Raw genomic sequence first — 57094 nt, forward strand, 5'->3', positions numbered from 1 at the left:
CATCCAGGTCATCACCTCGACGACGCGGGGATCCTTGTAGGATAAGCGGCCGATCAGCAGCCGGTTGTATTCGTCCGGCCCCAGCTTGCGCAGCAGGGATTCATACAGCATCAGCCCGCCGGGAAACGGCCGGTCGCCCACGCCCTGGGAGATGGGGGTGATGCCCGCGGCGACGCCCTTCTTCACCAGATCGGTGAATTGCGCCTGGGTGAGCTGGAAATTGGCCGGCACATCCACGCCGACTTTCTTCACCAGATCCTTGTTGTAATAGAGTTCGACCGTATAGGCCTCCACCGGCAGGCCATAGACCTTGCCCTTGGAGGTCCAGGCCGGCTTGGCCCAGTCTTCCAGGCCCGCAAGGTCGATATAATCGTCCAGCGGCTCCAGGAAGCCGCCGGCCAGGAATTCCGGCTGGTCCGGCTCCAGATAGAAGATGTCGGGGGCCTGCCCGGTGCGCACGGCGGATTTGGCCTGGGTGTAGATATCCGCCTTGGGGATGAAGCTCAGCTTCACCGAACATTGCGGATTGGCGGTCTCGAAGGCGCGGACGCGGGCGGTGACCCAGTCCTTCTTGGCCGGCTCATCCGGCCAGTTGCTCCACATGTTGATCTGTGTGGCCTGCGCCGCGGCGCCGCCCACCGATCCGAGCAAAGTTGCGGCGACGAGTGCCGCACAACCCATATCACCCCACTTCATTGGCTGATCTCCTCCCGTTGTTTTGTTTTGCCGAAGGAGGCCTCGGGCTCAGGATATTGTCAATAATTATGTACGATTCAGCCGAAGATTCCGCATAGGAAGCGCGAGCGGCGCCGATATTATTGACAATAATCCGTCGCACGATACGGTGCCCACAAGCTGGCCGTGATCAGCCGCAGGGAGAGAAACGGATGGCCAAGGGGCTCCGCAAGGGATTGACCAGCTATGGCGACGAAGGCTTCGCGCTGTTCCTGCGCAAGGCGTTCATCAAGGCCATGGGCTATTCGGACGACGCGCTGGACCGCCCCATCGTCGGCATCACCAACACCTATAGCGACTTCAACCCCTGCCACGGCAACGTGCCGGCACTGGTGGAAGCGGTGAAGCGCGGCGTCATGCTCGCCGGCGCCATGCCCATGGTGTTCCCCACCATTTCCATTCACGAGAGCTTCGCCCACCCCACCTCCATGTTCCTGCGCAACCTCATGGCGATGGATACGGAAGAGATGATCCGCGCCCAGCCCATGGACGCGGTGGTGGTCATCGGCGGCTGCGACAAGACCCTGCCGGCGCAGATCATGGCCGCCGCCAGTGCCAACCTGCCCACCATCGTGGTGCCGGTGGGGCCCATGGTGGTGGGCCATCATCGCGGCGAAGTGCTGGGCGCCTGCACCGATTGCCGCCGCCTGTGGAGCGCCCATCGCGCCGGCGAGATCGATGCGGAAGAGATCGAGATCGTCAACAGCCGGCTGGCGCCCTCGGTGGGCACCTGCATGGTCATGGGCACCGCCAGCACCATGGCCTGCATCACCGAAGCCATGGGCCTGTCGCTGCCCATGAGCGCCACCATCCCCGCCCCCCATGCGGAGCGCATCCGTCTGGCGGAAGCCAGCGGCAAGGTGGCGGCGGACATGGCCCGGACCGGCGGCCCCAAGCCCAGCGATCTCCTGACCCCGGCGGCGTTCCGCAATGCCGCCGTGGTGCTCCAGGCCATCGGCGGCTCCACCAATGGCGTCATCCACCTCACCGCCATCGCCAACCGCACGCCGCATGGCTTTGACCTCGGCATCCTGGATGAGATCGGCCGCGAGGTGCCGGTGCTGGTGGATCTCAAACCCACCGGCGCCCATTATATGGAGCACTTCCACCATGCCGGCGGCCTGCCCAAACTGCTGTCGCAACTGGACGGCCTGATCGATCTGTCCGCCCGCACCGTCACCGGCGAGACCCTGGGCGATTGGGTGGCGGGCGCCGAGGATGTGCCCGGCCAGGATGTGATCCGCCCGCGCACCAACCCCATTCGCGGCGAAGGCTCCATGGCGGTGCTGCACGGCAATCTGGCGCCGCGCGGGGCGCTGATCAAGCATGCCGCCGCCACTGCGCGCCTGCTCCAGCACACCGGCCGGGCGGTGGTGTTCGAATCCGTGGAGGACATGGCCGCCCGCGTGGATGATCCGGACCTGGACGTGAGCGCGGACGACGTGCTGGTGCTGCGCAACACCGGCCCCAAGGGCGCGCCGGGCATGCCGGAAGCGGGCTATCTGCCCATCCCCAAGAAGCTCGGCCGCCAGGGGGTGAAGGACATGGTGCGCATTTCCGATGCGCGCATGAGCGGCACCGCCTTCGGCACCATCGTGCTGCACATGACGCCGGAATCCGCCGTGGGCGGGCCGCTGGCCCTGGTGGCCAATGGCGACCTGATCCGCCTGGATGTGGCCGGCCGGCGCATCGATCTCTTGGTGGATGAGGCCGAGCTGGAGACCCGCCGCGCGGCGCTGGCGCTCCAGCCGCCGCGGGCTACACCCACGCGCGGCTATGCGCAATTGTTCGACCAGGCGGTGCTCCAGGCGGACGAAGGCTGCGACTTCGACTTCCTGCGCCGCGACGGCATCCAGAGCTCATGAGCCCGCGCTCATGAGCACAGATTCACGACCGGACGCACCGCTGTGCCTGCCGCCGCTCCCGCCTGACCGGGCGCTCAGCGCGCGGCTGCCGCCGGGCACCTGCGACTGCCACATCCATGTGTTCGGCGCGCCGGAGGACTTTCCCCTGGTGGCGGTGCGCAATTACACGCCGCAGCCGGCGGACCTCTCCGCCTATGGTGCCCTCATGGCCAAGACCGGCATCGACCGTGCGGTGCTGGTGCAGCCCAGCGTCTATGGCACCGACAACAGCGCGTTGCTGGCGGCGCTGGCCAGCGATCCGCAGCGGCTCCGCGCCGTGGTGGTGGTGCCGGCGGACCTGCCGCAGACGGAACTGGAGCGCCTGCACGCGGCCGGGGTGCGCGGCATCCGCATCAACCGCCGCAATCCCGGCGGCTTGCCGCTGAGCGAGATGACCCGGCTGGCGGCGCGGATCGCCCCTCTGGGCTGGCATCTCCAGTTGCAGATCGACATCCAGAGCGTGGACGATCTGGCCGGGCTGGTGGCCGCCTGCCCGGTGCCGGTGGTGATCGACCATCTGGGCTTCGTGCAACCCGCCCGCACGGTGGCGGCGCCGGGCTTCCAGGGCCTGCTGCGGGTGCTGGAAAGCGGCAAGGCCTGGGTGAAGCTCTCGGCCCCCTATCGCCTGGGCGCCGGCGCCGCGCCCTTCCCCGCCCTCGATCCGTTCATCGCCGCGCTGGTGGCGGCGCGGCCCGATCGGCTGGTGTGGGCCAGCGACTGGCCCCATTGCGAACTGTGGGAGGCCATGCCGGACAGTGTGGCTCTGGCCGAATTGGCGACCGTGTGGCTCCCCACCCCGGCTCTGCGCCGGCAGGTGCTGGTGGACAATCCGCACGCGCTCTATTGGGCGGATGGCAGCCGGTAGCGCGTTCCAGCGCACCGGCCCCAGCGCGCCGTTTCAGCGTTCGGGCTGCACCGGTCTCGGTTGCGGCCGATCCTCAGTGACGGGTCGGCCGCAAGGTGGAGGGCTCGATGGGCGGCAGGCGGACGGGTTCCTCCGCCGCCGACCACGCCTTGTGCTGCGCCGGCTCCGACACCGTCACCGCCCGCTGCGCCTTGGCCTTGCCCTTGACCGGGGCGGACGCCCCGTCGCTCTGCTTGGCCGGTGGCGCATCGCCGGCCGGGTCGTCGCCGGCCGGACGCGCGGCGGTCTCCAGGACCGCTTTCCCGGAGCCGGGCTTCCCTCCGGATGCCTTGCCTCCGGATGCCTTGCCCGCGGACGTCTTCCCTCCGGGTCCCTTGCCCCCGGATGCCTTCGCCCCGGATTTGGCCGCAGCCTTTCCCGCCGCCTTGCCGGCTTTCGCCGCCGCCGCTCCAGCCTCGGCCGCAACCGGCGCGGCGCCGGCCTTGGCGGCTTTCGCCTTGCCCGGCTTGGCACCGGGCGCGGTGTCCGCGTCATCTGCCGGCACGCGGCCGTCGGTGGCCTCCGCCTTCGCTTTCTTGGCCGTGCCTTTGGCCTCTGCCACCAGCGCGGTCTTCAGCTTGGCGGCCTTTTTCGCCTTTGGCGCCGGGGGCGCGTCTTCCATCGGCGCGCGCGCGGCGTCCGCTGGCTGACGCGAGCGCTTCTCGGCGAAGCGCGCCGCCATGAGATCGCCGAACGCCAGGATGATGAGGCGCAGGTCCTCCTCCTGCACCGCCGCCGCCGCGCTTTCCACCGAGAACCAGAAGCCGAACCGCTCCGAGCGCTCCGGCCATTTCTTCACATAGCGCTTCACCTTCAGCGGGAACACCATGACGTCGCACGGCACCGTCTTGAGCGTCAGGCGCTTGTCATAGCTGTACAATCCCAGCGGCTCGCTGGAGATGCTCCCGAGCAGGCCAGCTTCCTCATAGGCTTCGCGCGCCGCCGCCTTGCTGGGCGACAGGTCCTTCATGGGCCAGCCCTTCGGGATCACCCAGCGGCGGGTTTCCCGCGAGGTGATGAGCCGGATCTGGATCTCCCCGTCCTGTCTTTGGCGATAAGGAAGGGCGGCGTACTGGACCCTGCGGGTTCCGCGGGGGCTGGGCACCGATTTCATGGCGCGCCTTTCGTGATTCGTTTGTCATATTAGAATCCTGCGGCCGCACGACCAGCACAAACACCGGCCATTCCCCGCCCCGGATTGCCTAGGGAACAGGCGCGAACGCTGAAGCGTTAAGCGAATGGGAGGAAAAGCCGGCCAGCGCCGCGGCGCTGGATGCCGCAAGCCCAGGCCCAACTCCCATTTTTGCTGCGCTGCAACACTTGGAACCGGACATCTTTGCCCCATCTGTAGACAAGATTTGCGCGTATCTTGTGTTTATCCTTCGGAGATCCATCCATGGCCTTGAGCGACCCGACGCCCTCGTGGGGCGAATTCCCCGCCAGGGGCCATGCCGCCGCCATTCCGGGCGCTCCCCATCGCGCATCAACGCCCGATCTCCTGGCCCGGTTCCGCGCCGTGCGCGATGAGACCGAGCGCCGGGCGGCCCCCCTCTCCGCCGAGGAGCAGGTGATCCAGTCCATGCCCGATGCCAGCCCGATCAAATGGCATCGCGCCCACACCACCTGGTTCTTCGAGCAGTTCATCCTTGGCGAACACGCGCCCGATTATGTGACCTTCGATCCGCGCTTCGCCTATCTGTACAATTCCTATTATGTCTCCGCCGGCCCGCGCTATGACCGCCCCAATCGCGGCCTGATCACCCGCCCCAGCGCCGCCGAGGTGGCCGATTATCGCGCCCATGTGGATGGGGCGGTGATGCGCCTGCTGGGCGAAGCGGACGAGAGCTTGCTGGCGACCCTCGCCCCGCTGATGGAGATCGGCCTCCATCACGAGCAGCAGCACCAGGAGCTGATGCTCACCGACATCCTGCACGCTTTCTCCTACAACCCGCTGTTTCCCGCCTATGACCCGCGCTGGCAGATGCCCGGCGCCCGCCGCGACAGCGGCCTCGGCCATGAGGGGGAGATCACCGCCGGCATTCACCGCATCGGCCATGACGGCACGCCGGCGGCCGGCTTCTCGTTCGACAATGAAGGCCCGGCCCACCGCTTCCTCCTGCCGCCCACCCGCATCGCCACGCCCTTGGTGACCAACGGCGACTGGCTCGCCTTCATGCAGGCCGGCGGATATCTGGACCCGCTCTTGTGGCTGTCCGAAGGCTGGGCCACCTGCCAGGCCCAGGGCTGGGACGCCCCGCTCTACTGGCACTGGATCGACGGCGCCTGGCACGCCATGAGCCTCGGCGGCCTGCGCCCGGTGGATCTGGAAGCCCCGGTCTGCCACGTCAGCTATTATGAGGCCGATGCCTTTGCCCGCTTCGCCGGCCGCTCCTTGCCCACCGAGCAGGCGTTCGAGGTGGCAGCCCACCAGGGTCTCATGGACGACGCCTTCGGGGTGGTGTGGCAATGGACCCGCAGCGCGTACAGCGCCTATCCCGGCTATCGCGCCGCGCCCGGCGCGCTGGGCGAATATAACGGCAAGTTCATGGTCAATCAGATGGTGCTGCGCGGCTCCTCGCTGGCGACGCCCGACGGCCATGCCCGGCCCACCTATCGCAATTTCTTCCATCCCCACCAGCGGTGGCAGTTCACCGGCCTGCGCCTCGCCGACGAAACGCTCTGACCGCGGAAAGATCCCATGCAGCCCCAGACCGCCCCGCTCGCGCCCTCACCCGACATCGATGCCGCGTCCGGCAGCTTCGCCGCCGACCTGGCGCGCGGCCTCGCCGCCACCCCCAAGCGCCTGGCGCCGAAATATTTCTACGATGCGGTGGGCTCGGCCCTGTTCGAGGACATCACCGAACTGCCGGAATATTACCCCACCCGCACCGAGGTGGAGATCCTCACCACCCATGCCGCCGACATCGCCGCCCTGGTGCCGGCGGGGGCGGCGCTGGTGGAATTCGGCAGCGGCTCCAGCACCAAGGTGCGCCTGCTGCTGAGCCATCTGCGCGATCTCTCAGCTTATGTGCCGGTGGATATTTCCCGCGACTTCCTGGAAGAGGCGGCGCAGGCCCTGCGCGCCGACGTGCCCGGCCTCACCGTGCTGCCGGTGGCGGCGGATTTCACCCAGCCGTTCGCCTTGCCCGATGCGGTGTGGGGGCGCCCGCTGGTGGGCTTTTTCCCCGGCTCCACCATCGGCAATTTCGACCCCGAGGACGCCCGCCGCTTCTTGGCCAATGCCAAGGACACCCTGGGCGCTGGCGCGCACATGGTGGTGGGGGTGGATCTGGTGAAGGATCCCCGCGTGCTCCACGCCGCTTATAATGATGCGGCCGGCGTCACCGCCCGCTTCAATCTGAACCTGCTGCACCGGGCCAATCGCGAATTGGGCACGGATTTCGATGTGGCGGCCTTCAGCCACCGCGCCGTATTCAATGCCCCCGCCAGCCGCATCGAAATGCATCTGGTGAGCCGACGCCCGCAGGTGGTGCACCTCAATGGGCGCACGTTCAGCTTCGCCGAAGGCGAAAATCTGCACACCGAGTCCAGCTACAAATACACCGCCGCCGGCTTCACCGAGCTGGCGGAAAGCGCCGGCTGGACCTCGCAAGCGGTGCTCACCGACCCCGCCGGCCTGTTCAGCGTGCATATCCTCGCCGGCTGAGCGAAAGGGGCCGCCGCGCGGGCGGCCCCGCTCAGGCGCAGCGGCGTTCGACCGGCTGGGTTTCCACCGGCTGCGCCGCGAGGGCCGCGAACAAGTCGGCATCCTCGCCAATGCCCGCATTGGGCGTGGTGAGCAGCGTCTCACCATAGAAAACCGAGTTCGCCCCCGCCACCAGGCACAGCACCTGCGCCTCGCGAGTGAGGCTGGAGCGGCCCGCCGACAGGCGGATGGTGGCGGTGGGCATCACCAGCCGCGCCGTGGCCACCATGCGCACCAGATCGAGCGGGTCCACGGGCGGGCGCTGCGCCAAGGGCGTACCCGCCACCGGCACCAAAGCATTGATGGGCACGCTTTCCGGATGGGGCGCAAATCCCGCCAATATGTGCAGCATGCCGGCGCGATCCCGCACGCTCTCGCCCATGCCGATGATGCCGCCGCAGCACAGATCGATGCCCGCCGCCCGCACCGTGGCCAGGGTCTTCAGCCGGTCCTCATAGGTGCGGGTGGTGATGATGGCGCCGTAATAATCCGGCCCGGTATCGAGATTGTGGTTGTAGGCGGTGAGCCCGGCGGCAGCGAGCCGTTCCGCCTGATGCGGCTTGAGCATGCCCAAGGTGACGCAGGCTTCCATCTCCAGCGCCCGCACGCCCGCCACCATGGCGACGACCGCATCGAACGCCTTGCCATCGCGCACCTCGCGCCAGGCGGCGCCCATGCAGAAGCGCTCGGCCCCCGCCGCCTTGGCGGTGGCGGCCATGGCCACCACCGCGTCCGGGTCCATCAGCAGGTCGCGGGTGAGATCCACCTCGCGATGATGGGCCGATTGCGGGCAATAAGCGCAATCCTCCGGACAGCCGCCGGTCTTGATGGACAGCAGGCTCGCCTTCTGCACCCGGTTGGGATCGTGATGGGCGCCATGCACCGCGCTGGCGCGGCCCACCAGTTCCAGCAGCGGCAACTGGTGCAAGGCGATGATCTCATCCAGCGTCCAGTCGTGGCGGATGATGCCGTCGGCGCCGCTCACAGGAACCGCCCCAGCCGGCGCGTGAGACTTTCCGGCACCAGAGCCGCGACCACCGTGATCAGCGCGATCTTCACCAGATCGCCGAACAGGAACGGCGTCACGCCCAGCGCCAGCAGCTTGCCGGCGGGCACGAAGGTCGCCAGCCACATCACCCCGAGGCCATAGACCGGCACCAGCCCCACCAGCATGGCGAGCCCCTGGCCCAGCGGGCCGCGACCGCGCGCCAGCGCGCCCACCAGTCCGGCGGCGGTGAGATAGCCCAGCAGATAGCCACCGGTCGGCCCCACCATGTAAGCGAGCCCGATGCCCCGCTCGGGCGTCCCCGAGAACACCGGCAGGCCCAGCGCCCCCGCCGCCAGATAGGTGAGCAGGATCGCCACCGCCCGCTGCGGCCCCAGCGCCACGGCGAACCCCATCACCGCCAGGGTCTGCAACGTCATGGGCACCGGCCAGAACGGAATCTGGGTCTTGGCCGCCAGGGTCATGAGCGCCGCGCCGGCAACGGCGACCGCCGCCTGCCCGGCCAGCGGCGCGATGCGGGCACTGGAATGCCAGCTGGGAGATGAGGGCGTGGGGGCAGCGGTGTCGCGCATGGATGCACTCCTTCGGAAAAATTATAGATAATTTGTGATTCCTATCGCTAATTGACGCCATAAAAGTATGAGGCTGGCAAGGGGGCGCCGCCGGGCGCCCAGTCAGCGACACGCGGAGCAGGAATTAACGTCTTGCTGGGGCATAATTTTCAGCCGCGCCTGCGCGAGGCGCGCGGCCACCGACCGGGATGGGGCACGGCCTCTGCGCGCCTCAAGGTGCGCGTGCCTCCGGCCGGGGGCTGGGATGCGGCATGGCATATCGCGCCCCGAGGGCTCGTCGCGCACGCGGGTGAGCGCTGTCCAAGCCCCGGCCGTTTCACCCCCCTCCCCAGCCCTCCCCCGCAAGGGGGGAGGGGGTGCGGCGCGCGGGCGCAACGGTCGCGCTCATGCCGCTTGGACGGGGACCAAAAGGCCGAAAGTGCATATCGGACGGCGATGGGCGGACTCGCCCCTGCGCCACTACTGGTCTTTCACCACTGCAGTCATTGCGCCACCGCAGTCCTTGCACCACCGCAGCCTTTGCACCGCCGCAGCCCTTGCCCAAGCCGTGCCGCCAGCGGCCGGCACCCCCTCCCCCCTTGCGGGGGAGGGTTGGGGAGGGGGGTGAAACGGCCAGCCATATGAAGCGCGGCAGCCTCATGGCGCGGCTGCACGGTCTTCTCACAGCACGTCGGACCGCCCTCCAGAGGGGAAGCCCCCCACTTGGACTCAAGCCCGAGCACCATCGCACCAAAGCCCCTTCGTCCGAGCGCCCCGTCCCTCAGCGTGGCCCCACCACCCCGGACGCTTTGCCCGCCTTCGGCCTCTGGCCGACCCACAACACATGCCGGCTCAGCACCGCGGCGGCGGTTTCCACTTGGCCGGCGCGCAGGGCGCCGAGGATCGTGCGGTGATCGCGGTCGGTGGGGGCTTCCCATTCCGCCCGCCAGCCGGAGGGCACAAGCGCCGAAGCCGAGACGCGCAGCACGGCAAAGCGGGCCGACCAATGGGCGTCCCGCCCGGTGACGAGGACACTCACCCTCGGCGCCGCAGATAGCGGCCGACGCATCGTTCCACGAACCTGGCACCGGCCGCCACGGCCTGGCGCACGGGCGCGGGCTTGCTGAGCGGGGCACCGGCCAGCAGGTGCAGGGCGATGTCATCGCCGCCCACCGCGCTGGCGGTGTCCACCAGCACGACCACGCCAATGCTGCGGGCGCGGTCGAAGCCGACGAAGCTGCGAAAGCCGCCGGTGCCGCCATTGTGCCAGACGATCTCACCGCCGGGGATCGGCGAGATGTGCCATCCCAGGGCAACCAGCGTCCCCGCGCCGGCCGGGCGGCGTGGCACCAATTGGTCGGCCATGGCGCCGTGCAGCGGCGTCTGGTCATAGCCCAGCGCGGCAGCCAGGAAGACCAGCAGGTCGTCGGCGGTGGAAGAGAGGCCACCGGCCCCGGCCAGGCTGTCCATGGTCCAAGAACCGACGGGCGACAGGCCCTCATCGTGGCCGACGGCCCGGCGAAGCGTCTGCTCCGGCGACAGGGTGATCGCCGTGTCCGTCAGGCCCAGCGGCCCGGTGATGCGCGCCGTGATCAGGTCCGCATAGGGCAGGCCCGCCCGCCGCGCCAGCAGCTGGCCCAGCAGGCCCGCGCCCAGGTTGGAATAGACATAGGCCGCGCCGGGCGGACTGTTCAGCCGCGCGCCGCGCAGGCCGTCATAGAGCTTCGCATCGCTATAGCCGGCATAAGGATCGGCCGGGTCTCGGGGCTTGAGATTGCCCGGCAGGCGCGGCAGGCCGGAGGTGTGGGTGGCAAGATCCAGCAGCGTGATTGGCGTGCCGTCGCGCTCCGGCAAGGTCATACCGGGCGGCAGATAGGTCGCGGCGGGATCGTCCAGGGCCACCTCGCCGCACCGGACCATGTCGGCCAGAAGCAGCGACGTGAACACCTTGGTCACGGAGCCGATCTCAAATGCGGTCTTGCCATCCAGGGGGCGACCGCCGGAACCGGGGGCGCCACAGGCGATCACGCGCCGGCCTTGGGCGTCGATGACCCCGACCACGATGCCGCTGGCGCGGCGCTCGGTCTCGACGCGGGTCGTGAGCACAGCTGAGATTTCGGCGTCGGTGGGAAGAGTGTCTGCGGCCAAGGCGCGACGTCCTGTCATCGGCGCAGCGGCCAGGAGCAGCCCTGCCAAGCCTGCGGCTCTCATCCCGACAAGGCCCGGCCTCCATGTCCTGCCTGCCGGTCTCGGAGGACACCCGCCCAGATATGGCGAGGGACCAAGGCGACACTCTGTCCGCGCCCCGTCCCTCAGCGCACCCCCGCCACCCCCGCAGCCCGCCCGGACTTCGGCTTCTGGCCGATCCAGGAGACATGCCGGCTCAGCACCGCGGCGGCGGTTTCCACTTGGCCGGCGCGCAGGGCGCCGAGGATCGCCCGATGGTCGCGGTCGGTGGGGGCTTCCCATTCCGCACGCCAGCCGGAGAACAGGAAGCGGGCCGAGGCCATGTGCAGGTCATCCACCGATTTGAGCAGCCGGGGCATGGCGCAGGGAGTGAGAATGAGGCGGTGGAAGGCGCGATTGGCCTCTTCCCAGGCCTGCACGTCGCTGGCCTTGTCGCCGGCGCGGGTGGCCTCTTCGGCCGCGTCGAGAATGGCGGCGGTGAGATGCGGGGCCGCATGGCGCAGGGCCAGCACCTCCAGCGCGGCGCGCATCTGCGCCACTTCATTCACGTCGGCGAGGCTGAAGCCGGCCACCCGCACGCCGCGGCGCGGCTCGCTCACCACCAGGCCCTGCGCCTCCAGCCGGCGGAACGCCTCGCGCACCGGCACATGGCTGGCGCCGAATTCTTCCGCCAGATGATCCTGCCGCAGCCGCTCGCCGGGGGCGATGACGCCGGAGACGATGCGCTCCGCCAGGGTACGGCTGATGCGGGTGGCAATGGTGTCGTCGGGACTCGCGCTCATCTATTATAGATAATTCGGCCCCGCTCTGGCGTCGAGGGGGACGCCCCGGCGCGGGCGAGCCGCGCCGGGGATGATGGGGACCGAACGCCCGGTTCAGGCCGAGAGCGGCTTGATGCCGGCTTCGATCTCCCGGCGCCGCGCTTCCAGGAACGGCGGCAGGGACAGGCTTTCGCCGAGGGACGCCAACGGCTCGTCCGAGGCGAAGCCCGGCGCGTCGGTGGCCAGTTCGAACAGCACCCCATTGGGCTCGCGGAAGTAGAGGCTGCGGAAATAGAACCGATCCACCGGCCCGCTGGAGGGCACGCCCAGTTCCTTCAGCCGCGCGGTCCAGCGGTCATAGTCTTCCAAGGTCGGTACCCGGAACGCCACATGATGCACCCCGCCCGCCCCCTGCCGGCCCGGCGCCAGCTTGGGATCGACCCGCACCTGCAATTCCGCCGCCGGCCCGCCCTCGCCCATCTCATAGACATGAGTGGTGAGGCCGTCGGCACCGGTGAAGCTGCGCACCTGGCGCATGTTCATCAAGGCGGTCAGCACCGCATCGGTGGGCTTGAGGTCCGGCACGCTCATGGTGATGGGGCCGAGGCCGCGGATCTGCAGGTCCGCCGCCACCGGGCTGCGGTCCCAGGGGATGCCGGGGCCGCTGCCGTTGTCGGTGACGAGGCTGAGACGCTGGCCTTCGCCATCCTCGAAATCGAGGGTCGGGCGATTGTCACGCAACACGATCTCGTCATGGGCGACGCCGGTGGCCTTGAAGCGCTCCAGCCAATAGGCCAGCGCCGCCTCGTCCTTCACCCGCAGCCCGGTGCGCACCACCGCATGGTTGCCGCGGCGCTCGCGGCCCACCGGCCACTCGAAAAAGGTGATGTCGGTGCCGGGGCTGCCTTCGCCGTCGGCATAGAACAGGTGATAAGCGGATGTGTCGTCCTGGTTCACGGTCTTCTTCACCAGCCGCATCCCCAAGGTCTGGGTGTAGAAACGGTGGTTGGCGGACGCATCGGCCGACACGGCGGTCAAATGGTGAATTCCGGTGAATTGCATGTTCCATCCTCCGGGATGTGTCGCATGACAGATCCCCTTGGCCGGATGCTCTGGCCGGGGGCCAGAGCGCGGCGGTGAAGTGCTGGATCTGAGATAAGCCCTCTCCATCTTGCATGAAAGACCAATCAGATCGCACAACCGCAATTGCATATTGCGCCCATGCAATGATCGAGATCCACAGGGGCGCTCTGCGTCCCCGCCCCTTGCCAGTTCCCGCGCTCCGCCGCTAAGGCATGGCGCCATGGCCTATGCGGTGAAAGAAATCTTCAAGACCCTCCAGGGCGAGGGCGCCCAGGCGGGCCGGGCGTCGGTGTTCTGCCGCTTTGCCGGCTGCAACCTGTGGTCCGGCCGCGAGGAAGACCGCGCCGAAGCGGTCTGCCGCTTCTGCGATACCGACTTCATCGGCATGGATGGCGAAGGCGGCGGCCGGTTCCAGACCGCGCAGGATCTGGCGGATGCCATCGCCAAGACCTGGGGGACTGCCCCCGGCGGCAAGCGTTATGTGGTGTTCACCGGCGGCGAACCCTTGCTGCAACTGGATTCGGAGCTGGTGGCGGCGGTGCACGCCCACGGCTTCGAGATCGCCATCGAGACCAACGGCACCTTGCAGCCGCCGGACGGCGTCGACTGGATCTGCGTCAGCCCCAAGGCCGGCGCGCCGCTGGTGCTCACCTCGGGCAGCGAGCTGAAGCTGGTATTTCCCCAGCCCACCTTGCTGCCGGAGCAGGTGGCGGGGCTCGATTTCGCCCATTTCTTCCTGCAACCCATGGACGGCCCGGAGCGGGGTGCCAATACCCAAGCGGTGGTCACCTATTGCCTCGACAATCCGCAATGGCGCCTGAGCCTCCAGACCCATAAGATCATCGGTATTCCTTAAGGCTCCGGCCCCAAGACCGCGATCCCGTGTCCCTCACCTGTCCAGAAAGCCTCCAGCCGGCCGCGCCATGAAGATCACCCAAGCCTTCACCTTCGAAGCCGCCCACCGCCTGCCCCACGTGCCGGCGACCCATCGCTGCTTCCGCATGCATGGCCATTCCTATCGGGTGGAACTGGTGCTGGAGGGCGAGGTGGATGCCCATAGCGGCTTCGTGGTGGACTTCTTCGACGTGGAAGCCGCCTTTTCGCCGCTGCTGGCGCGGCTGGATCACTATTGCCTCAATGAGGTGGAGGGGCTGGAAAACCCCACCGCCGAACACATCGCCATCTGGATCTGGGACCGCGCCAAGCCCTTGCTGCCGGCGCTCGCCACGGTGCGGGTGTTCGAGACCCCGCTGTCCTGGGCGGAATACGAGGGGCGCTGAAGATTGGGGGGCGCTGAGCCCCCCGCCCTCTCCGTTCAGCGGCCGATGAACTCGGAAAACGCCTTGAGCTGCTTGGCGATGAAGGTCTTGGTGCCCTCATCGGTCAAGGTGCCGTCGGTGAGGAGCGTCTGCACCCGGCCCACCATCACTTCCGGCGTGTTGAACACCCGTCCGTCCACGGCCACCAGCACTTGGCGCAGGTGATATTGCGCCCGCGCGCCGCCGATCACCCCCATGGAGGCGGACTGGATCAGGATCGGCTTGCGCCCCAAAGGCTTGCTCGGCAGGCGCGAGACCCAGTCGAGCGCATTCTTCAGCCCGCCGGGGATCGAGTAATTATATTCCGGCGTGACGATCACCAGCGCCTCGGCGGCGGCGATCGCCGCGCCGGTGGCCTCCACCACGGCGGGAAAGCCCTCGGCCTCTACGTCGGCGTCATAGATCGGCAAGGTGGCCACCGAGGGCAGGAAATCGAAGCTCACCCCCTGCGGCGCCAGTTCGGGCAAAGCCCGCGCCAAAGCGGCGTTGTAGGAGCCCTTGCGCACGCTTCCCACCCAGACAGCCCAAGCCATGTTCATCTCCCTCGTATCGGGCACGGAGCCCGGATCATCCTCGGGCGCGATCTGACGGGATCGCGCTCTAGCTGGACCTCAACGGTAGGGGCCCCAAGGCGTTCCCGCGTCACACCGTCTTCGGGATGACGGGCGGGCGCTTTCAGGATAGGGCACGAGCGCCGGCCACGCACCCGCTTTGCGGATTGCGCCCGCCGGCCGCGAAGGACCCGCCATGCAGCAGCATCTGAACCTGTTCGTGACCCAGTTCGTGACGCTCTATGCGCTGCTGGAGCCCATCGGCCATCTGTCGCTGTTCGTGGCCCTCACCGGCGAGCAGACCGTCGCGGAACGGCGGCGGCTGGCGGTGCTGAGCGTCGGGTTCGCGTTCCTGATCCTGGTGTTCTTCGCCGTGCTCGGCCAAGCGCTGCTTCATGCCATGGGCATCTCGATCCTGTCGTTCCAGATCGCCGGCGGGCTGATCCTGTTCGCCTTTTCCCTCACCATGATCTTTTCCGAGCCCAAGCGCCCTGCCGGCCTGAGCGACGACAAGACCCTGACGGCACTGGCCATCTATCCGCTGGCGACGCCCACCATCGCCGGGCCGGGGGCGATCCTGTCGGTGGTCCTGCTCAGCGACAACAATCGCCATAGCTATCTGGATCAAGGGGTGACGGTGGCGGTGGTGGCGGCAATGATGGGCGTGCTGCTGCTCACCTTCCTGGCCGGCGACTACATCACCCGGATCATCGGCAGCAGCGGCACCAATCTGGTGCGCCGCATCATGGGCATTGTGATCGCCGCCTTCTCGGTGGACGTGGTGCTCACCGCCATGGCCCGCTGGCTGAACCTGCCGCCGATCTGAGCTCAGCCCGCCACCGCCCAGCGGTGCAGCATGTAAGCGGCTGAAAACGCAGTGACTTGCGGCAGCAGGTCCGCCGGCGCCCGCACCACATGAATGGCGCTGAGTTCGGGATCGGTCTGCGTCGCCAGCCCGGCGCGGATACGGACCGCCAGCGTCTCCGCCGGCTCATGCGCCACCAGGCGACGCAGCAAGGCGATGCGCGGGCCGTCTTCCACCAGGATCCAGCCAGCGTCGCGGGCGATATCGGCGCCGGTGAGGCCGGTTTCCTCGGTCAGCTCACGCCGGACGCTGGCTTCAAGATCCACGGTGCCCATGGGTGTCACGTCGGACAAATCGGGGGTACCGCCGGGAAAATAGATGCGCCCCGCCGCTGCGGTCCAAGGCGCCATGACGCCCAGCACGAAGCCGCCGTCAGAGCCTTCCAGGGCAGCCAGACCGAAGGTGTTGAACACCTTGAATTCCGGCGACCAGCCATGGTCGCGCCACCACAGGAAGCTGGCAAAATCGGTCTCAATGAAGCCGCCGCGCAGAACGTCGCGCTCCAGAGCGAAGTGGCGCATCACCAGCACCCGCCCGTTCCACAATTGCGGAATGGCCGCCTGGCGCTGGGCAAAATGCGCATCGATGGCCGGGCGGTGGGCCTCGGCCTCGGTCCAGAGCCCCGGCTCGACCCGAAGGTCGAGCCGGGAGATGGAGGCCACCAGCAAGGCGCCGGCGGCATGGAGCGGCGCGAAGGTCACGCGGCCGCCGTTTCCAGGGCCGGATAGTCGGTATAGCCATGGGCGCCGCCGCCATAGAGCGTATCGCGATCCACCTCAGTGAGCGGTGCGTTGGCGCGCAGGCGCTCCACCAGATCGGGATTGGCGATGAACGGGCGGCCGAAGGCGATCAAGTCCGCCTTGCCGTCCGCCAGGACCTTGTCGGCCAAGGCCCGGTCATAGCCGTTGTTGGCCATCCAGGCGCCGCTGTAACGCTGGCGCAGGGCCTCGAAATCGAAGTCCGGCGCCACGTCGCGCGGGCCGCCGGTGGCGCCCTCGACCACATGGATATAGACCGGCTTCAACAATTCCAGTTGTTCGATCAGATAGTTGAACAAAGGCTGCGGATTGCTGTCGGTCAGGTCATTGGCCGGGCTGACCGGAGACAGGCGCAGCGCGGTACGCTCGGCGCCGATTTCCTTGATCACCGCCGCCATGACCTCCAGCAGCAGGCGCGAGCGGTTCTCGATCGAGCCGCCGTAGGCATCGGTCCGCTTGTTGGCGCCGTCGCGGAGGAACTGGTCCAGCAGATAGCCATTGGCGGCATGGATCTCGATGCCGTCGAAGCCGGCGGCAATGGTGTTGGCCGCGGCCACCCGATAGCTCTCCACCAAAGCCGGAATCTCGGATAGCTCCAGGGCGCGGGGCTCGGAGACATCGGTGAAGGTGTTGTTGACGAAGGTCTTGGTGTTGGCGCGGATCGCGGACGGCGCCACCGGGGCTTTGCCGCCGGGCTGCAGCGAGGTGTGCGAGATGCGCCCCACATGCCAGGCCTGGAGAAAGATGCGGCCGCCGGCGTCATGCACCGCCTTCGTCACCGTCTTCCAGCCGGCGATCTGCTCGGGGGAATAGATGCCTGGCGTGTCCTGGTAACCCTGGCCCTCGGGGCTGATCTGGCTGGCTTCGGTAATCAGCAGGCCGGCGCTGGCGCGCTGGGCATAATATTGCGCGGTCAGGTCCGTGACCACCTGGCCGGCGCCAGCGCGGTTGCGCGTCAGCGGCGCCATGACGATGCGGTTGGGCAGGGTCAGGTCGCCAAGGGTATAGGGGTCGAACAGGGTCGCCGTTTTGTGGCTCATGGAGGGACCTTTCAATGGACTGACCGGGGCAGCGACGCCGAAGCAAGCCGCCGCGCGACCGGGACAGTCGCGTGGGTGCGATGCACCATAGATAGATCGGCAGTCGCCCCCACCAAGTGGCAGCGACTAAAAAAGCAGCCGTTGCGCGCCGATCAGGGGCCGCGGCCCGCGCCCCTCTCTCAAACGTGAAGCACGCCCTCGGCGATCACCACCGCCGCGCCGCCGATGGTCGCCTCGGTGACCACGCCGCCCTTGACCGTGAAGCCCAGATTGATGCGGCTGGGCCGCCCCATTTCAAAACCCTGGTCGATGCGCACCCGGTGCTTGGCATCCACCCGCGCCTCCGCATCCATCAGCACCGCCGGGAAGGCGGCTGCCGCAGCACCCGTGGCCGGATCCTCGACGATGCCGAGGCCGGGGGAGAACATGCGCGAGCGGAAGTCGGCGTCGCCCTCGTCATCGATCGTGTAGAGATACATGGCTTCGCCAAAGGCGCCGAGGCTGCGGATGAAGGCCACCTCGTCCATGCGCGCCCGTGCCAAGGCGGTGAGATTGGCCACCGGCACGAACAGGAACGGCACACCGGCGGAGGCCACCACCGGGCGATGCGCGTCGAAGCCGATGTCCGCGAGACTCAGGGACAGCGCGTCGGCGCATTGCTGGCGCGACACCTCCACCTCCTCCAGGACACTCTGCCGGGGGACGATGAAGGTGGCATTGCCCTTACGGGAGGCCTGCCCCTGGGTGGCCACCTCGCAGCGCAAGGTGCCCACCGTTTCCTCCAGCAGCATGGTGCCGCTGCTCAGGCGGGTCTCCAGCGCCAGCGCCACGGCGGCGCCCACCGTGGGATGACCGGCGAAGGGCAGTTCATGGGCGCAGGTGAAGATGCGCAGGCGGGCCCGGTGGTTGGGGTCGCGGGGCGGCAGCACGAACACCGTCTCGGACAGATTGAACTCGCGGGTGATGTGCTGCATCGCCGCGTCGTCCAGGCCCTGGGAATCCAGCACCACGGCCAGGGGATTGCCGCCCAGCGGCCGTTCGGTGAAGACGTCGAGGATCACGTAGCGGCGGGGCATAAGCGGAAGTCCAACCGGAGAAACATCAGGCGGAAGATGCGCAGCGTCGTTGCGCGATTCCGCGCGTCTAACGAGTGTGGCCTTAAATGGCCTCTGCCGTGAAGACCCGTGTGGGCCGCACGAACTCGTCCTGGGCATCCACCAACAGCAATTCGCGCGCGCCGGCCTCATGGGTGCGCGACAGCAGGCCATAGATGGACGACGCCGCCGCCCCGAGCGCCAGCGCCGTACTGCCCGAGCGCTTCCAATGGAAGAAGAACAGCGCCGCGATCGCATCCCCCGCCCCATTGAGCGACACATCCAGGCGCGGCGTGCGCACCAGGAAGCGCCCGTCCGGGCCACAGGCCAGCATGTCCAGCGACGTGTCCGGGGTTTCCTGGGTGTGGAGGCTGGTCACCAGCACCACCTTTGGTCCGGTTGCGCGCAGGACCTCGCAGGCGGCGACCGCGTCCGCGCGGGTCTGGACCGGGCGGCCGGAGAGCAGTTCCAGCTCGAACTGGTTGGGGGTGATGACATCGGCGGCGGGCACCGCCTGCTCGCGCATGAATTCCGGGATGCCCGGCCGCACGAACACGCCGCGGCCCACATCGCCGATCACCGGATCGCAGCAATAATCCGCCCGCGGATTGGCCGCGCGCACCTTGGCCACCGCCCGCAGGATGGCCGCGCCGATATCTGCAGACCCCATATAGCCGGACAGGACGCCGTCGCAGCGCGCCAGTTGGCCGCGCTCGGCGATGCCTTCCACCAGATCGTCGATCACCTGCGCCTCGAACACCTGGCCGCGCCAGGCGCCATAGCCGGTGTGATTGGAGAATTGCACGGTGTGGATCGGCCACACCTCCACCCCCAGCCGCTGCAGCGGGAACACGGCGGAGGCGTTGCCCACATGCCCGAAGGCCACATGGGACTGGATCGACAGGATGTTCATGGGCGAGCCAAGGCGGGGGGAACGATCCCCGCCGTTACCCCGCGGCGCTGGCGGCGACAAATGGATTCTGCTGATGGACGGCAGCTGCCGCGCTGATGTGGCCCAAGGGTCACTGCCGGACGCACATCTCCACCGTCATTCCTGCCCTCATTTGTCCTTGGGTGACTTGCCCTAAGGTCATTTCCCGCCGTCGAGGGTGAATTCCCGCCGCGACATCTGCACCACCAGCGCGCGCGGGACGAGGCGCACCATGAACACCAGCAGTTGGTTCAACAGCCCCGGCACCGCCACCGGCTTTCCGGCGCGCATGGCCTGGTATCCGATCTTGGCCACGCCCTCCGCATCGGCCACCGCGCCCTTGAACACCCGGGTCTCGCCCATGCCCGCGCGGGCGGCGAAAGCGGTGTGGGTGGGGCCGGGGCACAGAGCGGTGACGGTGACGCCACTGCCGCGGGTTTCCTCCGATAGAGCCTCGGAGAAGGACAGGACATAGGCCTTGGTGGCCGCATAGACCGCGGCGAACGGCCCCGGCGCAAAGCTGGCGGTGGAGCCCACATTGAGAATGCGGCCGGAGCCGCGCTCCAGCATGGGCGGCAGCACCGCCTTGGCCAGCACGGTCAGGGCGGTGACATTGGTGGCGATCATCTCCACCTCGCGGGCGATGCCGGTGCGGGCAAAGGGGCCATAGCCGCCAAAGCCGGCATTGTTCACCAGCACGTCGGGGCACAGCGTATTGGCAAAACACGCCATCTCATCGAGACCATCGGGATCGGCCAGATCCACCACATGGGTCTCGATCAGCCGGCGACCGCCATTGCCGGCCCGCAGGCTGGCGGCGGCGGCTTCCAGTCGAGCTGGATCGCGGGCCACCAGCAGCAGGCGATAGCCATCATGGGCCAGCAGGCGGGCGATTTCGTAGCCGATGCCGCTGCTGGCCCCGGTCACGATGGCCAGGGGGCCTTCGTCACCGGACGTCCCCCCGCTGCGCATGCCGCCGGGCCATGTAGGCATCAAACTGCTCCCGGTCCTTGGCGCGCTTCAGGTCGTCGAGGAAATCCTCGAACGCCCCTTGTTCCGCCGCCAGCGTCCGCCGCTCCTCTTCGAGACGACGGATCTCATCCGCCTTGTACGCCTCGAACGCGACATTTCCGGTATCGCGGGAAAGCGGCCCCAAACGCAAGTCAAACAAAGGCCGATCCGGGCTCCGGCGGAGCTTCTTGTAGAAAATCATCGCCAGGCCCAGCGGCCAGAAGATGATGAAGCCCGCCACCATGGCGGCGATTTCCCACCCCTTCCACCGACCGGGGCCGCCGGCCCGGCGGGAGGTGAACGAACAGCAGGACATGGCAGTCACTCCATATGTAAATGTAACGCACATTCACATATTGCATCTGCAACGCCTGTCAAGGGCGCTCCCCCGCGCCCTCAACGGGACGTGACCGCCGACATTGTCCGCTTCCGCCCCTTCACAGCCCGCTACTACCAAGCGCGCGATTCCCGCGCCCATACTCCCATCAGACTCACAGCGGGAGGACACATGCGACAGGCGTGGACGCTGCTGACCAATGCGGTTTCGACGCAGACGCCGCGCCCCGGCGCCACCATGCCGTATCGGCACCCCCATCCGGCGGTCCGCGCCGCCGTGATCGATGATCTCAAGGAGCTTCACTGATGGCCAAGCCCGTCCATGTCATGCTGCGCGTCCTCGACGAGACGCGCGCCCGGGCCTTCTACGAGACCGCCTTCGGCCTGACGCTGGCCGAGCGGTTTGATTTCGGCACTTTCGCTTTGGTGTATCTGCGCGGCGAGGAAAGCCCGTTCGAAGTTGAACTCACGGTCAATTACGACCGCACCGAGCCCTATGTGCTCGGCGATGGCTACGGCCATGTGGCGGTGACGGTGGCCTCCGTGGAGGCCGAGCATGCGCGCCTTGCCGCCGCAGGCCTCGCCCCCGGACCGATCCGCGATTTCCAGCATGACGGCCGAACGCTCGCCCGCTTCTTCTTCATCTCCGACCCGGACGGCTACCGCACCGAAGTGATCGAGCGGGGTGGCCGCTTCCTCTGAGAACGGCCCCGCCAAGGGCAGACGTCAAACACAACGCGCAAAACGCCAAGCGCCAATATCAAAGCATCGCCTAGGGAGGCCCCCATGAGAGAAGTCGATCCCCGCAGCCGCTATAGCCGCCGTTTCGTGCTGAAGGCGGCGGCAGCCTCGGTTCCCGCCGCCGCCATCGCCACAGGTCTCGCCAGCGAGGCCTGGGCGGAGGGCGGAACCTTGCAGCCCGCCACGTTGAAGACCTTGGTGAAGGCGGCCCGCGACATCTATCCGCACGATTTCCTGGTGGACAGCTATTACATCGCCGCGGTCACGCCCTGGAATGCCAAGGCCGCTGCTGATCCGAAGGTCAAGATCATGCTGGAGGGCGGGGTGAAGCAGCTCGATGCCGCCGCCCGCGCCGCCCACGGCCAGGCCTATGTGGATGTGGCCTGGGAGGCGGACCGGGTGGCGCTACTGCGCAGCATCGAGGCCACAGCCTTCTTCAAGGCCGTGCGTGGCGATCTGGTGGTGTCGCTCTACAACCAGAAGGAGCTGTGGCCGAAGTTCGGCTATGAGGGCGCCTCCGCCGACAAGGGCGGCTACCTGAACCGCGGCTTCGACGACATCGACTGGCTGCCCAAGGCGTGAGCCGGCCCGTCCCATAATCAAACAATAGAAAACTACAAAACAGCATTGCCGGGAGGCACCCAATGGCACAGTTCGATCAGAAAGATGATGGGGTCGTCGTCATCATCGGCTCCGGCGCGGGCGGCGGCACGCTGGGCAATGAGTTGGCCCAGAAGGGCATCAAGGTGGTGATCCTGGAGGCCGGGGCGCGCAACGAAATCCAGGATTTCGTCAATGACGAATGGGAGAGCTTCGCCCAGCTCGCCTGGACCGACATGCGCGTGTCCTCCGGCTCCTGGCGGGTGGCGAAGGACTTTCCCAATCTGCCGGCCTGGATCGTCAAGTCCGTGGGCGGCTCCACGGTCCATTGGGCCGGCGCCTCGCTGCGCTTTGATGAGCACGAGTTCAAGGTCGCCTCCACCTATGGCGGGCTCAAGGGCGCCAATCTCTTGGACTGGCCGCTCACCAAGGCGGAACTGGATCCCTGGTACGCCAAGGCCGAGGATCGCATGGGCGTGACCCGCACCAACGGCATTCCCGGCCTGCCCGGCAACAACAATGAGAAGGTGCTGGAGGCCGGCGCCCGCAAGGTGGGCTACAAGGATTTCTCCACCGGGCGCATGGCCATCAACAGCCAGCCCCGCGATGACCGCGGCGCCTGCCAGCAGATCGGCTTCTGCTTCCAGGGCTGCAAGTCCGGCGCCAAATGGTCCACGCTCTACACGGAAATCCCCAAGGGCGAGGCCACCGGCAATCTGGAAGTGCGGCCCAATTGCCATGTGGCCAAAATCGAGCACGACGCCACCGGCAAGGTCACCGGCGTGGTCTATTTTGACGCCAACGGCACCACCCAGCGGCAGAAGGCCCGCGTGGTGGCGGTGGCGGGCAATTCCATTGAGAGCCCGCGCCTGCTGCTGAACAGCGCCTCAGCAAAATATCCCGATGGCCTGGCCAATTCCTCCGGTCAGGTGGGGAGGAACTACATGCGCCATGTCACCGGCTCGGTCTATGCCGCGTTCGACAAGTCGGTGCATATGTATCGCGGCACCACCATGGCCGGCATCGTGCGCGACGAGGCCCGCAACGATCCGGGGCGCGGCTTCGTCGGTGGCTATGAGATGGAGACCCTGTCGCTGGGGCTGCCGTTCATGGCCGCCTTCCTCAATCCCGGTGCCTGGGGCCGGCCGTTCACTGCCGCCATGGAGAATTATCCGCGCATGGCCGGCATGTGGCTGGTGGGCGAGGACATGCCGCAGGAGACCAACCGCATCACCCTGGACAAGGAGAAGGACAAGTTCGGCCTGCCGGTGGCCAATGTGCATTATGACGACCACCCCAACGACATCGCCATGCGCAACCATGGCTACAAGCAGGGGGCGGCGCTCTATGAGGCGGTGGGGGCGATCCAGACCTATCCCACCACGCCCTACCCGAGCACGCATAATCTTGGCACCAACCGCATGAGCGAGAAGCCCCGCGACGGCGTGGTCAACAAATTCGGCCAGACCCACGACATCAAGAATCTGTTCGTCTCCGACGGCAGCCAGTTCACCACCAGCGCCGCCTGCAACCCGACGCTGACCATCGTCGCCCTGGCCGTCCGTCAGGCCGACCACATTGCCGGGCTCATGGGCCGCAAGGACATCTGAACATCAACGCCCCGGGCTGGCCTGTCCCAGCCCGGCTGTCTCATGCGCACGGTCCCGACGATCACCGGCGGGCCCGAATGCCGTGGTGCGCCTCACATTCCAGGATCCAAGAGATGATCAGCACAGCAATTTTCCCCAGCCGCTACGTCCAGGGCGACGGCGCGCTCACGCTTCTCGGCGAAGAGGTCAAGCGCCTGGGATCGAATGTCTATGTCGTCATCGACGGCTTTGCGCACAGCTCATTCGGTGCTGAGCTGGAGCAGATCTTCTCCAAGATCGGGCCGTTTCAGATCGAGGCGTTCCACGCCGAATGCTCCGACGAAGAAATCGAGCGACTGTCGAATCTGGCGAAGACCGCCCATGCCGATGTCATCGTCGGCATCGGCGGCGGCAAGGCCCTGGACACCGCAAAGGCGGTGGCGCACCACATGGGGGTGCCGGTGGCCATCGTGCCGACGCTGGCTTCAACCGACGCGCCCTGTAGCGCCCTGTCGGTGGTCTATACCCCGGAAGGGGCGTTCAAGCGCTATCTCGTCCTTCCCAAAAACCCCGATCTGGTGCTCGTCGACAGCGGCATCGTTGCGAAGGCCCCTGTGCGGTATCTGGTGTCGGGCATGGGCGATGCCCTGGCCACCTGGTTCGAGGCGGAAGACTGCCGCGCCACCCGCGCCGCCAACATGACCGGGCGGCCGGGTCCGATGACGTCGCACGGATTGGCCCGCCTGTGCTTCGACTGCCTGATCGAACAGGGGCTGATGGCGTGCACGGCCTGCCAGGAGGGCGTGGTGGTGCCGGCGCTGGACAATGTGGTCGAGGCCAACACGCTGCTCAGCGGCCTGGGCTTTGAAAGCGGCGGGCTGGCAGCGGCGCACGCGATCCATAACGGCCTGACCACCCTGGATGAGACCCACCATTATTATCATGGAGAAAAGGTCGCGTTTGGATTGCTCTCGCAACTCTGGCTCACCGGCCGTCCGCGCCCGGTCATCGATCAAGTCTACAGCTTCTGCCGTTCGATTGGCCTGCCCACCACCTTCGAGCAGATCGGTCTGGGCGGCGTGAGCGGCGCTCAGCTCACCCAGGTTGCGGAACGGGCCTGCGCGACGGGCGAGACCATTCACAATACGCCGTTTGCGGTGACCCCGCACATGGTGGTGGCGGCCATGAAGGTGGCCGATGCGGAGGGCCGGCGCCTTGCCGCTTCGTCACCGGAGGGGCGTGGCTGAGCGCTGCGCCCTTCGCAACACGATTGCCGCACGGGCGCCGCGTCACGGGGCGTGCCGGTCGAGAGGGGTGCGGCATGGCCGCGCCCCGTGCGCGTCCGGTGCCCGTAGGCCGGCGATGTCCGGTTCACCGCCGTCTCGAGAGCGGTGGACCGTCTACTCCGCCGCCACCAGATGGTCGCCGGCACAGATCGCCGGCGCGTTCACCTTGCGGGAGATGTAGAGCAGGCACGAGCACCGCAAGAGCGAAGCCAGGTTCTGGACCTCGCCATGGCACAGCAACACCTCGTCATGCAGGGTGGTGATGAATTTGGCGACGCTGGTGCCCTCGCTCTCAGCGATCTCCTCGAGTATTCGCCAAAAGGTGTTCTCCAGCCGGACGGACGTGATGTGGCCGCCGATGCGAATGGAGCGAGTTACCGACTCGTAGTCTTCCTGAGGCTGCCGCGCGAACATGTGGCACATGTCATCCTCCCATTTGGCTGATTTTGCTTTTTGGAGAGGTTAAAACAAAGCCCGGAGGCGAACAACCACGGCGGCGGCGGGCTTAGGCGTCGCGCGGCGGCTGGGGCGCGAGGGCGCCCCGCAACACCGCGTGTGCCTGGGCGTCGGTCAAATGACCCGCCGCGGCCAGCGTGGCGGCGCCATGGGCCAGGGCCCAGATCGCCAGGATGCGGTCATCGGACACCGCGATCCCGCCCGCGGCTTGGCGTGCCGCGTCCACCAGCACCTGAAACGAACGCCCCGCTTCCGGCACTTTCGCGCCGTCGGGCCGGCAGATGGCGAACATCGCCCCATAGAGGCCGGGCTCGCGCCGGGCGAAGGCCAGATAGGCATCGCCCACCCGTCCGAACGCCGTGGCGGCGTCCGGCTTGCCACCATCGAACGCCTGCTCCAGATCCTGGGCAAACAGCGCAAACCCGCGCTCCGCCAGCGCCGCCAGCAAGGCGTCCCGGTCCTTGAAATGGCGATAGGGCGCCGATGCGGAGACGCCCGCGCGGCGGGAGGCTTCCGCCAGGGTGAATCCCGCCGGCCCCTGGGTCGCCACCAGGTCGCGGGCGGCATCCAGAAGCGCATCCTTGAGATTGCCGTGGTGATAGCCCCGGCGGGCGGGTGAGGGCTCCGTCATGGTGCTGGCATAACCCACAAAGGCATCGCCTCACAAATCCCTGCGGCACACCGATGCTGGCCATGGGGAAACTGCGCAATCCGCTTGCCGCGCCCGCGCCGCCGTGCCACTTGCGCGGCCATGATCCGTTTGCTCCGCACCATCGCCTGTGCCCTGGCCGCTCCCGCGCTCCTGCTGGCGGGTGCTGTTGCCCCTGCGCCGGTCCAGGCCGCCTCCGCCTGCTATGCGCCGGAGGTGCTGAAGGCGGTGCCCGGCGAAGAGAAGGTGCGGCCGCACACCAGCACCGGCGCCACCCTCACCGACCGCCTCCTGCCCGCGCCGAAGCCGGTGCCCGCCCCGCTCGCCGGCTCCATCCGGCGGGTGGACCTGCCGCCGGGGGTGAAGCTGGTGGCCCTCACCTTCGACCTGTGCGAGGCCTCCAGCGAGGTCTCCGGCTATGACGGCGCCTTGGTGGATTATCTGCGGGCACAAGGGGTGGAGGCCACCTTCTTCGCCGGCGGGAAATGGATGATCAGCCACCCCGAGCGCGCCTCGCAGCTGATCGGCGACGCCAGGTTCGAAGTCGGCAACCACACCTGGTCCCACGCCAATATGAGCGTGACCACCGACGGCGCCCTGCAGCGCCAGGTGGACGATGCGGACATCGCCTTCGCCACCCGTCGCGCCGCCGCCCAGGGGGCCGGCTGCAATGTGAGCCAGGTGCCCGAGCGCACCGGCCTGTTCCGCTTTCCCTATGGCTCGTGCAACGCCCAGTCCATGAGCTATGTGAACGAGACCGGCCATCTGGCCATCCAATGGGATGTGGATTCCGGGGATCCGGCGTTTCTCGGCGCCAAGGTCATGGCCGAGACCATGCTGCGCATGATCAAGCCCGGCTCCATCGTGCTGATGCACGCCAATGGCCGCGGCAAGCACACCGCCGAAGCCCTGCACATCCTGATCCCGGCCCTGCGGGCCAAAGGCTATCGCTTCGTCACCGTCACCGACCTGCTGGCGGCGGGAACGCCGGTGATCGCCCCCACCTGCTATTCCGAGCGCCCCGGCGACACCAAGGTCTATGACGATGCCGCCCGTGCCGGGCGCCGCATCCTGCCTGTGCAATAAGCGACAACCACCGAAGGCCACCCCCATGCTTCTTGCCCGTGACCTGTTCGAAGACCTGCGCGCCGAGCGCCTGACCCCGCGCGACGTGGTGGACCTCTGCGCCTTGGCAATCGCCGCCCAGGAAGCCGATGTGCGCGCCTTCGTCGCTTTGGACCTGGAAGCCGCCCGCGCCGCCGCCACGCCCGAGCGCGCGGGCGCACCGCTGGCCGGCCTTCCCGTGGGCATCAAGGACATCATCGACACCGCCGATTTCCCCACCGGCTACGGCTCGCCGGCCTATGCGGACTATCAGCCGCGCGCCGACGCGCCGGTGGTGCGCCAGGTGAAGCGGGCCGGCGGGCTGGTGCTGGGCAAGACCGTGACCACTGAATTTGCCTTCATGCAGCCCGGCCCCACCCGCAACCCGCGCCGGCTCTCCCATACGCCCGGCGGCTCCTCGTCCGGCTCGGCGGCGGCGGTGGCGGCGGGCATGCTGCCGCTGGCCATCGGCACCCAGACCGGCGGCTCGGTGCTGCGGCCGGCGTCCTTCTGCGGTGTTGCCGGCTACAAGCCCACCTTCCGCATTCTGCCCACCGTGGGCATGAAGACGTTTTCCTGGCATCTGGACACGTTGGGCCTGTTCGGCGCCCGGGTGGTGGACGTGGCCTTCGCCGCCGCCGCCATCACCGGACGCGATCTCGATTTGGCGAACGCCGAAATCGCGCCGCCGCGCTTCGCCCTGGTGCGCACCGCCTGGGCCGACCAGGCGGATGCGGGCGCCCATGCGGCGCTGGAGGCCGCCGCCCGCGCCGCCGCCGCCGCGGGCGCCGATGTGCGCGAGATCGACCTGCCGGCGGAAGTGGAAGCCGCCCACATGGCCCATCCTCTGATCCAGGACTTCGAGGGCGCGCTGGCCCTGGCGGACGAATATGACCGCGGGGTGCTGTCGCCCCTGCTGAGCGCGCACCTGGCCGCCTCCGCCGAGATCACGCCCGATGCCTATGACGCCGCCCGCCGCACCGCCAAGCGCGGACGCCAGCGGCTGGGGGATCTGTTCGCCGAGTTCGACGGCCTCCTCACCTTCGCCGCCCCCGGCGAGGCACCGCACGGCCATGGCAGCACCGGCTCGCCGGTGTTCAACCGGCTGTGGACGCTCATGGGCAGCCCCTGCGTGTCCGTGCCCGGCCTCACCGGCCCCACCGGCCTGCCCATCGGCATCCAGGTGGTGGGTCGCTTCGGTCGCGACCACCGCACCCTGGCCGCCGCCGCCTTCCTGGAGCGGGCATTGGCCGGCTGAACGCCCGGACGTGAACCCGCCCACCAGAGCATGGCGGCACGTCGCCAATGCTGCATCGCGTTCAAGAAATGAGCGCAATGCAGCAACAATACTTGTTTTTATTTCCGTATGACTTTGCTAAGAGTCGCCCTGGGAGGTCGTCCAGAGGAAGACTTGAGGCGGGAACCAGACTGAAACCGAGATCCGCAACCGCATGCGGACAGCGCGCACGAGACCGCACCTCGAGCAGCGCGACGCGCGGTGGAGGATTAAGGGCAGTCCCCAAGCTCAAGCCACTTTCGCGCCAGAAGATATAATAAAGGTGCGCGAAGAAGGACCGACCAGCGCGGCGTCGGAGAGCACGGCTCTCCGACGCCGTCGCTTTTTCTTACGCCTCGCTTGTTCCAACCTTCGCTTTTCCGGGCCTAAGCGCACCCCCGTGAGGCGGACGGCGAGAGCGCGGTGCGACTGACGCGGGCGCGGCATGCGGAGCAGACAGCTACCAGCGCGGACGCCAACCCATGTATAGTCCCGTCGGGAAGCGCGTTGGGGCCGAGACAGTCAGCCCGGCGATCTTGTGGGGGATTTCATGCGTCGTCGGGACTTTCTCTTTGGGGCCGGTGCCATCGGCCTTTCGGCGCCGCTTGCCGCCCGCGCCGCGTTTGCGCAGGGGGCGCCCGCCGGTCGGCCTCCGGCAGACACCGTGGTCGCGCGCATCGCCATCTATCCCGCCCTGGGAATCTGCCGCGTCGGCAGCAGCCCCGACTTCTTCTACGCCCCGGAAGTGCCCGGCCTGCCGGCCGTGGCGGACGGGCGCTACAAGGATGGGCACGATCACATCCGCAAGCAGGCGCAGCGCTTCCGCATCTATGGCTTCAATGCTGCCGGCGAGGTCCTCGGCGAGGTGACCGCGGGCGCGGCCAAGATCGAGTGGTCGGTCCATGTGGCCAACACCAAGGCCGCCTGGTACGGCTTCAACAATCCGCTGGATAATGGCGAACTGGCCCCGGGCTTGCCGGGCCAATTGCGCAATCAGGGCATCACCGCTGCCAAGGACCGCGCGGAGATGCTGGTGATCGACGCCGGTGTGCACCGCATTTCCGGCACCGGCGTCAATGCCAAGGGCCTCGACCCCGCCCATGCCATGGTGGGCCGGTTCTGGAAGCGCCATGAGGTGACGCTGGCGGCGCTGGGCACCGACGAGGCCGGCCGGCTCATCGTCTTTCCCGGCAACGGGGTGGCCCAGTCGGCCTATCCCAACAATCCCATCACCAATTTCTCCGACAATGACGGCTGGTACGACGACTGGTGCGATGGCCCGGTGGAGGCCAAGGTCACGCTGGGCGACGGCCGCACGCTGGTGGCGGAAAATGCCTGGGTGGCCTGCTGCGGCCCGGATTTCGCCCCCGAGATTCCGCCCTTCATCACGCTGTATGACGTGATGACCGATACCGCCATCGCCGGCGGCTGGGCCACCCCGCCCAAGCCGCCCTATTCGTTCCGGCGCGACATCTATCCCTTCTTCCGTCGGCTGGCGCTGACGGAATGGGTGGCCGCTGCGGCGGCGCTCAGCCGGCAATATGTGGATGTGGGCGATCTGAACGATCCGGCCTATATCGCCCGGCTCGCCGATCCCTCCCCCGCCAATCGCGCACTGCGCGAGAAGGTCCTGTCCGCGCTGCGCGATCCGGCCAAGGACCCGATCACCGACCCGAGCCAGGTGCACAAGCTGCCGTTCATGCCGGGCGACGGCATCAATTATTCCGCCTCGCCTCTGCGCTGGTTCCGCATCCCGGAGCGGCAATATGCCATTCTGCGGGCCTGGGCGGAGGGCGCGTTCGTCGCCGACCTTGATCCCACCGTTGCTGACCCCGCGATCACCTTCGCCGACATTCCCCTCGCCCAGCAGCCGGAGGCCCTCACCCGCGCGGCACTGGAGCCGTGCTCGGGCGGCGCGTTCCATCCCGGCGTGGAACTCACCTGGACTTTGCGCCACCCGCAATTGTATCGCGGCGCCTACCGCATCCGCAAAGCCGAGAACCGCGACCCCACCTTGCTCCAGGACCTGGGCCTGCTGCTGACGCCGGACAGGGCCTTCGGCGGCATGGGCCGCACCCCGCCCGCGGTGGCCCCGCAGATGCCCGGCGATCTCACCCGCTGGATGGGCCTGCCGTGGCAATGCGATGCCTTCAGCTGCCAGCACGTGGCATTCGCCAACGACTTCCCCGCCGCCGCCTGGTGGCCGGCGCTGCTGCCCATCGATGTGCTGCCGGAGATCAATTACAACGCCCTCATGGATCCCAATGTGGCGCCGGCCGACCGCCTGCGCTTCTTCGGCACGCGGGCGGCTTGGTCGCGGGGCAGCGCCGGCATCGGCTATCATGCCCAGGCCAGCTATTCGGACGGGCTCAACCGCATGATCTATCTGTGGGAGCGCATGGGGTTCGTCGTCAGCCGGCCAGGGCCGCAAGATCCCGGGCGTCCCAAGGAGATCCCGGCCAAGCTGTTCGTGGAGATGGATCGCGGCTCCATGGATCTGGTCCTGAACACCCCGCCCTTCCCCGGCATCATTCCGCCGCCGAAGCGCTGACGCCGGTGCCGGACGTGGTACTGGCCATCGCCGGCGCAGGCATGGCCGGCGCCGCCGCGGCCCTGACCGCACTGCACGCCGGCCTCACCCCCCAGCTCATCGGGCCGCGCCCACAGGCGGAGGAGCGGCCGGGCGACTCGCTGTCGGTGGCGGCCAGCGGCTCGATCGAGCGCCTGGGGCTCGGCGACCTGCTCACCTGCGGGCCGCACCGCCACAACATCATCACCCATTCCGCCTGGGGCGCGCCGGTGCTGGCGCAGCGCCACGCCATGATGCATCCGGAAGGCGGCGGCCATGTGCTGGATCGCGCCGCCTTCGATCTCGCCCTCGACCGGCGCCTGGATGCCCGCGGCATTCGCAGGACCCCAGCGCAGGTGCAATCCGCCACCCGCACCAGTGACGGCCGCTGGCGCCTGGTCCTGTCGGATTCTGCCTGCGTGACCGCCGATTTTCTCCTCGACTGTACCGGCAGGCAGGCGCGGATCGCCCGCCACCTGAGCGCCGGCTTCCGCGCCGATCGGCTGGTGGCCGCCTGCTCGTTTCTGACCCGCAGCGATGCGGCGGTGGAGCCGACGCCGGCCACCCTCATCGAAGCCGCGCCCGACGGCTGGTGGTACGCCGCCCTGCTGCCCGACGAGCGGCTGTCGCTGTGCTATTTCTCCGACCCGGACCTGCTGCCGCGCGGGCTGGCGCGCGATCGCAAGACGTGGCGCGCCATGGCCGCCGGCACCACTTATGTCAGCCGCTGGCTGGAGAGCGCGACGTTCGAGATCGCGGCCCCGCCGCGCCTCGCCAGTGCCGGCACCACCTGGCTGGCCAGCGCCTGCGGCCCCGGCTGGGCGGCGGCGGGCGATGCGGCCTGCGCCTTCGATCCCTTGTCCTCTCACGGCATGGCCAGCGCGCTTTGGACCGGCGAGCGGGCCGCCACGGCCGCCATTGCCGCACACCGTGGCGATGACGACGCGCTGCGGGCCTATGGCGAGACCATTGCCGCCGCGGTGACGGACTTCCTGGCGCAGCGCAGCCGCATCTATGGGGCCGAGCGCCGCTGGGGGCACCTGCCGTTCTGGCGGCGGCGGAGCGGCCGGATCGATCCATGATCTGAGGCGCAGGCCTGTCCCATCGCCCGCGTGCGGCCATGAGGACGCCCGTGGCCGCTGCCGCGTCTTCCTGGCGAAAGGCTCTATAGGCGCCGCATGAGGTGCTCGCTGACGATTTGACAGCCCCAACACCACCCGGTTGTATTAGGCTAGGCGAGACGTTAAATCGGAATGCTGAGATGTAGCGGGCCTCTTGAGCCGGTCCGCAAAAGATAGTTTTTAGGGTTCGAACAGAAAGTTCTTGACGACAAGAAAAGCTGTCGGCTGGTGCCTGTACGATACTGCTGTGGGGGCGGAATATGACAGAGAACTCTGACGATCATAGGCACGACGTCTCGAATGGAGCGGCGTGCCGGGACGTATCACACCTTGTCGAGGGGATCCGTCGGTTCAAGACGCGGTTTTACGATGAAGCGCCCGGCCTGATGCAGCGGTTGGCCGAGAAGGGCCAATCGCCCGCGACCCTGATGATCTCGTGCTCCGATTCACGGGTCGACCCGGCCATCCTGTCGGGCGCCATGCCCGGTGAGTTGTTCGTGGTGCGCAACGTGGCCAATCTGGTCCCCGCCTATGCGCCCGATGACGGCCTGCACGGCACCGGCTCAGCCTTGGAATATGCGGTCCGCGATCTCGGCGTCGACCATATCGTCGTGCTGGGCCACGCCCATTGCGGAGGCATCAAGGCCATGCTCGCCACCGCAGGGGGTGAGCGCCCGCCGCGCGAGTTCGTCGGGCCTTGGGTGGAGATGGCGTTGGCGGCGAGCCGGCTGCATCTGCCGGATGGCGATGGCGACCAGCACATGTCGCTGGAGCATCTCAAGGTCGTGCCCTACCTCGCCGAGCGCGCCGCAATCCTGGGCTCCCTGGACAATCTGATGACCTATCCCTGGGTGCGCGAGCGCGTCGAGGCGGGATCGCTGCAACTGCACGGCTGGTGGTTCGATCTCGATAGCGGCGACCTGTGGGTCACCGACGCGCCGGGAACCCAGCTCATGCCCGTCATCTGAATCGGCGGCACCGATGCGCAAACCCGAAAGCCTCGTTTACGGCGTTGAAGACCTGCCGCCGCAACGGGTGGCGCTGCTTTCCGCGCTGCAGCAGGTTGCCTTCCTCAGTGCGCTCCTGGGCGTTCCGGGGATCGCGGTCGCCAATCTCGGCCTCGATGATACCCAGTTCTTGAATCTGGCGGCCACCACCCTGTTCTGCGGCGGGGTGGTGCTGATCCTGCAAGGGCTCGGGCGCTTCGGCGTCGGTGCGGGGCTGTTCTATCCCCTGCAATGCACCACGGCGGCCATTCCCGCCATGGTATACGCCTCCTCCGCCGGCCTCACGCTGGCGGAAAACTTCACCATGGTGGCGGTGGTGGGCGTGTCCCAGATCGCCTTCTCCTTCGTGATCTTCCGCCTGCGCGGCATCTTCACGGTGGAGGTGGCGGGGCTCGCGGTCTTTCTGATCGGTGTGGGGCTCGGCCAGCAGGGGATCATCCTCATCCTGGAGCCGCCGGAGGGCAACGAGACCGCCCTGCTGAATTTCGCCATCTCGGGGCTGACGCTGGCGACCTTGATCATCCTCCATGTCTATGTGCAAAGCTCGCTGCGGCTGTTCACAAACCTGATCGGCCTCGGCGTCGGCCTCGCCGTGAGCGTGATCGCCGGGCAGTTGGACCCCCACGACGTCAGGATTTTCGCCGAGGCATCGCTGGTGGACTTTCCCCATCCGCCCTTGTTCGGCTGGGCCTTCAATGCCGGCGCCATCATCCCGTTCGCTTTGACCGGCTTTGTGTTTGCCCTCACCTCCATGGGGGTGCAGACCATCGCCCAGCGCAACAATGACCGCGACTGGAAGGCGCCCGACCTGGTGTCCATCGGCCGCGGCATCCGGGCGGAGGGGGTGATGCATCTGCTCGCCGCCACTCTCAATGCGCTGCCCATGGTGGCCTCCGGCGGCGCCGTGGCCCTGGCGGCGGCATCGGGCTGTACCGCCCGCAGGCTGGCGTTCTGGACCGGCGGACTGCTGATCGCCTTCTCCTTCATGCCGAAGGTCATCGGCTTCTGGCTGCTGCTGCCGGATTCCGTCACCGGCGCCCTGTTCCTGTTCCTGGCGACGTTCACCACCGTGAACGGCATTCAGCTTGTGGCCAGCCGGGTGCTGGATGCGCGCAAGGTGCTGGCCATCGGCATGGGCTTCGTCACCGCCATTGCCTACGAACCCCTGCACCGCATCCTGGAGGGGCAGGCGTCGCAGGTGCGACTGATCACCTTCTCGGCGTTCGCCGTCTCCATCCTGGTCACGGTGGTGCTGATCTCGCTGTTTCGCATCGGCGCGCGCCGCAAGATGGTCCGGCGCTTTCCGGCCGGTGGCGCCCGGCACCACGACGTGGCGAATTTCATCGAAGCCGAAGGCGCCCGCTGGGGCGCGCGGGTGGATGTGGTTCACCGCGGCGCGCACGTCACGTGGCAGGCCATGGATCTCCTCGCCCGCGGCTTCGTCGACCCGGATCGGCCGGAGATCGAGGTCACCACCCGCTACAACGACATCGTGTTCGACATCATGCTGCGCTACGACGGCAAGGCCCCGCCCCTGGCCCGGCGCCCGCCCACCGCCGAGGAATTGCTGGAAGACCCGGATCGGGTCGACCAGTTGACCGGATACCTGCTGTCGCAACTCTCCCCGGACCTGCGGATCCAGAACACCAACGGCACCTGGGAGATCCATTTCCGCTTGCCGACCTGACCCCTGCCATCGGCCGTCCGCCATCCCTGCCGATCAGAAGTGCACGGCCACGCGGGCCATGCCGGTCTGGTTGAGGAAGTTGTCGGCGGCATTGACGCCATATTCCAGGCGGAACTCCCAGGTGCTGTTGGCGACCGCCTGCAGGCCCATGTTGAAATTGCCCAGCACCTCAGGCATGGCCGTGAACGTCTGGAAGCCGCCGGCCCCCGCGGGCGCGTTCAGGAAGCTGGCGGTGGTCACCCAGCTATCGTTGGAGGCCCAGGAGACCCCCGCATTGGCATAGGGGCGCAGTACCAGGCCGTTGGCGAGATCCAGGCGGCCGCCGATCTCCACCGAGGGCGTCACGACGAACGTGGTCTGGCTGCTGCCCTGGACCCGCAGTTCGGTGCCGGTGGTGCCGCGTTCGCTGTAGCCCGGCATGGAGACATAGGACAGGTCGAGGTCCACATAGGGCCGCACATACCAGCCCTGGAACGGCAGCTCATAGGCCATGCGCACGCGGCCGGTGAGGTTGAACACGTCGGTGTCGCACGAGGCGGCGGCGCCGGTGCCGGTGCCGAACACCTGACGCTGGTTGTCATACTGCATCCACCCCACATCCACCGCGCCGGCGAACAGCCAGTTGCCCACTTGGTGCTTGAGCGCGGCACTGATGTCCGCCCCGCTGCCGCTCGCGGTGGTCAGCGATCCCGCGCCCGTCAGCCAGCTCTGATTGTAGGCCATGGACAGAGCGGCGAACCAATCGCGCGCAAACTCCATCTGCACGCCCGATTGCATGATGAGGCTGTCGTTGGTGAAGCCCTGCCCCTGGGGGCCGGAGGTCGCGCTGGTGCGCCCCAGCACCAGCCGCGTCCAGCCGCACTGGTCCTCATTGAGCTGGGTGCCCTCGGCGACAAAGACCGGGCAGCTCATGGTGCGGTTCAGCACCTGGCTGCTTTGCAGTCCGCGACCGGCGGCCGGAGCGCTCACCACCTCCGGCGAGAGGCTGCTCAGCGTGCGCTGGTACGCTGGCCCGCTATTGATCGTGGTGAACAGGTCGAACAATTGGCCGGTGTTCGGCCCGCCGCCGCTGTTCCACAGGCTCTGGAGATTGCTGGCAATGGCCCGCTCATTGCCCGAGAACCGGATGCCGGACGGGGTGAAGTCCGCGGCCGAGGTCAGGGTCACGCGGGTGGGCGTGGTGGTGGGAATCCAGGAATAGACCAGGGACTCATCCGTGACCGTCGCGGTGTTCGCGGTCACGGCGCCGGCATTCACGATGGTGAGCGTGGCGTCGGGCGCGATGGTCAGCGCTTTCACATGAATGGTCCCGGCCAGCGCGGCCGTGCCGGAGACATTCAGCAGGTCCGCCTTCTGGGCCACGGGGTCCAGGTCCAGGGCGATCAGCCCGGAGGAGGACAGCGCGCCGGTGATCGCCGTGGTGGTGATGCGGGAGCCGCCGCCGGGGCTCAGCGTGCCGAAATTCACCAGCACGCCATTGCCGAGATCCACCACCTGTCCGGCATTGAACAGGCCGCCGGGCTGGGTGGTGAAGCTGTTGCTGCCGCTGCCCAATTGCACGTTGCCGGTGACGGTTCCGGCCGTGCTGACCGCCTCATTGCCCGCACCGGCGGCGATGGCCAGACCACTGGCGGCACTGACGCTCGCGGACGCGGCGATCGAGATGGTATTGTTCGTCCCCCCGGACAGCATGATGCCCGCCGCCGTGCCGGTGCCGCCCACCACCGACGCGCCGCCGGTGAGGGTGATGGCGATGGGGTTGGCGCCGGAGCCGCCGGAGCTGAGGGCGAAGATGCCGGGGGAATCCAGCCCCTGGGCGATCGCCGTGCCGCCGACGGTGACATTGACCGGGCCGCCCGTTCCCGCCCCGCCGGCGCTCCCCATTAAGGTCACGCCGCCGGACTGGATCAGGCCGCCGCCGCCGCCGATGGACTGGGCGCTGACCGCCGCCGCGCGGGCGCCGGTGGTCTGCACCGTGCCATTGACGATCACATTCGCCGTCCCGCCGTTTCCGGTGCCGCCCTGGCTGCCGACGGTGGCCGTGGAAACCGAGAACACCGTGCTGGACGCGTTGCCGCCAATGCCGCCACCGCCGCCGATGGATTGCACCAGCACGCCGCTGGCGCCGGCGCCCGCCGTCAGCACCGTGCCATTGACCGTCAGCGTGACCGCCTGGCCCGAGCCGCCACCACCGCCGGCCCCGCCGATGGCGACGCTGGCCACCCCGGCCGCCGTGCTGGCGCCGGCAATGCCGCCGCCGCCGCCGATGGATTGCAGCAGGACGCCATGGGCATTCGCCCCCTGGGTCTGCACCAGGGCGCCCGCGGCGAGGGTGCTCACGATGGTGCCGCCGTCATTGCCGCTGCCGCCGGCCCCGCCTAGGGTCAGCGCCAAGGCCACAGTGCCCTGGCTGCTGGTGGTGCCGGTCTCGACCAGGCCGCCGCCGCCGCCGATGGCCTGGCCCAGCACGCCCACCGCATTGGCGCCGCCGGTGGTGATCTGGCCGGCGATGGTGATCTGGGCGTAGCCGCCGCTATTGCCGCTGCCGCCGGAGCCGCCCAGGGTCAGGGTGCCGTTGACGCTTCCCCCGCCGGTCTTGGCTTCCACCGCCGACACGCGCCCGCCGCCGCCGCCGATGGCCTGCACCACCACGCCATTGGCGGAATCGCCGGAGGTGGAAATGCGGCCCGCCTGACTGAGGATCACCGAACCGGCCGCGCCGCCAGTGCCGCCGGAGCCCCCCAGGGTCGCGGACAGATTGACCTTAGCCGCGCTGCCGCTGGCGGCACTGGCGGCGATCACCGCCGTGCCGCCGCCGCCGCCGATGACTTGCAGCAGCATGCCGTCGGCGCCGTCCCCAGAGGTGGAGATCGCCGCATTCACATTGGCGACCACCGCCTGTCCGGCGCCGCCGGCGCCGCCGCTGCCGCCCACCGTGGCGCTGAGGGTGGCCGTGGCACCGCCGCCGCTGGTGGAGGACACCGCCGCTCCCTTGCCGCCGCCACCTCCGATGGACTGGGCCAGAATGCCCGCCGCGTCGGCCCCGCTGGTGATGATGCTGGTGGCGCTGCCCAGATTGAGGGTGACGATGCCACCATTGCCGCCGTTTCCGCCGCTGCCGCCGAGGGTGGCGGTGAGGGCGACGGCGCCGCCGCCGGCCCCATCCGCCTTGCCATTGCCGGAGCCGGCCACGCCGCCGCCGCCGCCGATGGACTGGGCGAGGATGGCATCGGCGGCATTGCCCGCCGTGGAAACGGTGCCGCCGGTGGTGGTGACACTCACGCCGCCGCCATGACCGCCGGTGCCGCCATCGCCGGTGCCGCTGCCGCCGAGGCCGATCTTGCCGCTCACCGCATTGTTGGTGCCGCCGCCCGCGCCGCCGCCGCCGCCGATGGATTGGGCCAGGATGGCGGTGGCGCTCAGGCCCGTGGTGGTGATGCCGGCGCTATTGATCACGGACACAGTGCCGCCATGGCCGCCGCGTCCGCCGTCGCTGCCGAGGCCGAAGGCGATGGTCGCGGTGCCGCCGCTGCCGGTCTCCCCCGCCAGCGCCGCATTGCCGCCGCCGCCGCCGATGGACTGGGCGAGGATGCCGATGGCAAAGGCCCCGCCGGTGCCCATGGCCCCGCTATTGTCGACATTGACCGTGCTGCCGGTGCCGCCGGCGCCCCCGGCGCCGCCCAAGGTCATGCCCAGGCTGACGTCGCCCTTCTGGTCCTTGGCGAGGCTGGTGGACACCACCGCGCTGCCGCCGCCGCCGCCGATGGACTGGGCGAGAATGGCGTCCGCATGGTCGCCCTTGGTGGCGATGATGCCCGCATTGGTGAGCGTGACCGCACCACCGGTATTGCCGCTGCCGCCCTTGCCGCCCAGGGACGCGGACAGCGCCGCCACGCCGCTGCCGCCCGCCGAGGAGGAGGACGCCCCGCCTTTGCCGCCGCCGCCGCCGATGGATTGGGCGACGATGCCGTTCGATCCGTTCCCCGTGGTGGCGATGGTGGCGCCGGGCACCGTGCTGCTGCCATTGGCCACCGTGACCGTGCCGCCGGTGCCGCCGGATCCGCCCGCGCCGCCCACGGCGACCTCAAGGCTGAGGCCCTGGCCGCCGGCCCCATCCGCCGCGCCGGTTCCCGCCCCGCCATTGCCGCCGCCGCCGCCGATGGACTGGGCCAGGATGCCATCCGCCATGGCGCCGGTGGTGACGATGCGGGCGAGGTTGGTCACGGTAACGATGCCGCCATTGCCGCCGCCGCCGCCATCCCCGGCGATGGAGGCCCCCAGCGCGATCTTGGCCTTGCTGGTGTTGGTGGCGCTGCCGGCATTGCCGCCGCCGCCGCCGATGGATTGCACCAGGATCGCCGTGCCGCCCTGCCCCGCCGTGGCGATGGTGCCGGTGTTGGTCACGGTTGCCCCGCCGCCATTGGCCCCGGCGCCGCCGGCCCCGGCGAGGCTGAAGGCGAGGCTCGCCTTGCCGCCATTGGCGGTGGCGGCGCTGGCCCCGGCGGTGCCGCCGCCGCCGCCGATGGACTGGGCCAGGATGCCCAGGGACTGGGCGCCGGTGACGGAGACCACGCCGCTATTGCTGACCGTCACCCCCCCGCCGCCGGACCCGGAGCCGCCGGCCCCACCGAGGGTGGCGCCGAGATCATAGGCCCCGCCGGCCGCGGCGGAGGCCGCACTGCCGCCTTTGCCGCCGCCGCCGCCGATGGACTGGGCGACGATGCCGTTGGCCGTCGCGCCCGCGGTGACGAGGGTGGCGAGATTGGTGATCGTGACCGTGCCGCCGACGCCGCCCACCCCGCCCGTGCCGCCCAGATCGAGGCTCACCGACACCGAGCCGGAGCCGGCGGAATGGCCGTCCGCGCCCGCGGACCCGGCCACGCCGCCGCCGCCGCCGATGGACTGCGCCAGGATGGCGTCGGAGAGGTGGCCGGCGGTGGAGATCTGGCCGGCGGCGGTCACATCGACATTGCCGCCATAGGTGCCCTGGCCGCCGGTGCCCGAAATGGCACCGCCGAGGCTGATCTTGGATTTGCTGGTGGCGTTGCTGTTGCCGCCGATGCCGCCGCCGCCGCCCACCGACTGGGCGATGATGGCCACCGCATCCGCGCCGGTGGTGCGCAAGGTGCCGTAGCTGGTCACGGTGACCTGGCCACCGGCGCCGCCGGAACCGCCCTTGGCCCCCAGCGCCACGGTCAGTTCGACCTTGCCGCCGGAGCCCTCGCTGGCGGCGGCGCCACCCTTGCCGCCGCCACCGCCCACCGACTGGGCGATGATGGCGGAGGCATGGTCGCCGCTGGTGGTGATGAACGCATTGGCCTGCGCCGTGCCGGAATTGACGGTGACCATCCCGCCTTGGCCGCCGCTGCCGCCGCTGCCGCCGAGATCCACCGACAGGCCGAAGGCGGGGCTGGAGCTGCCGGCCGCAGCCGTGGCGCCGGCAGCGCCCGTGGACCGGGCCAGCCTGCCGGCGAAACTGGAGGCCACGCCCCCAACACTCCCACCGCCGCCGCCGATGGACTGGGCCATCATGCCCGAGGTGGAGCTTCCCGTGCCGGTGAGCGCATCGGCCTGCGCGGTCCCGGAAGTGGCGGTGGTGCCGACGCTGGTCTTGCCGCTGGCACTGCCGCCGACGCCGCCGCCCCCGCCCACGGACTGGGCCAGAATGCCGTCGGCATCGCCGCCGGTGGTGGTGATGGTGCCGGTATTGATCACCTGGACAGCAGACCCGTAGCCGCCGCCGCCGGCTGCGCCGCCCACGGTGACCCCCAGAGAGACGTTGCCGGAGGTCGCACTGGCCGTGCCGCCCCCCGCCGAACCGCCGGCGCCGCCCACCGACTGGGCGAAGATGCCCCGGGAACTGGCGCCCGCGGTGGAAATGAGGCCGGCATTGGTAACCGTCACCGCGCCGCCATCGCCGGCCCCGCCCCCCGCCCCGCCTTTGCCGACGGCGAGCGCGATGGTCATGGTCTTCGCCACGCTGCTGGCGGTGGCCGAGGAGGCACCGACCCCGCCGGTGCCGCCGCCGCCGCCGATGGACTGCGCCGTGATGCCATCGGCGAAATTCCCGAAGGTGGTCACCTCGCCCTGGTTGCTGACCGAGACGCCGAGCCCCTTGCCGCCGCCCCCGCCTGTTCCCCCCAGACTCACGGAGGCGGAGAACGCCCCTTCACCGCCCACTTCCTTGGCCGAGGACAGGGCGGAGGAATCCCCGCCATTGCCGCCGCCGCCGCCGATGGACTGGGCCAGGATCGCAATGGAGCCGTCGCCGCCGGTGGTCACGCGTCCGCTGTTGGACACCGTGACGGCGCCCGCCGCATTGCCGCTGCCGCCACTGCCGCCGATGCTTGCGCTCACCGAGATGGAGGGGAGATCCCCACCGGACAGCACCGTGCTCTGGGCTGCCGAACTGCCGCCAGTGCCGCCGCCGCCGCCGATGGACTGGGCCAGGATGCCGAAGGAATCGATGCCGGTGGTGGTGATGCCGGCCCCGAGCGCATTCGTGACCGTCACGGTGCTGCCGGTGCCGCCGTTGGCGCCCGATCCGCCCAGCGCCACCGACGCGCCGAAGCCGAGCCCGGCGGTCGCCGCCGTGGCACCGCCGCCAGTGCCGCCGCCGCCGCCGATGGATTGGGCGATGATGCCGGCGGCATGCGCCCCCGAAGTATTGATGCGATTGGCGTTGGTGACGGTCACCGTGCCGCCGTTGCCGCCGCCCCCGCCTTTGCCGCCGATGGCCAGGCTGGCCACACCGGCGGCCGAGGCGGCCGCCCCGCCCCCGCTGCCGCCGCCCCCGCCGATGGATTGGGCCAGGAGCGCCGCGGAATAATTGCCTTGGGTGACCAGGCTGACGCCGACCCCTTGATTGGTCGCGGTCACCGCGCCGCCATTGCCGCCCCCGGACCCCGAGCCGCCAATGCCCACGCTGCCCACGGGACCGGCGCTGATGGCGCCGCCGCCCCGGCCGCCGCCGCCGCCGATGGATTGCACCACCAGCGCATTGCTGTTCGCCCCGGTGGTCAGCACGCTGCCGCCATTGACGGCCGTGGCCGCGACCGCATTGCCCCCCGCGGCCCCCTGGCCGCCGATGGCCACCACGCCGGACGCGCCGCCGCCATTGCCGCCGCCGCCGCCGATGGACTGCACCAGGATGCCGTCGGATGCGGCGCCGGTTGTGGAGATGAAGCCGGTATTTGTCGCGGAAACCGGCCCGCCCGTGCCGGTGCCGCTCTGGGTCGGCGACCCGCCCACATAGATTTTCGAGCCGGCGCCGCCCAGCAGGCTGCCGCCGCCGCCGCCCACGGACTGAACCAGCATGCCGTGCGAATAGTTGCCGCTGGTGATGATCGTCCCGCCATTGCCGGCAACCGCGCTGCCGGCATTTCCGCTGGCCGCCCCATTGCCGCCCAAGGCGTCGAACAGGGCACTGGCCGACCCGCCGGTGCCGCCGCCGCCGGCGATGGACTGCACCACCATGCCGATGGAGGCGCCCTGCGTGGTGGTGAGGGCTCCATTGTTGGTCGCAGATGCGCTGCCGCCGCTCCCGCCCGCCCCGGCGGCGCCGCCGGTGGAGAACAGGCCCCCGGCCGCGCCGCCGGCACCGCCATTGCCGCCGCCGGACTGCACCACCAGCGCCGAAGCGGCATAGCCCGAGGTGGTGACCTGGGCTGAAACCGCGATCTGCGCGCTGGCACTGCCGCCGGCGCCCGCCACGCCCGCCGGTCCCCCCTGCGAAATGCCCGCAGACCAGCCGGCGCCGCCGGCGCCCGCGGCACCGCCATTGCTGGTGATGACGATGGCGCTGGCCTGCGCGCCGGACGTGGTGGCCGAGGCCCCCGCAAACAGGGTCACGCTTGCAGTGCCGCCGATGGTGCCATTGCCGCCGGTCCCGCCGACGCCGTCGGAACTGCCCGTCCCCCCTTGTCCACCGGCGCCGCCGGCCCCGCCATTGGCTTGAACCTGGATCGCCGACACCCCTGTGGCGGTGGTGACGATGCTGGCGCTACTGCCAAGGACGACGCTGGCAGTGCCCCCGACTCCGCCGTTTCCGCCCGTGCCGCCCGTACCGCCGCTGGGTCCCTCACCGAACCCGCCGTACCCGCCGGCCCCTCCGTTCGCCACCACCGAAGCGCCATACGCGCCGCTGGAGGTCACGCTGCCGGAGACACTGATCGTCGCGGGCGCCGCCCCGGCGCCGCCATTGCCGCCCGCACCGCCATAGCCCAGCGTCCAGAATTCGACCCGCCCGGTGCCGCCCGTGCCGCCACTGCCGCCGCTGGCCTGAAGACTCGCGGGAACCGATGCGGCCAGTGTGCCGCCCTGTCCTGCGCCGCCCACACCGCCAGCACCGCCCGTCGCCACCTCGATATAGTTGTAAGTGTTGCTGCCGGCCGTGCCGGCGCTGCCATTCCAGATCACGCTGCACGGCGTCGGACAGGGGGTCTGGGCGCTCGCCGGAACCGTGGCGGCAACCGCCAGCGCCAAGCCGCACAAGCTGGTGGTGATGGCGGTGGAATGGCGCAAGCGGAAGGTCGTCGGCCCATAGACCGCACCGGGCCGACCTGCACCTTCCGCAGTCGCGTCCTGAGCCATGCCACCCCACCAAGCGCGACAGAATTCCGATGGACAAGTCTTAGGAATTCCAAAACGCAGCGTCAACCGACGGCAGGGCGGAGATACCTCTCGAAAATCGCCTAATATATTGATATAGATTGATTATTTTTTTGCAACTATCGATTCAGACCGCAACCTGTTGCCCGGCCGCGACGCGCGCCCCAGGCGATGGCGATGCCCCCGGACGGCGCAACGCCGGTTCGCTCCGGCCCTCAGATGCGGCGCGCCGCCCAGGCCAGGGCCACCATCAGGCCCACATTGGCGACGGCAATGCCCACCAGCCCCTCCAGCATCACACCGGCGCCGTAGCGCACGGCGAAGAAAGCGGCGATGGAGGGGGCCAGCGCCTGCGCCAGCAAATTGGGGCGGGCCAGGCGGCCCATCAGATGCGCATAGCGGGCCGGCCCGAACAGCGCCAAGGGCAGCGTGCCGCGGGCGATGGAATAGAGCCCGCTGCCGGCGGCATACAGCATCAGCGCCGCCCCTTGCAGGCCCCATCCCGTGGCCAGCAGGGCGAGACCGCCGGCCATGGCCAGCACCGACGCGGCGAGGGTCCAGAGCGGATGATGCCGTCCCCGGCCGGCCATCTCCAGAATGCGCGCCGCCACTTGGGAGGGACCGATCAGCACCCCCAGCGACACGGCCGCCGCCAGGGTCAGCCCCTGCGCCTGCAGCAGGCTGAGCAGATGGATCGACACCGTCGCGGTGATCATGCCGCAGATGGCCAGCAGCGCTGAGAACAGCCACACGCAGAGGTGCTCGGAATGGCTCAAGGCCAGGGCCGGCACCGGCGCGGTGCCGCCCGCAGCCACGGGCGCGCGGGGCGCGCGGGGCAAGGCCAGCAGCAGCATGGGAACGCAGCCGAACAGATGGAGGCCGGCATAGACCAGGCAGGTCTCGCGCCATCCCAGATGCGCCACCAGATAGGCCGAGATCGGCCAGCAGATGGTGCTGGCAAACCCGCCCCATAAGGTCAGCTGGGTGATGGCCGGGCGCGCGGCGACCCCGTAAATCCGCCCCAAGGTGGCGAAGGCCGCGTCATAGAGGCTGGCGCCCATGCCCAGCCCCATCACCAGCCAGCCGCCGATGAACACCGGCAGGGTTCCGGCCAGGCCGATGATGGCAAGGCCCAGCGCCAGCAAGGCGCACCCGCCCGCCAGCACCGCCCGCCCGCCACTCTCCCCGATGCGCGCGCCGATCCAGGGCGAGGCGAAGCCGGCCACCAGCAGGCCGGCGGACAGCGCACCGAAGATCCATGGCAGCGGCCAGCCGGTATCGGCCGCAATGGGTCCGGCGAGCACCGCCAGCAGATAATAGGAACTGCCCCAGGTGAAGATCTGCATCACCCCCAGCGCGGAGATGACCTGCCAGCGCCGCACCGGGCGTGCCGGCGGCACCGCGCCGGCCTCGATCCCCACTGAACTCACCGCATCTGCCCGCGCTGCAATTCGGCCTCCATGGCATCGGCGGCGGTCTTGCGCTCGCTGTAGCGCTCGGTGAGATAGCCTGCCACGGGCCGGGTGAGGAGGGTGAATTTCACCAATTCCTCCATCACGTCCACCACCCGGTCGTAATAAGCCGAGGGCTTCATGCGGCCAGCGGCATCAAACTCGTCATACGCCTTGGCCACGGAGGACTGGTTGGGAATGGTGATCATCCGCATCCAGCGCCCGAGGATGCGCAGCTGATTGACCGCATTGAACGATTGCGAGCCGCCGCAGACCTGCATCACCGCCAGGGTCCGCCCCTGCGTCGGCCGGATCGCGCCCAGCGCCAGGGGGATCCAGTCGATCTGGGCTTTGAGCACCGCGCTGACCGCCCCATGGCGCTCGGGGCTGGTCCACACCTGCCCTTCGGACCACAGCGCCAGGTCGCGCAATTCCTGCACCTTGGGATGATCCGCAGAGGCGCCGTCCGGCAGCGGCAAACCTTGGGGATCATAGACCCGCGTCTCGGCGCCGAGCCGACGCAGCAGCCGCTCGGCCTCCAGGGTCAGCAGGCGGGAATAGGAGCGCTCCCGCAATGAGCCGTAGAGCAACAGGATGCGGGGCGGATGGCTCGGGGCCTCCCCCGCCCGCAGGCGGCCGCTGCTGGGCACCTCCAGCAGCGCCGGGGCGATGTTGGGCAGGCTCTCGTCCATCAGCGGCGCTCCGTCCGGGCCGCCACCGCGCGGGCGGCGCCGCGCTCATACCAGCCCTGGCTGCGATTGACGATCCACACCACCGACAGCATCACCGGCACTTCCACCAGAACCCCCACCACCGTGGCCAGCGCCGCCCCGGAATGGAAGCCGAACAGGCTGATGGCCGCGGCCACCGCCAGTTCGAAGAAGTTGGAGGCGCCGATCAGCGCCGAAGGGCCGGCCACGCAATGGGCCTCCCCCGCCACGCGGTTGAGCACATAGGCCAAGGCGGCATTGCCATAGACCTGGATCAGGATCGGCACCGCCAAGAGGGCGATCACCAGCGGCTGGGCCAGGATCTGCTCGCCCTGGAAGGCGAACAGCAGCACCAGGGTGGCAAGCAAGGCCACCAGCGACACCGGCCCGAGCACCGCCAGCAGGCGCGTCACCGCCGCCTCGCCGCCACCCGCCAGCAGCCGGCGCCGCAGCAGTTGCGCCACCACCACCGGCAGCACGATGTACAGCCCCACGGAGAGCACCAGCGTGCCCCACGGCACGGTGATGGCGGACAGCCCCAGCAGCAGGCCGACGATGGGCGCAAACGCCACCACCATGATGGCGTCGTTCAGCGCCACCTGCGACAAGGTGAAATGCGGCTCGCCGCGGGTGAGGTTGGACCACACGAACACCATGGCGGTGCAGGGCGCCGCCGCCAGGATGATGAGCCCGGCGATATAGCTGTCGATCTGGTCCGCCGGCAGCAGCGGGCGGAACAGCCAGCCGATGAACAGCCAGCCCAGAGCCGCCATGGAGAACGGCTTCACCGCCCAGTTGATGAACAAAGTGACGCCGATGCCCCGCCAATGCTGGCCCACCTGGCGCAGCGCCGCGAAGTCGATCTTCAGCAGCATGGGCACCACCATCAGCCAGATCAGCACCGCCACGGGCAGATTGACCTTGGCGATTTCCGCCGCGCCGATGACCTGGAACACACCGGGCATGGCATGGCCCAGCGCGATGCCCACGACGATGCAGGCGGCGACCCACAGGGTCAGATAGCGCTCAAAGGTGGACATGGGTGCGCGCCTTCAGGTCTTGGGGATGGGCTGGCCGTGGGCGTCCACCACCGGCTCGCCGTCTTCCTTGGCGAAGGCACCGGCCTGGGGAGCGGGCAGAATGTCGAGCACCGCCTCCGAGGGCCGGCAGAGCTTGACGCCCAGCGGCGTCACCACGATGGGCCGGTTGATGAGGATGGGGTGGGCCATCATGGCGTCGATCAACTGATCGTCGCTCAGGGCCGGATCGGCGAGCCCCAGTTCGGCATAGGGCGTGCCCTTCTCGCGCAGCACGGCGCGCACCGGCACGCCCATGCGGGCGATCAGATCCACCAGCTCCGCCCGGCTGGGCGGGGTCTTGAGATATTCGATCACCTGCGGGGTGAGGCCGGCATTGCCGATCAACCCCAGCACGTTGCGCGAGGTGCCGCAGGCGGGGTTGTGATAGATCACGACGGTCATGGTGCCCTCAGACGGTGCGGGGCGCGGTCGCCCCTTCGGAACGGCCGATCTCCCGCAGGCGGGTGGCAAGCGAGGCCTGGTCCAGCTTGGCGACGGGCAGAGCGGTAAAGGCCGTGATCCGGTTCTTCAAATAGCGGAACGCGGTCACGAACGCCGCCTCGCGCTCCAGGTCGGATCCGGTGTGGCTGGCGGGGTCTTCGATGCCCCAATGGGCGGTCATGGGCTGGCCCGGCCACAGCGGGCAGGTCTCGCCGGCGGCGTTGTCACAGACCGTGAAGACGAACTCCATCACCGGCGCGTCCGGACCGGCAAACTCGGACCAGGACTTGGACCGCAGCCCCGCCACCGGATAGCCGGTGGCCTCCAGCACGTTCAGCGCCAGGGGGTGCACCTCGCCCTTGGGCTGGCTGCCGGCGGAGAAGGCGCGAAATTTTCCCGCGCCATCCTTGGTCAGGATGCTCTCCGCCAGGATCGAGCGGGCGGAGTTTCCGGTGCACAGGAACAGGACATTGAAGATGTGCGCTGATGCGCTCGGCTCAGACATGGGCTTTGTCCTTCGATGGCAGGCATGAGATCGCAACGCTCGGGCCGCAGACCTCCGGATGGCCCTGGCAGCAGTCGTGCATCAGAAAGCCGATCAGCGCCGACAGCGCCGGATAGGCGGCGCTGTAGATGATCGAGCGGGCCTCGCGCCGGGAGGCGATCAGGCCGGCCCGCTCCAGATGGCTGAGATGGAAGGAGACGGTGGAGGACGAAGCGCCCACCGCCTCGGCCACCGCGCCGGCGGCAAGGCCGGCCGGCCCGGCGGTCACCAGCAGGCGGACGATGCGCAACCGGGTTTCCTGGGACAGGGCCGCAAAGGCGGCCAGGGCGTGCTGGGTATCCATTCTCATTTCTATATTTCAAGAGATATGGAAATGAAAGCCCCAATCGTGCGCAGGCGACAATGGGCATGCCGTCCGATGGATCTGGCATGCCCCCGTGACCCGCCGGCCACGAGGCCCCGGTGGCGCCTGCATCCCCACGAGGGCGGCCGGCTCGCCGCGCGGCGAGCCGGTGTGCGTGCGGGCGCCGCCCGTCGGCCGCCTTACGCGACGCTGGCGTGGGACGCCGTGGTCCCGTCGGAACGGCCGATTTCCCGCAATTGGGTTCCCAGCGACGCCTTGTCGAGCGTCGAGACGGGCAAGGCGGTGAAGCTGGAAATGCGGTTCTTGAGATAGCGGAACGCCTTGACGAAGGCCGCTTCGCGCTGGATGTCGGTGCCCTGCTCGGCGGTGGGGTCCTCGATGCCCCAATGCGCCGTCATCGGCTGGCCGGGCCAGATCGGACAGGTTTCGCCGGCGGCGTTGTCGCAGACGGTGAAGACGAAATCCATCACCGGCGCATCGGGGCCGGCGAACTCCATCCAGGACTTCGAGCGCAGGCCGTCGGTGGAAAAGCCGCCCGCATCCAGCACCTTCAATGCCAGGGGATCGACTGCGCCCTTGGGGTGGCTGCCCGCCGAAAAGGCGCGAAACCGCCCGACCCCGGTCTTGGCCAGGATGCTCTCCGCCAAAATGGAGCGGGCGGAATTTCCAGTACAGATGAACAACACGTTAAAAATGCGCGCAGGCGCGTTCGGCTCAGACATTGTCATTGTCCTTCGACGGGCAGCGAAAAACTCTTGAGGGCGCGCCGGGCAGGTCTCGGCGACCCGGGCAGCGCTCATGCATCTGGAACTCGACGAGGCCACGTGACGCCGAAAAAGGGCGAGATCGTTGGGTGGGAGGGCCTCGCAGCGGAACAAAAGCAGCCTCGCACGCGCAAAATAAGGATTGATGACGGTTGTGACGAACAAAGCAAAAGAAATGGCGCTCCCCCGCCCGCTGATGGTGTTTGCCCCACCTTCAACAGCCGTCGTCAATCAAGAGTTGTATTGACCCATGGTCAATACACCCTCATTTCCCGCTTTGAGGGGCGCCGCGGGCGCGAGAAGGTGCTAAGTCCGCCAAACCGGCACCGGTCGATCGGAGAGAAAGCACCATGTCCGACATTTCCGCCCGCATCCTCACGGGGCTGCGCATGAACTTCCTGCACCCCACGGATCTGCCCAGCGCGCTGATCCTCGACCTCGCCACCGACGAAGGCGAAGAGCGCTTCGTGCTGCCGTGCAATCCCGAGCTCACCGCCGCCGAGGTGGAAGCCATCGGCGACGAGATCATGGCCGCCCTGGACCGGCTCATCGCCCCCTCGGATGCGGACGACGACGAAGCCGAAGCGATCGTGACCAAGCTGCTGTCGGACGATCAGGGCGCTTAGGCGCGAGGCGGCAACCAACGGGGCCGGCGTCCCGATCCGGGCGCCCGCCTCGCCCCAGGACGGGGTAACGAAGCACCACTCAAACACAATTTCGCCATTTGCGTGCCGCGCGGGGCACCAAATGCGCGTCGGCGCGTTGTGTCTGTGCGAGCTGTGCCACAGCCGTAGAGTTGGTGGGGTTCACCTTTGCCCGGAAACAGGCCTCCGACTCTGATTGTCATGCCCGCACCGGGTGCGATCTGCGGCGGCGCCGGCGGATCCCCTGGTGCCCCGGAGGCTTCCATCATGATCCGTGCCGCAGCCCTGCCCCTCGCTCTGCCCCTGGCGGTCGCGCTTCTCCTGTCGCCAGAGATGTCGAACCTGGCGCATGCGGCGGAGGAAGTCGTGAATGACACCAGCCTGGTGCTGGCCTGCAAGCAAAAGGCCCTGGTGATGCTGAAGACCACCTCCCCCTCGATCGAGGACATCTTCATCGACATGGACGGCCTCACGATCGCGGAGGCAAATACCACGGTCGGCGACACCAAGATCATCGGCGTGATGATGGGCGAGGCCTATATCCAGCGTGACAAGACCGACAAGGTCCACCGCTTCCTGTGCCTGACCGGCGAGGGCGGCAAGGTGCTGATGACCTTCTTCACCGAGCGCTGAGCAAGCGCCGGGCGCAGCCCTATTGCTGCGCCACGCAGCGGGCCGGCCCGGACGTGCTGCGCGCCAAAGACGGCAGGGCGATCCGGGTCTCCACGCTCATGGCCGCGCCGAGGCCTTGCTTGGCGTAGTCCTTGAACTTCGGGCAGGTCTTCGCGCTGGCCGGCCCGGTGATGGCCGAAAACACCACCACCCCCGGCTCCACCTTCACCGGCGAGGACGAGTCGTAGGACAGCGTCTGCACCGCCTTGCGGGCCGCAAGATCATAGAGCACCAGCTTGCGGGACGGGCCGGTGCCGCGGTCCACCACCAGGATGCGCCCGGACAAGCCGACCACGTAATCCGCTTCATCCTTCGCCCCCACTTCGAAATCTCCGGGCGCCTTGGCAAAGGCGCAGGGGGCGGGGGTCTCGGCGCCCTTGCGGCGGGCCAGAATGTCGCTGCCCGGCCCGAGGTTGCTCTCGCGGTACACGACGAAGAAGTCATCGCTGGTCAGGCATTTGGCGGCGCTCGGCGCCGCCAGGGCCGGCCCTGCCAGGCACCCGGACACGAACGCCAGACCCACCAGACTTATGAACGTTGCGACTGGTCGGCGCCCTGTGCTCATGTCCCGTTCCTTCTTCGCCCGGCAGACTGCCTGAGGATTGCCCGGCCATGTCATAAGCCGTTTCCGCGCGTTCGCGAAGGGCCAGATCAGACCGGTGATGACGGCACCGCCGCGGGCTCGGCAAAGCTCTCCGGAAGCCACAGCTGGGCCACCGGGCCACGCCCTCCGGCCGGGGCGATGGCCACCGCAACGCCGCGCAGATCCGGCGCATAAGCCGCGGCCAGACCGAACAAGGCGGCCCCTTCCTTCGCGGTGCCGGACGGGAAAGCAGGCGGCGCCCGATCTGCGGCCGGCGTGCCGGCAGCCGCCAGGGTCACGCACACATAGGTGCCGGCCGCGAGCCCATCCACTTCGCTGGCCGACATGCTGAGCACCTCCGCCTGCACGTCCAGGACATGGGCCATGGGGTCCGCCGCCGCCAGGCTCAAGGCACAATCGAGCAGGGCCAGCGCCAATTGCGCGGGATCGACAAACACCAGCACCGGCTCGTCCGCACGGATCTCGGGAAACTGAAAGGTGGGCCGTCCGGCGCTGGCGAGCAGGTCAGGCAGGCCGGCGAGACTGCCGGCGATGTCGATCAATTGCGGCTGGGGCGCGCTGCCGGCGGCGAAGCGCAACAGCGCCTGAATCAACGCCGCCGCAGGGGCCGCAGCGGCCGGATCCTGCGCACCAAGCCGGCCCCCCACCTCGCCGGCGAGGGCGTCCAGCACCCGAACGGCGCTGGGCGACAGGCTCTTGCCGCCCGCATCCGCGCGCCGATCCCGGCTTGACCGCCAGGGGACCAGGGGCGGCAGCCACGAGCGCGGCCCCGCCGGCGGGCGGCCGCGCCGGGGGAACGCCCAGGCCAGCAGACCGCAGAAGGCGAGCAGCGTCCCGCCGCCAAACAGCAGGGTGCGGCGATACCAGGGCGCCAGCGCATCCCGTTCCGTGACCGCCAGGGCGACCAGCAACTCTCGCTCCCCCAAGGCCTGGAAGGCGTAGAGCACCCGCTCGCCCTCAACCAGGGACGTGCCCGAAAACACACCCGTCTCCTGCTGACCCGCCGCCGTCATCAGGTCACTGCGTTCCGGCAGCCGGTCGGGCCATTTCGGCCCGCTCAGGGAGCGCAGGAGGACCACGCCGTCCGCGCGCGCCAGGACCGCGCCGCCGCCGGCGTTTCCGAGCACAGTGCCATAAAAGGCCTGGAGGGCCGGCGGCGCCACGCTCACCGCCACAAGACCCGCGAACCGCCCATTTTCCATCATCGGCCGGCTCAATACGAACGAGACGTCCCGCGCCGCCTGCGCGCGATAGGGCTGGCTCACATAGAGCCCGCTATGCCCGGCCTTGGCAGCGGCATAATAGTCCCGGTCACGCTCGTCATAGGGCGGAACCGGAAAGGCCCGGCTGGAGACCAGTGCCCGCCCCTGGGCATCCACGGCGAAGATCGATTCGATCTGGGGAAATTTCGCCTGGAGCGCTGTGAGCTGCTTGTACAGAACGGCATCGGCCCGCACCTCCGGCAGGGGGCGCCCGTGGATCTCGGCCTCCACCTTGTCCAGAGCCAGTTCCAAGCCATCGACCAAAGCGATCGCATGCCCCCCAAGGGCGGCCACCTGACTGGCGGCCAGCCCATGGGCGCGCGCCAGTTCGCCGCGCCGGTCCTGCCAGACTGCGGTCCCCACCAGCGCCAGTCCCGCGCAGGCCGCAACGATCACGACGCCGATGCGCCAGCGGGACGGCGGCGGCGCATCGGCGCTGTAGGAGGCTCTGGGCCGGTCTGACATGTCTGCTCCAACCCAGACCGCGACGGCACCCAAGGCCGTCCACTCGGTGAGAGCTCATTTGGCGATTGATTGTCGTCCCCGTCTGGCACAAAAGTCGGCCGCCGCCGTTCCCATGCGACAACGGGACAATTCCGCCGGCGAGAGTCGCAAGAGTACAGCCAGCAGGCCACGGAGAGACGCAGGCACGCTACCTGGGTGCGCAGTCTGCCATTTTTCGGTGCCGACCACACAGTACATTTCGAATCGACCGCCGCGGTCGCCGCCTTGGAGGGCATCCATGAGGGTAAAAAGCGTCGTCCAGGCCATGATGGCCGGGCTTGTCATGTGCGCCACGGCCGTCATGGGCCCGCAGGCGCAAGCCAAGCCCCAGATCCCGCAGGGCAGCTATCTCCAGACCTGCCGGAACGCCAACATCTACCAGAACACCGATTTGCTGGCCATGTGCCCCAACAACCAGGGCCAGCTGGCGGTGGTGAAGCTGTCCAATTACGCGCTCTGCGGCGGGGATATCGCCAACGTCAATGGTCAGCTGGTCTGCCGCGGTGGTGGCGGCGGCTATCGCCCCGGCCCGCCTCCCGGCCCCCCGCCGGGCCAGTATTATGGCGGCCAGGGCCAGTATTATGGTCAGGGCGGCTATCAGCCCCCGCCGCCCCCGCCGCCGCAGAACCGCCGCAACGGCCCCTATCCGCCGGGCTCCTATCTGCAGTCCTGCCAGAATGCCAAGGTGGTCAACGGCTGGCTCCAGGCCAGCTGCGCCGATGTGCGCGGCAATTGGCACAACAGCCAGATCCCGCTGAGCCAGTGCCGCGGCGACATCGGCAATTCCAACGGCCGGCTGATCTGCGGCTGATGCCACCGGCGCTGGCGGCGGCGCGTGCCTGGCACGCCCGCTGCTGGTGGACCCGCACCAACAAAAACGGCCGGAGAGACACCTCTCCGGCCGTTTTTCTGTCAGATGGCCGGGCTCAGCGCTTGAGACCGCGCACGTCGCGCACCGCGCCGCGGGCCGCCGAGGTGGTCAGGGCCGCATAGGCCTGCAGCGCCTGGGACACCACGCGCTTGCGCGCGGTGGGCTGCCAGGCGTCTTCGCCCTTGGCCTCCATGGCGGCGCGGCGATGGGCCATCACCTCGTCGCTCACCGCCAGATGGATGCGCCGGTTGGGGATGTCGATCTCGATGATGTCGCCCTCTTCCACCAGTCCGATGGCCCCGCCTTCCGCCGCTTCCGGCGAGACATGGCCGATGGACAGGCCCGACGAGCCGCCGGAGAAGCGCCCGTCGGTGACGAGGGCGCAGACTTTGCCCAGGCCCTTCGACTTCAGATAGGAGGTCGGGTAGAGCATTTCCTGCATGCCGGGGCCGCCGCGCGGTCCCTCATAGCGGATCAGCACCACGTCGCCGGCCTTGATCTTGCCATTGGCCAGGATGGCTTCCACCGCATCGTCCTGGCTCTGGAAGATGCGCGCCGGACCGCTGAACACCAGCGCGGAGGCATCCACGCCCGCGGTCTTCACGATGCTGCCTTCCTCGGCGATGTTGCCATACAGCACCGCCAGGCCCCCATCCTTGGAATAGGCATGGGCGGCATCGCGGATGACGCCGGTGGCGCGGTCGAGGTCCAGGTCATCCCAGCGGCGGGACTGGCTGAACGCCACCTGCGTCGGCACGCCGCCCGGCGCGGCGCGGAAGAAGGTGCGCACCTGCTCGCTCTGGGTGCCGGCAATGTCCCAGCGCTCGAGCGCCGCGCCCAGGGTGCTGGCGTGCACCGTGGGCAGGTCCGCATGGATCAGGCCGGCACGGTTGAGCTCGCCCAGAATGGCCATGATGCCGCCGGCGCGATGGACGTCTTCCATATGGATGTTGGCCACCGCCGGGGCGACCTTGCACAGCACCGGCACGCCCCGCGACAGGCGGTCGATGTCGGCCATGGTGAAGGGCACGCCGCCCTCATTGGCCGCCGCCAGCAGATGCAGCACGGTGTTGGTGGAGCCGCCCATGGAGATGTCCAGGGTCATGGCATTCTCGAACGCCTTGAAGCTGGCCACCGAGCGCGGCAGCACGCTGTCGTCGTCCTGCTCATAATAGCGCTTGGTGATGTCGACGATCAGATGCCCGGCTTCCACGAACAGGCGCTCGCGGTCGGAATGGGTGGCGAGCACCGAGCCGTTGCCCGGCAGCGCCAGGCCCAGCGCTTCCGTGAGACAATTCATGGAATTGGCGGTGAACATGCCGGAACAGGAGCCGCATGTGGGACAGGCGGAGCGTTCCATCACCTTCACATCGGCGTCGGAAATGCGGTCGTCGGCGGCGGCGACCATGGCGTCGATCAGGTCCACCTTCTTCTCGCCGGTGGACAGCAGCACCTTGCCCGCCTCCATGGGCCCGCCGGAGACGAACACCGCGGGAATGTTGAGCCGCATGGCGGCCATCAGCATGCCGGGGGTGATCTTGTCGCAATTGGAGATGCAGACCATGGCGTCGGCGCAATGCGCATTGACCATGTACTCCACGCTGTCGGCGATGATCTCGCGCGAGGGCAGCGAGTAGAGCATGCCGTCATGGCCCATGGCGATGCCGTCATCCACCGCGATGGTGTTGAATTCCTTCGCGACGCCGCCCGCCTTTTCGATCTCCCGCGCCACCAGCTGGCCGAGGTCCTTGAGATGGACATGGCCGGGGACGAACTGGGTGAAGGAATTCACCACCGCGATGATCGGCTTGCCGAAATCGCCATCCTTCATGCCGGTGGCGCGCCAGAGGCCCCGGGCTCCGGCCATGTTGCGGCCGTGGGTGGTGGTGCGGGAACGATAAGTGGGCATGTCCTCGGTACCTTTATGTCCTTGCCTGACTGGCCTGCGCAATTTTGTAACGGCTGTCTTAGAGCGAATTCAGGCAGAGCGAAATCTTTTCCCGCCCGGAAGGCATGCATGCGGCGCGACCCGCGGCCCGTTCCCATGCAATCGGGATTGAAGCCGGCGGGAACCGAATGGGAGCGACCACGTTGTGTGTGCAGGTTCCCAAGTCATGAAAGGACACACATCATGGGTAGCACCAGCGACAAGATTTCCGGCGTGGCCAACGAAGCCATGGGCAATGCCAAGCAGGGTATCGGCAAGGCGGTCGGCAATGATCGCCTGCAGGTCGAAGGCAAGGTCCAGGAGATCAAGGGCGAAGGCCAGCAGGCCGTCGGCAAGGCCAAGGACGCCGTGAAGGATTCCGTCAACAAGACCCTCTGACCCTCGGTCAGCTGGTCTGAGCCGCCCTCCGGGGCGGCTCCGATTGACGACAGACCCCTCGATCCCTGTCCGGGATCGGGGGGTTTTTGTTTCCGGCATGGTCTTGATCGGTCTTCGTGGCGGTGCGTGGCTCTCAGATCCCCGCCGCACCGCCGTCGGCGCGCGGATCATGGGCGCCCTCCAGCCCCCGCTTGGGGGTGAAGATCACCGCCCCCGCATGGCCCATGGTGTCGGAATAGGGCGCGTCCAGCACCTCCAGATCGTGCCCGGCCGAGCGCAGGGCGCGCAGCAGGTCGTCGTCAAAGCGCCCTTCCAGGCGCAGATTGGTGTGGCTGGAGCCCCAGGTGCGGCCCAGCAGCCAGCGCGGCCGGTCGATGGCCTCCGCCAGCGGCACCCCATAGGTGACATGGCGGGTATAGACCGCCGCCTGGGTCTGCGGCTGGCCCTCCCCGCCCATGGTGCCATAGCCCATCACCCGGCCATCCTTCAGCACCGCCAGCGCCGGATTGAGGGTGTGGAACGGCCGGCGTCCCGGCGCCAGCGGGTTCACCGCGCGCGGGTCCAGGCTGAAGCTGGCGCCGCGATTCTGCATCAGCACCCCGGTGCGCGGCAGCACGCAGCCGGAGCCGAATTCGAAGAAGATCGACTGGATATAGGACACCACCAGCCCGGAGGCATCCGCCGCCCCGAGCCAGATGGTGTCGCCGCGCTGCGCCGGCTGCGGCCAGGGCAGAGCGCGGCGGCGATCGATCAGGCCGGCTTCGCCGTCCAGCGCCGCCTTGGTGAGGAAGCTCGCGGGATCGTGTTCCAGATGTTCGAAGTCGCGCACCACCTTGTTGCGCACCAGGAACGCCCGCTTGGTGGCCTCCACCAGCCCATGCACATGATCGAACGATTCCGCCCGCGGCACCGCCAGCCGCTCGAAGATCGCCAGAATCAGCAGCGAGGCCAGCCCCTGGGTGGGGGGCGGGGCGTTGAACACCCGGCCCGCCGCCAGATCCACGCTCAGCGGCTCCCGCAGCATCGCCTTGAAGCGCTTCAGGTCCGCCCCGGTGACCGGACTGCCGATGCGCTCCAGATCCGCGGCCAGCTCATGGGCCACGTCGCCGCGATAAAAATCTTCCAGCCCGGCCCGGCCCAGATGCTCCAGCGTGTCAGCGAGGCGCTCGGCCCGCTGCACATGGCCGAGCTTGGGCGGCGCGCCGTCCACCAGGAAGGCGTCGGCAAAGCCCGGCACATCCTTCAGTTCCGCCAATTTGTCCGTGGTCAGCTGCACCTGCGAGGCGGTGACCGGCACGCCGGCGCGGGCGTGGGAGATGGCGCTTTCCAGCAGGCGGGACATGGGCATGCGGCCGCCCGCCGCCTGGGCCGCCTCCAGCGCCAGCGCCCAGCCGCCCACCAACCCCGGCACGGTGAGCGCGGCGAGCGGTCCCCGCTCGGGAATCGCGTCATAGCCCTGC

Annotated in this window: 51 protein-coding genes (1 of these 51 cut by a window edge); 22 read left to right on the plus strand and 29 right to left on the minus strand. The window is 68.7% G+C overall.

The annotated features are described in order from the left end of the window. A partial coding sequence (locus AAG816_RS17315; RefSeq protein ID WP_341990911.1) for an extracellular solute-binding protein occupies window positions 1-696 on the minus strand: 696 nt, incomplete at its 3' end. A 191-nt stretch (window positions 697-887) separates the two neighbouring features. Between AAG816_RS17315 and AAG816_RS17320 the strand changes: the two genes are divergently transcribed. Both AAG816_RS17320 and AAG816_RS17325 read left to right on the plus strand, forming a co-directional pair. Beyond that, on the plus strand, window positions 888-2600 hold the full coding sequence (locus AAG816_RS17320; protein WP_341990912.1) for an IlvD/Edd family dehydratase: 1713 nt from the start codon (window positions 888-890) through the stop codon (window positions 2598-2600). Between the two features lie 10 nt (window positions 2601-2610). Then, the gene (locus tag AAG816_RS17325) at window positions 2611-3504 is read left to right on the plus strand and encodes an amidohydrolase family protein (RefSeq protein WP_341990913.1); all 894 of its coding nucleotides are present in this window, start codon (window positions 2611-2613) and stop codon (window positions 3502-3504) included. Window positions 3505-3577: 73 nt separating this feature from the next. Here AAG816_RS17325 and AAG816_RS17330 read toward each other — a convergent pair whose 3' ends face one another. Continuing rightward, window positions 3578-4657 carry an NUDIX hydrolase gene (locus tag AAG816_RS17330; protein WP_341990914.1) on the minus strand — a complete coding sequence of 360 codons (1080 nt, stop codon included), beginning with the start codon at window positions 4655-4657 and terminating at the stop codon, window positions 3578-3580. Window positions 4658-4939: 282 nt separating this feature from the next. Between AAG816_RS17330 and egtB the strand changes: the two genes are divergently transcribed. Both egtB and egtD read left to right on the plus strand, forming a co-directional pair. Next, window positions 4940-6226, plus strand: a complete 1287-nt coding sequence (gene egtB, locus AAG816_RS17335) for an ergothioneine biosynthesis protein EgtB (protein ID WP_341990915.1) — start codon at window positions 4940-4942, stop codon at window positions 6224-6226. A 15-nt stretch (window positions 6227-6241) separates the two neighbouring features. Beyond that, a complete protein-coding gene (gene egtD / locus AAG816_RS17340) occupies window positions 6242-7210 on the plus strand; it encodes an L-histidine N(alpha)-methyltransferase (protein ID WP_341990916.1) in 969 nt (322 codons plus the stop codon). 31 nt (window positions 7211-7241) lie between these two features. On the opposite strand, the gene bioB is transcribed toward egtD, so the two are convergent. The 6 genes from bioB to AAG816_RS17370 all read right to left on the minus strand — a co-directional run bounded on the left by bioB (window position 7242) and on the right by AAG816_RS17370 (window position 12816). Continuing rightward, on the minus strand, window positions 7242-8234 hold the full coding sequence (gene bioB / locus AAG816_RS17345; RefSeq protein ID WP_341990917.1) for a biotin synthase BioB: 993 nt from the start codon (window positions 8232-8234) through the stop codon (window positions 7242-7244). Continuing rightward, on the minus strand, window positions 8231-8827 hold the full coding sequence (locus AAG816_RS17350; RefSeq protein WP_341990918.1) for a biotin transporter BioY: 597 nt from the start codon (window positions 8825-8827) through the stop codon (window positions 8231-8233). The genes bioB and AAG816_RS17350 overlap by 4 nt, the downstream gene beginning before the upstream one ends. A gap of 760 nt (window positions 8828-9587) precedes the next feature. Then, entirely contained in the window at window positions 9588-9845 is a 258-nt protein-coding gene (locus tag AAG816_RS17355; RefSeq protein WP_341990919.1) for a hypothetical protein, read from the minus strand. Continuing rightward, window positions 9842-10954 (minus strand): serine hydrolase domain-containing protein, encoded by a 1113-nt coding sequence (locus AAG816_RS17360; protein ID WP_341990920.1) that lies wholly within the window; start codon window positions 10952-10954, stop codon window positions 9842-9844. The genes AAG816_RS17355 and AAG816_RS17360 overlap by 4 nt, the downstream gene beginning before the upstream one ends. Before the next feature lie 164 nt (window positions 10955-11118). Next, window positions 11119-11775 carry a GntR family transcriptional regulator gene (locus AAG816_RS17365; protein ID WP_341990921.1) on the minus strand — a complete coding sequence of 219 codons (657 nt, stop codon included), beginning with the start codon at window positions 11773-11775 and terminating at the stop codon, window positions 11119-11121. Window positions 11776-11868: 93 nt separating this feature from the next. Further along, entirely contained in the window at window positions 11869-12816 is a 948-nt protein-coding gene (locus AAG816_RS17370) for a ring-cleaving dioxygenase (protein WP_341990922.1), read from the minus strand. A 241-nt stretch (window positions 12817-13057) separates the two neighbouring features. Here AAG816_RS17370 and queE point away from each other — a divergent pair, with 241 nt between their 5' ends. Both queE and queD read left to right on the plus strand, forming a co-directional pair. Next, complete coding sequence (gene queE / locus AAG816_RS17375) at window positions 13058-13693, plus strand: 7-carboxy-7-deazaguanine synthase (protein WP_341990923.1); 636 nt, start codon at window positions 13058-13060, stop codon at window positions 13691-13693. Between the two features lie 67 nt (window positions 13694-13760). Continuing rightward, a complete protein-coding gene (gene queD, locus AAG816_RS17380; RefSeq protein ID WP_341990924.1) occupies window positions 13761-14117 on the plus strand; it encodes a 6-carboxytetrahydropterin synthase QueD in 357 nt (118 codons plus the stop codon). A gap of 35 nt (window positions 14118-14152) precedes the next feature. Here the strand turns inward: queD and AAG816_RS17385 are convergent, their stop codons facing one another. Then, window positions 14153-14689 (minus strand): NADPH-dependent FMN reductase, encoded by a 537-nt coding sequence (locus AAG816_RS17385; RefSeq protein WP_341990925.1) that lies wholly within the window; start codon window positions 14687-14689, stop codon window positions 14153-14155. Window positions 14690-14903: 214 nt separating this feature from the next. On the opposite strand from AAG816_RS17385, the gene AAG816_RS17390 reads away from it, so the two are divergent. Further along, window positions 14904-15533 carry a MarC family protein gene (locus AAG816_RS17390; RefSeq protein WP_341990926.1) on the plus strand — a complete coding sequence of 210 codons (630 nt, stop codon included), beginning with the start codon at window positions 14904-14906 and terminating at the stop codon, window positions 15531-15533. Window positions 15534-15535: 2 nt separating this feature from the next. Here the strand turns inward: AAG816_RS17390 and AAG816_RS17395 are convergent, their stop codons facing one another. From AAG816_RS17395 to AAG816_RS17420, 6 genes are all read right to left on the minus strand, one after another. Continuing rightward, window positions 15536-16273, minus strand: a complete 738-nt coding sequence (locus tag AAG816_RS17395; protein ID WP_341990927.1) for an NUDIX hydrolase — start codon at window positions 16271-16273, stop codon at window positions 15536-15538. Further along, window positions 16270-17370 (minus strand): alkene reductase, encoded by a 1101-nt coding sequence (locus AAG816_RS17400; protein WP_341990928.1) that lies wholly within the window; start codon window positions 17368-17370, stop codon window positions 16270-16272. The genes AAG816_RS17395 and AAG816_RS17400 overlap by 4 nt, the downstream gene beginning before the upstream one ends. 179 nt (window positions 17371-17549) lie before the next feature. Continuing rightward, on the minus strand, window positions 17550-18446 hold the full coding sequence (locus AAG816_RS17405; RefSeq protein WP_341990929.1) for a PhzF family phenazine biosynthesis protein: 897 nt from the start codon (window positions 18444-18446) through the stop codon (window positions 17550-17552). An 82-nt stretch (window positions 18447-18528) separates the two neighbouring features. After that, window positions 18529-19377, minus strand: a complete 849-nt coding sequence (pdxY, locus tag AAG816_RS17410) for a pyridoxal kinase PdxY (protein WP_341990930.1) — start codon at window positions 19375-19377, stop codon at window positions 18529-18531. Window positions 19378-19554: 177 nt separating this feature from the next. Further along, window positions 19555-20388, minus strand: coding sequence for an SDR family oxidoreductase (locus tag AAG816_RS17415; RefSeq protein WP_341990931.1), 834 nt, complete (start codon window positions 20386-20388; stop codon window positions 19555-19557). After that, a complete protein-coding gene (locus AAG816_RS17420) occupies window positions 20342-20650 on the minus strand; it encodes a DUF2852 domain-containing protein (RefSeq protein WP_341990932.1) in 309 nt (102 codons plus the stop codon). Before AAG816_RS17420 ends, AAG816_RS17415 begins: the two co-directional genes overlap by 47 nt. A 264-nt stretch (window positions 20651-20914) precedes the next feature. Between AAG816_RS17420 and AAG816_RS17425 the strand changes: the two genes are divergently transcribed. The 5 genes from AAG816_RS17425 to AAG816_RS17445 all read left to right on the plus strand — a co-directional run bounded on the left by AAG816_RS17425 (window position 20915) and on the right by AAG816_RS17445 (window position 24919). After that, the gene (locus AAG816_RS17425) at window positions 20915-21049 is read left to right on the plus strand and encodes a hypothetical protein (protein ID WP_341990933.1); all 135 of its coding nucleotides are present in this window, start codon (window positions 20915-20917) and stop codon (window positions 21047-21049) included. Beyond that, window positions 21049-21444, plus strand: a complete 396-nt coding sequence (locus tag AAG816_RS17430) for a VOC family protein (RefSeq protein ID WP_341990934.1) — start codon at window positions 21049-21051, stop codon at window positions 21442-21444. The genes AAG816_RS17425 and AAG816_RS17430 overlap by 1 nt, the downstream gene beginning before the upstream one ends. Before the next feature lie 84 nt (window positions 21445-21528). Then, window positions 21529-22065 carry a gluconate 2-dehydrogenase subunit 3 family protein gene (locus AAG816_RS17435; protein WP_341990935.1) on the plus strand — a complete coding sequence of 179 codons (537 nt, stop codon included), beginning with the start codon at window positions 21529-21531 and terminating at the stop codon, window positions 22063-22065. A 62-nt stretch (window positions 22066-22127) separates the two neighbouring features. Then, on the plus strand, window positions 22128-23693 hold the full coding sequence (locus AAG816_RS17440; protein ID WP_341990936.1) for a GMC family oxidoreductase: 1566 nt from the start codon (window positions 22128-22130) through the stop codon (window positions 23691-23693). 113 nt (window positions 23694-23806) lie between these two features. Further along, window positions 23807-24919, plus strand: a complete 1113-nt coding sequence (locus AAG816_RS17445; RefSeq protein WP_341990937.1) for a glycerol dehydrogenase — start codon at window positions 23807-23809, stop codon at window positions 24917-24919. 153 nt (window positions 24920-25072) lie between these two features. Here the strand turns inward: AAG816_RS17445 and AAG816_RS17450 are convergent, their stop codons facing one another. Both AAG816_RS17450 and AAG816_RS17455 read right to left on the minus strand, forming a co-directional pair. Then, window positions 25073-25381 carry a ribbon-helix-helix domain-containing protein gene (locus tag AAG816_RS17450; RefSeq protein WP_341990938.1) on the minus strand — a complete coding sequence of 103 codons (309 nt, stop codon included), beginning with the start codon at window positions 25379-25381 and terminating at the stop codon, window positions 25073-25075. An 82-nt stretch (window positions 25382-25463) separates the two neighbouring features. Further along, a complete protein-coding gene (locus tag AAG816_RS17455) occupies window positions 25464-26045 on the minus strand; it encodes a TetR/AcrR family transcriptional regulator (protein WP_341990939.1) in 582 nt (193 codons plus the stop codon). A 120-nt stretch (window positions 26046-26165) separates the two neighbouring features. Here AAG816_RS17455 and AAG816_RS17460 point away from each other — a divergent pair, with 120 nt between their 5' ends. From AAG816_RS17460 to AAG816_RS17485, 6 genes are all read left to right on the plus strand, one after another. Next, complete coding sequence (locus AAG816_RS17460) at window positions 26166-27149, plus strand: polysaccharide deacetylase family protein (protein ID WP_341990940.1); 984 nt, start codon at window positions 26166-26168, stop codon at window positions 27147-27149. 25 nt (window positions 27150-27174) lie between these two features. Then, window positions 27175-28425, plus strand: coding sequence for an amidase (locus AAG816_RS17465; RefSeq protein WP_341990941.1), 1251 nt, complete (start codon window positions 27175-27177; stop codon window positions 28423-28425). Window positions 28426-28993: 568 nt separating this feature from the next. Then, complete coding sequence (gene goxA / locus AAG816_RS17470; protein ID WP_341990942.1) at window positions 28994-30994, plus strand: CTQ-dependent glycine oxidase GoxA; 2001 nt, start codon at window positions 28994-28996, stop codon at window positions 30992-30994. A gap of 5 nt (window positions 30995-30999) precedes the next feature. Continuing rightward, window positions 31000-32094: a glycine oxidase maturase GoxB gene (gene goxB, locus AAG816_RS17475; protein ID WP_341990943.1), complete on the plus strand. Its 1095-nt coding sequence runs from the start codon at window positions 31000-31002 to the stop codon at window positions 32092-32094. Between the two features lie 425 nt (window positions 32095-32519). After that, entirely contained in the window at window positions 32520-33101 is a 582-nt protein-coding gene (locus AAG816_RS17480; RefSeq protein ID WP_341990944.1) for a carbonic anhydrase, read from the plus strand. Window positions 33102-33114: 13 nt separating this feature from the next. Beyond that, complete coding sequence (locus AAG816_RS17485) at window positions 33115-34827, plus strand: solute carrier family 23 protein (RefSeq protein WP_341990945.1); 1713 nt, start codon at window positions 33115-33117, stop codon at window positions 34825-34827. Window positions 34828-34860: 33 nt separating this feature from the next. Here AAG816_RS17485 and AAG816_RS17490 read toward each other — a convergent pair whose 3' ends face one another. The 8 genes from AAG816_RS17490 to AAG816_RS17525 all read right to left on the minus strand — a co-directional run bounded on the left by AAG816_RS17490 (window position 34861) and on the right by AAG816_RS17525 (window position 48709). After that, window positions 34861-43419: an autotransporter outer membrane beta-barrel domain-containing protein gene (locus AAG816_RS17490; protein WP_341990946.1), complete on the minus strand. Its 8559-nt coding sequence runs from the start codon at window positions 43417-43419 to the stop codon at window positions 34861-34863. A gap of 233 nt (window positions 43420-43652) precedes the next feature. Then, window positions 43653-44783: an MFS transporter gene (locus AAG816_RS17495; RefSeq protein ID WP_341990980.1), complete on the minus strand. Its 1131-nt coding sequence runs from the start codon at window positions 44781-44783 to the stop codon at window positions 43653-43655. A gap of 80 nt (window positions 44784-44863) precedes the next feature. Further along, the gene (arsH, locus tag AAG816_RS17500; protein ID WP_341990947.1) at window positions 44864-45580 is read right to left on the minus strand and encodes an arsenical resistance protein ArsH; all 717 of its coding nucleotides are present in this window, start codon (window positions 45578-45580) and stop codon (window positions 44864-44866) included. After that, window positions 45580-46638 (minus strand): ACR3 family arsenite efflux transporter, encoded by a 1059-nt coding sequence (gene arsB, locus AAG816_RS17505; protein ID WP_341990948.1) that lies wholly within the window; start codon window positions 46636-46638, stop codon window positions 45580-45582. Before arsB ends, arsH begins: the two co-directional genes overlap by 1 nt. 12 nt (window positions 46639-46650) lie before the next feature. After that, on the minus strand, window positions 46651-47079 hold the full coding sequence (gene arsC / locus AAG816_RS17510) for an arsenate reductase (glutaredoxin) (protein ID WP_341990949.1): 429 nt from the start codon (window positions 47077-47079) through the stop codon (window positions 46651-46653). Between the two features lie 7 nt (window positions 47080-47086). Beyond that, window positions 47087-47623 carry an arsenate reductase ArsC gene (locus AAG816_RS17515; protein WP_341990950.1) on the minus strand — a complete coding sequence of 179 codons (537 nt, stop codon included), beginning with the start codon at window positions 47621-47623 and terminating at the stop codon, window positions 47087-47089. Beyond that, a complete protein-coding gene (locus tag AAG816_RS17520; protein ID WP_341990951.1) occupies window positions 47616-47966 on the minus strand; it encodes a metalloregulator ArsR/SmtB family transcription factor in 351 nt (116 codons plus the stop codon). The genes AAG816_RS17515 and AAG816_RS17520 overlap by 8 nt, the downstream gene beginning before the upstream one ends. Window positions 47967-48166: 200 nt before the next feature. Beyond that, window positions 48167-48709, minus strand: coding sequence for an arsenate reductase ArsC (locus tag AAG816_RS17525; RefSeq protein WP_341990952.1), 543 nt, complete (start codon window positions 48707-48709; stop codon window positions 48167-48169). Window positions 48710-49101: 392 nt separating this feature from the next. Between AAG816_RS17525 and AAG816_RS17530 the strand changes: the two genes are divergently transcribed. Together AAG816_RS17530 and AAG816_RS17535 are read left to right on the plus strand one after the other, a co-directional pair. After that, on the plus strand, window positions 49102-49377 hold the full coding sequence (locus tag AAG816_RS17530; RefSeq protein ID WP_341990953.1) for a hypothetical protein: 276 nt from the start codon (window positions 49102-49104) through the stop codon (window positions 49375-49377). Window positions 49378-49662: 285 nt separating this feature from the next. Continuing rightward, window positions 49663-50028 carry a hypothetical protein gene (locus AAG816_RS17535; RefSeq protein WP_341990954.1) on the plus strand — a complete coding sequence of 122 codons (366 nt, stop codon included), beginning with the start codon at window positions 49663-49665 and terminating at the stop codon, window positions 50026-50028. A 19-nt stretch (window positions 50029-50047) separates the two neighbouring features. On the opposite strand, the gene AAG816_RS17540 is transcribed toward AAG816_RS17535, so the two are convergent. Both AAG816_RS17540 and AAG816_RS17545 read right to left on the minus strand, forming a co-directional pair. After that, complete coding sequence (locus tag AAG816_RS17540) at window positions 50048-50632, minus strand: hypothetical protein (protein WP_341990955.1); 585 nt, start codon at window positions 50630-50632, stop codon at window positions 50048-50050. Window positions 50633-50718: 86 nt separating this feature from the next. Then, window positions 50719-52398, minus strand: a complete 1680-nt coding sequence (locus AAG816_RS17545; RefSeq protein WP_341990956.1) for a cache domain-containing protein — start codon at window positions 52396-52398, stop codon at window positions 50719-50721. Between the two features lie 277 nt (window positions 52399-52675). Here AAG816_RS17545 and AAG816_RS17550 point away from each other — a divergent pair, with 277 nt between their 5' ends. Beyond that, window positions 52676-53248 (plus strand): CVNH domain-containing protein, encoded by a 573-nt coding sequence (locus AAG816_RS17550; RefSeq protein WP_341990957.1) that lies wholly within the window; start codon window positions 52676-52678, stop codon window positions 53246-53248. A gap of 115 nt (window positions 53249-53363) precedes the next feature. On the opposite strand, the gene ilvD is transcribed toward AAG816_RS17550, so the two are convergent. After that, window positions 53364-55217 carry a dihydroxy-acid dehydratase gene (gene ilvD, locus AAG816_RS17555; RefSeq protein WP_341990958.1) on the minus strand — a complete coding sequence of 618 codons (1854 nt, stop codon included), beginning with the start codon at window positions 55215-55217 and terminating at the stop codon, window positions 53364-53366. Window positions 55218-55439: 222 nt separating this feature from the next. Here ilvD and AAG816_RS17560 point away from each other — a divergent pair, with 222 nt between their 5' ends. Next, window positions 55440-55634: a CsbD family protein gene (locus tag AAG816_RS17560; RefSeq protein ID WP_341990959.1), complete on the plus strand. Its 195-nt coding sequence runs from the start codon at window positions 55440-55442 to the stop codon at window positions 55632-55634. Between the two features lie 133 nt (window positions 55635-55767). Here the strand turns inward: AAG816_RS17560 and AAG816_RS17565 are convergent, their stop codons facing one another. Further along, window positions 55768-57094, minus strand: partial view of a gamma-glutamyltransferase gene (locus AAG816_RS17565; RefSeq protein WP_341990960.1) — the 3' portion only. The gene runs 269 nt beyond the window's last position; 1327 of the gene's 1596 nt are visible here — the last part of the coding sequence; its start codon lies off the right edge, out of view; the stop codon is at window positions 55768-55770.

It is taken from the genome of Azorhizobium sp. AG788, from assembly GCF_943371865.1.
In the GTDB taxonomy this organism is placed as follows: Bacteria; Pseudomonadota; Alphaproteobacteria; order Rhizobiales; family Xanthobacteraceae; genus Azorhizobium.

Coding starts and splice junctions, on each gene's coding strand:
- AAG816_RS17320 (WP_341990912.1), top strand. CDS start 888: ATGGCCAAGGGGCTCCGCAAGGGATTGACCAGCTATGGCGACGAAGGC.
- AAG816_RS17325 (WP_341990913.1), top strand. CDS start 2,611: ATGAGCACAGATTCACGACCGGACGCACCGCTGTGCCTGCCGCCGCTC.
- AAG816_RS17330 (WP_341990914.1), bottom strand. CDS start 4,657: ATGAAATCGGTGCCCAGCCCCCGCGGAACCCGCAGGGTCCAGTACGCC.
- egtB (WP_341990915.1), top strand. CDS start 4,940: ATGGCCTTGAGCGACCCGACGCCCTCGTGGGGCGAATTCCCCGCCAGG.
- egtD (WP_341990916.1), top strand. CDS start 6,242: ATGCAGCCCCAGACCGCCCCGCTCGCGCCCTCACCCGACATCGATGCC.
- AAG816_RS17350 (WP_341990918.1), bottom strand. CDS start 8,827: ATGCGCGACACCGCTGCCCCCACGCCCTCATCTCCCAGCTGGCATTCC.
- AAG816_RS17365 (WP_341990921.1), bottom strand. CDS start 11,775: ATGAGCGCGAGTCCCGACGACACCATTGCCACCCGCATCAGCCGTACC.
- AAG816_RS17370 (WP_341990922.1), bottom strand. CDS start 12,816: ATGCAATTCACCGGAATTCACCATTTGACCGCCGTGTCGGCCGATGCG.
- queE (WP_341990923.1), top strand. CDS start 13,058: ATGGCCTATGCGGTGAAAGAAATCTTCAAGACCCTCCAGGGCGAGGGC.
- queD (WP_341990924.1), top strand. CDS start 13,761: ATGAAGATCACCCAAGCCTTCACCTTCGAAGCCGCCCACCGCCTGCCC.
- AAG816_RS17385 (WP_341990925.1), bottom strand. CDS start 14,689: ATGGCTTGGGCTGTCTGGGTGGGAAGCGTGCGCAAGGGCTCCTACAAC.
- AAG816_RS17390 (WP_341990926.1), top strand. CDS start 14,904: ATGCAGCAGCATCTGAACCTGTTCGTGACCCAGTTCGTGACGCTCTAT.
- AAG816_RS17400 (WP_341990928.1), bottom strand. CDS start 17,370: ATGAGCCACAAAACGGCGACCCTGTTCGACCCCTATACCCTTGGCGAC.
- AAG816_RS17405 (WP_341990929.1), bottom strand. CDS start 18,446: ATGCCCCGCCGCTACGTGATCCTCGACGTCTTCACCGAACGGCCGCTG.
- pdxY (WP_341990930.1), bottom strand. CDS start 19,377: ATGAACATCCTGTCGATCCAGTCCCATGTGGCCTTCGGGCATGTGGGC.
- AAG816_RS17415 (WP_341990931.1), bottom strand. CDS start 20,388: ATGCCTACATGGCCCGGCGGCATGCGCAGCGGGGGGACGTCCGGTGAC.
- AAG816_RS17420 (WP_341990932.1), bottom strand. CDS start 20,650: ATGGTGGCGGGCTTCATCATCTTCTGGCCGCTGGGCCTGGCGATGATT.
- AAG816_RS17425 (WP_341990933.1), top strand. CDS start 20,915: ATGCGACAGGCGTGGACGCTGCTGACCAATGCGGTTTCGACGCAGACG.
- AAG816_RS17430 (WP_341990934.1), top strand. CDS start 21,049: ATGGCCAAGCCCGTCCATGTCATGCTGCGCGTCCTCGACGAGACGCGC.
- AAG816_RS17435 (WP_341990935.1), top strand. CDS start 21,529: ATGAGAGAAGTCGATCCCCGCAGCCGCTATAGCCGCCGTTTCGTGCTG.
- AAG816_RS17440 (WP_341990936.1), top strand. CDS start 22,128: ATGGCACAGTTCGATCAGAAAGATGATGGGGTCGTCGTCATCATCGGC.
- AAG816_RS17445 (WP_341990937.1), top strand. CDS start 23,807: ATGATCAGCACAGCAATTTTCCCCAGCCGCTACGTCCAGGGCGACGGC.
- AAG816_RS17450 (WP_341990938.1), bottom strand. CDS start 25,381: ATGTGCCACATGTTCGCGCGGCAGCCTCAGGAAGACTACGAGTCGGTA.
- AAG816_RS17455 (WP_341990939.1), bottom strand. CDS start 26,045: ATGACGGAGCCCTCACCCGCCCGCCGGGGCTATCACCACGGCAATCTC.
- AAG816_RS17460 (WP_341990940.1), top strand. CDS start 26,166: ATGATCCGTTTGCTCCGCACCATCGCCTGTGCCCTGGCCGCTCCCGCG.
- AAG816_RS17465 (WP_341990941.1), top strand. CDS start 27,175: ATGCTTCTTGCCCGTGACCTGTTCGAAGACCTGCGCGCCGAGCGCCTG.
- goxA (WP_341990942.1), top strand. CDS start 28,994: ATGCGTCGTCGGGACTTTCTCTTTGGGGCCGGTGCCATCGGCCTTTCG.
- AAG816_RS17480 (WP_341990944.1), top strand. CDS start 32,520: ATGCAGCGGTTGGCCGAGAAGGGCCAATCGCCCGCGACCCTGATGATC.
- AAG816_RS17485 (WP_341990945.1), top strand. CDS start 33,115: ATGCGCAAACCCGAAAGCCTCGTTTACGGCGTTGAAGACCTGCCGCCG.
- AAG816_RS17490 (WP_341990946.1), bottom strand. CDS start 43,419: ATGGCTCAGGACGCGACTGCGGAAGGTGCAGGTCGGCCCGGTGCGGTC.
- AAG816_RS17495 (WP_341990980.1), bottom strand. CDS start 44,783: ATGCAGATCTTCACCTGGGGCAGTTCCTATTATCTGCTGGCGGTGCTC.
- arsH (WP_341990947.1), bottom strand. CDS start 45,580: ATGGACGAGAGCCTGCCCAACATCGCCCCGGCGCTGCTGGAGGTGCCC.
- arsB (WP_341990948.1), bottom strand. CDS start 46,638: ATGTCCACCTTTGAGCGCTATCTGACCCTGTGGGTCGCCGCCTGCATC.
- arsC (WP_341990949.1), bottom strand. CDS start 47,079: ATGACCGTCGTGATCTATCACAACCCCGCCTGCGGCACCTCGCGCAAC.
- AAG816_RS17515 (WP_341990950.1), bottom strand. CDS start 47,623: ATGTCTGAGCCGAGCGCATCAGCGCACATCTTCAATGTCCTGTTCCTG.
- AAG816_RS17520 (WP_341990951.1), bottom strand. CDS start 47,966: ATGGATACCCAGCACGCCCTGGCCGCCTTTGCGGCCCTGTCCCAGGAA.
- AAG816_RS17525 (WP_341990952.1), bottom strand. CDS start 48,709: ATGTCTGAGCCGAACGCGCCTGCGCGCATTTTTAACGTGTTGTTCATC.
- AAG816_RS17530 (WP_341990953.1), top strand. CDS start 49,102: ATGTCCGACATTTCCGCCCGCATCCTCACGGGGCTGCGCATGAACTTC.
- AAG816_RS17535 (WP_341990954.1), top strand. CDS start 49,663: ATGATCCGTGCCGCAGCCCTGCCCCTCGCTCTGCCCCTGGCGGTCGCG.
- AAG816_RS17540 (WP_341990955.1), bottom strand. CDS start 50,632: ATGAGCACAGGGCGCCGACCAGTCGCAACGTTCATAAGTCTGGTGGGT.
- AAG816_RS17545 (WP_341990956.1), bottom strand. CDS start 52,398: ATGTCAGACCGGCCCAGAGCCTCCTACAGCGCCGATGCGCCGCCGCCG.
- AAG816_RS17550 (WP_341990957.1), top strand. CDS start 52,676: ATGAGGGTAAAAAGCGTCGTCCAGGCCATGATGGCCGGGCTTGTCATG.
- ilvD (WP_341990958.1), bottom strand. CDS start 55,217: ATGCCCACTTATCGTTCCCGCACCACCACCCACGGCCGCAACATGGCC.
- AAG816_RS17560 (WP_341990959.1), top strand. CDS start 55,440: ATGGGTAGCACCAGCGACAAGATTTCCGGCGTGGCCAACGAAGCCATG.